The sequence below is a fragment of the Halorhodospira sp. 9622 genome (assembly GCF_022228025.1).
GTDB classification, from domain to species: domain Bacteria; phylum Pseudomonadota; class Gammaproteobacteria; order Nitrococcales; family Halorhodospiraceae; genus Halorhodospira; species Halorhodospira halophila_A.
Window position 1 is genome coordinate 1 of the sequence record NZ_JAJNRE010000003.1, and the last position, 55855, is coordinate 55855.

The window sequence follows — 55855 nt, forward strand, 5'->3', positions numbered from 1 at the left end:
CGAACCGTCTCGGCAGAAGGACTGCGCTGCTCGGCACGCTCAACGGCACCCCAGCGGCCCGACCCCCCCCCGGCCAGGGGCGCAGGCGGTCTCGGCAGACCGCCGCCGGGGCCCCGGTAAAAGGGCCCCGGCGAGCGGCTTAGGCGCCGCCCTGCTCCGTCGTGCCGGCCGAGGGGGCATCGCCGTTGCGTCGCCAGATGTCGTAGTTGAGGGCGCCCGCAAAGCTGACCCAGGCCAGATAGGGGATGAACAGCAGCCCGGCCAGCCAGTCCGCGGCCAGGAACGCCGCCGTGGTCAGCAGCACCGAGACCCACAGCGCCCCAAGCACCACCAAGCCGCCGAAGAGCTGCTGCAGACCGAAGAAAACCGGCGTCCACAGCGTGTTCAGAGCGATCTGCAGCGCCCACAGGGCCAGACCGAGGGCCAGGACCTCGGAGCCGGACAGGGCCACCCGCCAGGCGGCCACGGCAATGGCCAGGTAGAGCACCGTCCACGCCACCGGGAACAGCCAGTTCGGCGGCGTCCAGGTGGGCTTGTCCAGCTCCTCATACCAACGCCCGGGACCGAACATGGCCCCGGTGGCGGCCGCCGCCATGCAGGCGCCGAGAAACGCGACAAAAATCAAAAGACTCACTGCAGCCACTCCTTGATCTGCTCGGGTTCAGGAACCGACCCGCTGTGGACCAGCCGCTCGTCCACCACCACGGCCGGTGTCGACATGACGCCGTACTGGATCAGGGCCTCCGGCCCCGTCTCCTTGTGTACCTCTGCGGCCACACCCAGATCAGCAGCCATCTGCTCGATCCGCTCGGCGGTGTTGTTGCACTTGGCGCAGCCACTGCCCAGCACCTTAATGATGGTCATGGGATCCGTTCCTCCTATGCATCGTTCATGGTAACGGCCTGCCGCCGTCCTCACACCCCGGCAAATAGTAGCGGCTCCACGGCATTGAGCAGCCACCCCGCCAGGGTGAAGGCGAACAGCAGCAGGACGAAGAAGATCGCCAGCAACCGCCACTGCATCACCTGCTTGAGCAGCACGAACTCCGGAAAGCTCGCAGCGACGGTGCTCATGCAGAAAGCCAGGGTGGTGCCGATGGGCAGCCCCTGGATAATCAGGCTCTCCATCACCGGCACCACACCCGTGATGTTGGTGTACAGCGGAATGGCGACCAGCACCGCCGCAGGCACCTGCCACCAGTGACCGGCACCCAGGTGCTCCTCGATCCAGCCCTCGGGGACGAAGCCGTAAAGCGCCGCCCCGAGGCCGACACCGATCAGGACCCACTTCCAGACCCGCGCGAAGATCTCCCCCACCTCGCGCCGGGCAAAGTCGTGGCGCTGGCGCAGGGTCAGCCGCGTCGCACCGGCAGCGCCGTCAGCCGGCGCACTGCCCTCGGCATAGGCCTTGGCCAGGAACGGTTGCAGGTAGCGCTCCGCGCGAATGGCGTCGAGAAACGCCCCGCCGAGCATTCCGATCAGAAAACCGACGGCGATGTAGATATCAGGGTCAGCTCCCAGCCCAGCAGCCCCCAGAGCAACACCACGGCCACTTCGTTGATCATCGGCGAGGTGATCAGGAAGGCCATGGTCACCCCGATAGGGATCCGCGCCGTGGTGAAGCCGATGAACACCGGCACGCTCGAGCAGGAGCAGAACGGGGTCACGGCTCCGAACGTCGAGCCCAGGAAGTAGCCGGGGACGCGATTGCGCCCGGCCAGGAAGGCGCGGACCCGCTCGACGTTCAGCGACGCCCGGGCCAGAGCAATGACGTAGATCAGCACCGCCAGCAGGGCGAAGATCTTCGCCGTGCTCTCAACGAAGAAGTGCGCGGCATCGCCGAACGGCGTGCCGGCCTCGATGCCCAGCAGGTCGTGGACGATCAAGGTGGCGAGATGAGCGAAGAGTTCAAGCATGATGGACGGCTGTCAGTTCGGGATCGGCAGCCATTGTCATATACGCCTAAACATATATCAAACACGGCACAGGTTCCCGCAGCACGCTCTGCGGGCTAGGATGACCTCAAACCTTTGGCAACCCTGCAACAGGAGGCGTGGAACCATGGAGATCGCCGGCGAGACCCACCGCGGCCACCAGCGACCTCGCAACGAGGACCGCATCGACTGGGACGAGGGCGCCGGCGTCGCGGTGCTCGCCGACGGCATGGGCGGGCTGCCCTACGGGGCCGAGGCGGCGCGGCTGGCGGTGGAGGCGGTGATCCGCATCGCCCGCACCCACCACGGCAGTGACCACACCTGGCTGGAGTCCGGCGGGGAGCCGGCGGATCTGGTCCAGCTGGCCAACCGCGCCGTGCTCTCCTATACCGAGCGCGACCGCCGCTACGAGGGCATGGGCACCACCCTCGCCCTGCTCTGCGCGGCCCCCGACGAAGTGGCCCTGGCCCATGTGGGCGACTCCCGCATCTACCGCTTCCGGGACGGCCGCCTGGAGCGGCTCACCCGGGACCACACGCCGGTCCAGCGCGCGGTCGAGACGGGGGCGATGACCGAGGCCGAGGGGCGCCGCTCGCCGGAACGCAACGTCCTCGAGCGCGCGCTCGGCGCGGTGACTTGGGCCGAGCCCGACGTCACCCGCCTGCCGCGCGACCCCGGGGATCTGTTCCTGCTCTGTTCCGACGGCCTGACCGAGCCTCTGGAGGACGCGGCGATCGGTGCCATCCTGACCGAGGAGGACCGCTCGCTGTCCCAGCGCGCCGGGGATCTGATCGAAGCCGCCCTCGATGCCGGCGGGCCGGACAACGTCTCGGTGGTGTTGGTCCGCACCTGAACCGCCCGGCTAGCGCCGGCGCTTGCGCTTCTTCTCGCGCTTCTTGGCGTGGTGGATGACCCGCTGGCGCCGGCGGCGCTGACGCTCGGTGAGCTGGTTGGGCTTGTCGGCGAAGGGGTTCTCGCTGGCCCGGCACTCGATGCGCACCGGCGTGCCGTACAGGTCGAAGGCGTCGCGGAAGAAGTTCTCCAGGTACCGCATGTAGGCCCGCGGCAGCCGCTGCACCTGGTTGCCGTGGACGACGATCACCGGCGGGTTATGCCCGCCCTGGTGGGCGTAACGCAGCTTGATCCGCCGCCCGCGGGAGAGCGGCGGCTGGTGGTTGGCGAGCGCCTCCTGCAGGGCCTCGTTGAGTTCCGGGGTGGCCAGATCCCGGTGGGCGGCCGCATGGGCCCGGTCCACCGACTCCAGCAGCAGCCCCACGCCACTGCCGTGCAGAGCCGAGACGAAGTGGTGGCGTGCAAAACCGAGGAAACCGAAACGCAGATCGAGATCCCGGCGCACCTTGCGGCGCTGATCGGGATCGAGACCGTCCCACTTGTTGATAACCAGCACCAGGGCCCGTCCGGCCTGCAGGACATGCCCGGCCAGGTGGGCGTCCTGCTCGGTGATCCCCTCTTGGGCATCGGTCACCAGCACCACCACCGAGGCCCGCTCGATGGCCTCCAGCGTCTTGACCACGCTGAACTTCTCGACGGTCTCCTGGACCCGCGCCCGGCGCCGCACGCCGGCGGTATCGATCAGGGTGTAGTGCTGCCCGTCGCGCTCGAACGGCACGGCGATGCTGTCGCGGGTAGTGCCCGGCTCGTCGTAGACCACCACCCGCTCCTCGCCGAGGAGCCGATTGACCAGGGTGGACTTGCCCACGTTGGGCCGGCCGATCAGCGCCACCGGGATGCCGTGCCCGGCGGCGACCTCCCCCTCCTCCGGCTCGGCGGGCGGGAGCGCAGCGAACACGGCGTCGAGCAGCTCGCCGACACCGCGCCCGCGCGTGGCGGCGATGCTGTGAACCGGCTGCAGGCCGAGGCCGTGAAAATCGGCGGCGGCCACCCCGGCCTCGAGGCCGTCGGTCTTGTTCACCGCCAGGAACACCGGCACCTGCGCCCGCCGCAGCTCGGCGGCGATCTCTTCATCCCCGACGGTGCTACCGGCCCGCCCGTCGACCAGGAAGACCACGGCGTCGGCTCCGGCGATGGCGGTGCGGGCCTGTTCGTGCATGCAGCCGCCCACTCCCTCGAGCTCCTCGCCCATCCCACCGGTATCGACCACCACGGCGTGACTGCCGCGATGGCGCACGACGCCGTACTGCCGGTCCCGGGTCAGGCCGGGGTGGTCGGCCACGAGGGCGTCCCGGCTGCCGGTGAGCCGGTTGAACAGGGTCGATTTGCCGACGTTCGGCCGCCCGACCAGGGCGATTACCGCAGACATTGGGCGTTCCCCGCATTGGCTGGGACAGGATGACCGCGCTGGAAAGGCGGTCCGAGGGCGGGGATTATAACGGACGGGGCAACGGCCCGTGAGCCGCTGCCCCCCTGGGAAGGTCAAACCATGGCGTCGATCTCGCCACCGGCGTCCAGATCGTCGACGCCACCGGAGGCGTCGTAGCTGGCTGCCCCACCATCGTCCTCAAAGGACTCGGTGCTGGTGCCCACGTCCTCGCCGCCGGCGATCGAGGAGATGTCCACCGTGTCGGCCCCGCCAGCGGCTTCACCACCGAACTCGGAGCCGCCAGCGCCCTCCATCTCCTCACCCTCGAAGGGGTCGTCACCACCGGCGCCCTGGGACGGCGGCGGCATGCTCGGCGCCCCTCCGCCAACTGCTCCTACTGCAGACATCACTACCTCCTGCGTTTCGTATCACTCGGGCCGGGCTCTCTACCCGCCTATCCGGCACTCCATTGCCGGTTGCGGCCATCCGGTTCCGGCGCCCGCTCCGCGCCATCCGCCCTCAAGGGGCTTGTGGCACGGAGCGTTTCCGGATATGCGTGGGACCTGCAACCCACGTGCCGGGTTCCAGATCCCACTTCTGCCTACACCCCTGTTGTCGTCGGCTGCCAGGCCAACTTGAGGGCCTCAGGAGGACGAACTGGTGGTGGAGGGGCTGAATCGTTGCCCCGCCCAGGCATCCACCCGGAAGTGCTTGCGATTGAGCTGGAAGACCAGCCAGATCGTGGCCGCCTGGACCACCAGGGCGATGGCCGTCAGCGCCCAGTAGGCGACCCCGTAGGCCTCGATGACACCGTGGTGGGCCAGGCCCAGGTTGGTGAAGAAGTGGATCATCACCGCCAGCGCCACGCCGGGGCAAACCAGGGTGTAGGAGCCGGCGGAACGCTCAGGGCCGACTACGAAGCGGCCGAAGTAGTTGAAGCGGCGCAGCACCACCCAACCGAGCAGCAGCAGCGCGACCTGCGCAGCCAGGAAGTAGGTGAGCAGACCCAGGGTCTGGATACCACCGGCCTCGGCGCCGAAATGGGCCTCGATGCCCGCCGTCTGGCGCACCAGGGTGATGCCGATGATCGTCAGCACGGGAACGCCGATCCACAGGCTCGGCGCGCTGACCGGATTGGCGTTCTGCTCCATCATCGCGCGCACGCCGAGGACCAGCATGACGGCGCCAGTGATCACCGCGGCGATCAGGAAGAAGCTCGACAGCGCCAGACTGAACGCCGCTGTCGCCGGCACGCTGCTCATCCCCGCCGGCGCGGCCAGCCCCACGCCGACCATCGACAGCGCGAAGGCAGGCAGGGCCTGGGCCAGGCTGTTGTCGGCGGCGCAGTCGCAGTCGCTCTCGGTGAGCACCCGGCCCCAGAAGTCGCCGAGCTGGCGCAGAGCCCAGCCGCCGACGATCAGGAAGGCGACCATGGCCGCGGGGAAGAGCCACTCCACGATGGCCGACAGCCCCGGGACAAAGACCATGCCGAGCACGAAGCCGACATTGATGGTCATCGCCACGGTCAGCGGCGCGGCCAGCAGCTGCACCTCGGTGCGGTTGCCGCGCATGTTCTTGCGGTAGGCGTCGGTCTGCAGGAACCGCCGATGCTCGCGGATGTTCCAGAACAGCAGACGAAAATGGATGAAGGCCATGGCCAGGATGCCGGCCCAGGCCAGTACGATGGCCGTTTGCAGGCCGGCGTGACCGCTGCCCAGCGCCGCCACGATATCCTCGAAGAAGGGCACCATGCCCTCGTAGGGCACCCAGAACATCAGCCACATGAAAAACGATACGGTCAGCCCCCCGGCGCCCAGGGCAGCGAGCCAATACAGCGGGGAGTAGTTCTCCCCGAGGTCTCTGGGCAGTCGATGAAGCATGCTCCCTCCTTTGCGTTGTCAGGTTGCGTATCCAGCGACTGGCGAACGTATCAACGTTCTTGAATACGATGGTATGCGCATATTTGAAACTATGTCAAAGGGCGCGGGGCTTCGGTAGCGCGATGGCTCAGGAGGAGAGGAAGGCGGCGGCCATCAGAGCCCGGGTATAAGGGTCCTGCGGAGCGGCGAAGACCGCCTCTGCTGGCCCGCGCTCAACCACTCGGCCGGCCTGCATGACCAGGACCTCATGAGCCAGGGCGCGGACGACCTGGAGGTCGTGACTGATAAAGAGGTAGGCGAGGCCGCGGCGACGTTGCAGATCGCGGAGCAGGTCGATGATCTGGGCCTGCACCGAGACATCCAGCGCCGAGGTGGGCTCATCAAGCACCACGACCTGCGGTTCGAGGATCAGCGCCCGGGCGATGGCGATCCGCTGACGCTGTCCGCCGGAGAACTCGTGGGGGTAGCGGTGGCGGGTCTCCGGGTCGAGGCCCACCTCCGCGAGCACGCGCACGATCCGCGCAGTCCGCTGTTCACGACTCAGACGTGGATGGTGTAGGTCGAGCCCCTCGCCGACGATATCGCCTACGGCCATGCGCGGCGACAGGCTGCCGTAGGGATCCTGGAAGACGATCTGCAGGGCGCTGCGGTAGGGGCGCAGCTGCCGCGCCGTGCGCCCCTGGAGTTCATCACCGCGGAAGCGGATCGAGCCACTGCTGCGCTCAAGCCGCAGCAGCGCCAGGCCCAGGGTCGACTTGCCCGAGCCGCTCTCCCCCACCACGGCCACGGTCTGCCCGGCACGCAGGGTGATGTCGATGCCATCGACGGCCCGCACCCAGTCCACCGGCCGGCGCAGCAGACCGCCGCGCACCGGGAAGTGCACACGGACCCCCGCCCCGTGGAGGAGCACCGGCGCCTGGGCGTCCGTTGCCACCGGCTCGCCGGCGGGCCGGGCCGCGAGCAACTGCCGGGTGTACGGATGCTCGGGTCGGCTGAACAGACGCTGCACCTCGCCCCGCTCGACGATCTCGCCCTGGCGCATGACACAGACCCGATCAGCGACTAGGCGGATCACGTCCAGATCGTGGGTGATGAACAGCAGGGCCATGCCCAGCCGCGCCTTCAGGTCGGCGAGCAGGCTAAGGATCTGCGCCTGCACGGTCACGTCGAGGGCGGTGGTGGGCTCGTCGGCGATGAGTAGATCCGGCTCGTTGGCCAGGGCCATGGCGATCATCACGCGCTGACGCTGCCCGCCGGAGAGCTGATGCGGATAGGCGCTGAGCAGCCGCTGCGGATCGGGGAGTTGGACCTGTTCAAGCAGCCCCCTCACCCGCCTTCGGGCCGCCACCCGATCCATACCGCGGTGGACGAGCAGCGTCTCGCGGATCTGCTTCTCCACCGTGTGCAGCGGATTGAGGGAGCTCATCGGTTCCTGGAAGATCATGCCGATGCGCCCGCCGCGGTGCTCGCGCAGCACCGGCTCGGGGGCGCCGAGCAGCTCGCGGCCGCGGAAGCGGATCGAGCCGGCCGGGTGCCGCGCCCATGGATAGGGCAGGAGCTGCAACACCGAATGGGCGGTGACCGACTTGCCCGAGCCGCTCTCCCCGACCAGCCCCACGGTCTCGCCGGCGGCAATATCCAGATCCACGCCGCGCACCGCCGGCGCGCCATCGCCGAAGGCCACCTGCAGACCGCGGATGCTCAGCAGCGGTTCAGCCACGCCCGGCCTCCTGCGCCCTGCGCGGGTCGAAGGCGTCGCGGGCCGCCTCGCCGACAAAGATCAGCAACGAGAGCAGCAGCGCCAGGCTGACGAAGGCCGAGATGCCCAGCCAGGGGGCGTGCAGATTGTCCTTGCCCTGTTGCAGCAACTCGCCGAGCGACGGCGACCCGGGCGGCAGACCGAAGCCGAGGAAATCCAGCGAGGTCAGCGTGGTGATCGAGCCGTTCATGATGAACGGCAGGAAGGTCAGCGTGGCCACCATGGCGTTGGGCAGCACATGGCGGAACAACACCCGCAGGTGCCCGGCCCCCAGGGCCCGCGCCGCCTTGACGTACTCCAGGTTGCGGGCGCGCAGCACCTCGGCGCGCACCACCCCCACCAGGCTGACCCACTGGAACAGCAGCAGGATGAACAGCAGCCACCAGAAGCTCGGCTCGATCAACGCCGAGGCGATGATGATGATGTAGAGCGCCGGGAGACCGGACCAGATCTCCACGACGCGCTGGCCGAACAGATCCGTCTTGCCCCCGAAGTACCCCTGCAGCGCCGCCACCACCACCCCGATCACCGAACTGGCCACGGTCAGCAGCAGGGCAAAGACCACCGAGATGCGGAAGCCGTAGAGGATACGCGCCGCCACGTCGCGCCCCATGTCGTCGGTACCGAGCCAGTTCTCCGCCGAAGGCGGCGCCGGGGCCGGCTCTGCCAGGCCGAAGTGCACCGTGTCATAGCTGAAGCGGATCGGCGGCCACAGCGCCCAGCCCCCCGCCTCGATCAACTCCTGCACATGGGGGTCGCGATAGACCGTCTCGGTGGGCAACTCACCGCCGAAGGTGGTCTCGGGGATCGACTCGACCACGGGAAAGTGGAGGCTGCCCTCGAACCAGACCACCAGCGGCCGGTCATTGGCGATGAGCTCGGCGAAGAGGCTGAGCACGAACAGCCCGACGAAGATCCACAGCGCCCACCACCCCCGGCGATTGGCGCGAAAGCGGGCCAGGCGACGCTGATTGATCGGCGACAGCGACCCGAGCACCGGCTCAGACCTCCCGGGTCTCGAAATCGATGCGCGGATCGACGGCGACGTACATCAGGTCGCCGACGAGATTCAGCACCAGCCCGAGCACGGTGAAGATGAACAGCGTCCCGAACATGACCGGGTAATCCCGGTCCACGGCGGCCTCGAAACCGAGCAGCCCGAGCCCCTCCAGCGAGAAGATCACCTCGATGAGCAGTGCGCCGGTGAACAGCGTCGAGACGAAGGCCGCCGGGAAGCCGGCGATGACGATGAGCATGGCGTTGCGAAAGACGTGCCCGTAGAGCACCCGGCGCTCGGTCACCCCCTTGGCCCGGGCGGTCACCACGTACTGCTTGTGGATCTCTTCCAGGAAGGAGTTCTTGGTGAGCATGGTCAGACCGGCGAAGCCACCGATGACCATGGCCAGCACCGGCAACGCGATGTGGTGCAGGTAGTCGAGGATGCGCATGGGCCAGGAGAGCTCCGCCCACCCCTCGGAGACCAGCCCACGCAGAGGGAAGAGATCCAGGTAGGTGCCGCCGGCGAAGAGGATGATCAGCACGATCGCGAACAGGAAGCCGGGCACGGCGTAGCCGACGATCACCAGCGCCGAAGTCCAGACATCGAACGGCGAGCCATCGCGCACCGCCTTGCGGACCCCGAGCGGGATGGAGATGAGATAGACCAGCAGCAGGGTCCACAGCCCCAGGGAGATCGACACCGGCAGCGCCTCGACGATCAGCTCCAGGACGGACTGGTCGCGGTAGAAGCTATCGCCGAAATCGAGGGTGAGATAATTGCCCATCATGGTGAGAAAACGCTCATGGGCCGGCAGGTCGAAGCCGAACTGCCGCTCGAGCTCGGCGAGCAGCTCCGGATCCATGCCGTGGGCGCCGCGGTAGCCACCGCCGGCCTCGGCGAAGGCGGCGCCCACCTCGCCCCCGGAGCCGGCCACCCGCGCGGTGGCCTCGACCCCGGTGCCGGCCAGCTCGGCACTGATCCGCTCGATGGGCCCACCCGGGGCGGCCTGGACGATCAGGAAGTTGATGACCATGACCCCGAGCAGGGTCGGGATCATAAGCAACAGGCGGCGCAGGATGTAGGCCGGCATGGTCCCCATCGGCTATCGGACCGAACGCGGGCCGTTGGCCTCGCGCAGTCGCTGCTCCCTCTGCGGATCGACCCACCAGGTGTCGAAACCCAGGCCGTAGTCGGGGGCGATCTCCGGCCGCCCGAACTTGTCCCAGTAGGCGACCCGGTGCACCGGGGTGTGCCAGTTGGGGATGACGTAGTGACCGGCGAGCAGGACCCGGTCCAGGGCACGCGTGAGCTGCACGAGCTCATCGCGCCCATCGGCGGTGACCAGCCGCTCGACCAGCTCATCGACCACCGGGTCGCGCACACCGGCGTAGTTCCGACTACCCCGCTGCTCGGCGGCCGCCGAGCTCCAGTACATCGCCTGCTCGTTGCCCGGCGAGGGCGACTGCGGCAGGACCACAACGGCCATATCGAACTCGAAGTTATCCAGCCGGTACTGATACTGCGTGGTGTCCACGGTGCGCACCCGGGCCAGCACCCCGATGCGCCGCAGGTTCTGGACGAACGGCAGGGCCACCCGTTCGAAACTAGGGTTGACCAACAGAAGCTCGAAGGCCAGCGGCCGGCCACTGTCCTGGTGACGGAGGATGCCGTCCTCCCCCACCGACCATCCAGCCTGCTCGAGGATGCGCAGCGCGCGCAGGAGGTTGTCGCGATTCCACCCGGAGCCGTCGGTCACCGGCGGCTGGTACGGCTCGAAGACCGCCTCGGGGAGCTCGTCGCGATAGGGCTCGAGGATCGCCCACTCGGCTTCACTGGGCGCGCCACGCGCAGCCAGCTCGGAGTTCTCGAAATAGCTGGCCGTGCGCGCGTAGGCCGAGTGGAAGAGCTGCCGATTGGTCCACTCGAAATCGAAGGCGTAGCCGAGCGCCCGGCGCACTTCGCGGTCCTCGAAGACCGGGCGGCGGGTGTTGAAGACGAACCCCTGCATGCCCGCCGGGCGGCGGTGCTCGATCTCCTCGAGCACCATGCGGCCGTCGCGACGCGCGGAAGTCTCGTACCCCGTCGCCCAGTGCCTTGCGGTGTTCTCCTCGCGCAGATCGAACTCCCCGGCCCGAAAGGCCTCGAGGGCGACGGTGGCATCCCGGTAGAAGTCGTAGCGCAGACGATCGAAATTGAACCGACCGCGGCGCACCGGCAGGTCCTCGGCCCAGTAGTCGGTCACGCGCTCATAGGTGATGCTGCGCCCGGGGCGGGCCTCGGCGATGCGGTACGGGCCGCTGCCCAGGGGCGGCTGCATGGTGGTCCGGCTGAAGTCCCGCTCCTCCCAGTAGTGCTGCGGCAGCACCGGCAGCTCACCCATGATCAGCGGCAGCTCGCGATTGCCGGCGTGGGCGAACTCGAAGCGCACCCTGTGCCGATCCAGCGCCTCGGCCGACTCCACATGGCGGTAGTAGGAGCGCAGCCGGGGGTGACCGTGCTCACGCAATAGTTCGAAACTATAGACCACGTCCTCGGCGGTGATCGGCTCCCCGTCGTGGAACTGCGCCTCTTCGCGCAGATGGAACGCCACCCAGTCATCATCCTCGCCCACCTCGACACGCTCGGCGATGAGCCCGTAGACGGAGAACGGCTCGTCCTCGGCGTGAGCCATCAGCGTATCCACCACCAGCCCCAGACCCGGCGGCTTGGTACCGCGCAGGATGTAGCCGTTGAGGCTGTCGTAACTGCCGCGGGCCTCGCGGATGACGGTCCCGCCCTTGGGCGCGTCCGGGTTGACGTAGTCAAAGTGCGAGAAATCCGGCGGGTACTTGGGCTCGCCGTGCAGCGCCAGGCCTTGCACCCCCGACGAGCCCGGCGCTGCCCCGACGATGGCCGGCAGCTGCACCGCGGCCACCAGGCAAGCCGTGCCCAGCAGCCAACGCGCCAGGCGGGCCCAGGCGCGGCCGCTGGGACGGGGGAAGGCGTGCATGCCGGTCATGTTATCATCCCCGGCGTTTCGCCCCTGGGCACGCGCACGCAAGCAACAGTTGCCGGAGAGCAGATATGGGATTCCTGCAGAACAAGCGCATCCTCGTGGTCGGTGTCGCCAGTGACCGCTCCATCGCCTGGGGCATTGCCGAGGCGATGCACCAGCAAGGCGCCGAACTCGCCTTTACCTACCAGAACGAAAAGCTCCAGGACCGGGTGACCAAGCTGGCCGCCTCGGTGGACAGCGAGCTGGTCTTCCCCTGCGACGTCAGCTCGGACGAGCAGATCGAGTCCGTCTTCTCTGAGCTTAGCAAGCACTGGGACGATGGCATCGACGGCATCGTCCACGCCGTGGCCTTCGCGCCGCGTGAGGAGCTGGCCGGGTCGTTCGTGGACAACACCACCCGGGAGGGCTTCCGCACCTCTCACGAGATCTCGGCCTACAGTTTCGTGGCCCTGGCCCGCTACGGCCGCGAGATGCTGCGCCAGCGCCAGGGCTCGCTGATCACGCTGACTTACCTGGGCGGCGAGCGGGCCCTGCCCAACTACAACGTCATGGGTGCGGCGAAGGCGAGCCTGGAGGCGACCACGCGTTACATGGCGGCGGATCTGGGCCCGGAGGGCATCCGCGTGAACGCCATCTCGGCCGGCCCGATCCGCACCCTGGCGGCCTCGGGGATCGGCAGCTTTAAGCAGATGATGAGCTTCAACGAGCAGGCGTCGCCATTGCGCAAGAACGTCTCGACCGAGGAGGTCGGGCACGTGGGGGCGTTCCTGTGCTCGGATCTCGCCTCGGGAATCACCGGTGAGGTGGTCCACGTCGACGGCGGCTTCCACTGCGTGGCGCTGTCGGGCGCGGAGCTTTAGACGCGGCGCCTGCCTGGAACAGGCGTGGAATGCGAAGGCCCTGCGGCGCAAGCCGCGGGGCCTTTTGCTATGGGGGCTTCCACAAGGCGAGCGCTGGGCGCGACCGGGAAGAGCGGCTCATGGAGGGCGTCGCCCCATCCGGCGAGCGACGGGGTGCCCCTCTTCACCGGGGGCTGACGAGCGCGCCGCTTCGCGGTCCCCTACGCGGCTCACCCGATCGGGTCGCTCGCTTAACTCGCTCCGCTGACGCTTCGCTCGGACAAAACCTCGCTAAAAGCGCCGACGGCGGGCGTCGGCGCTTTTCCCCGCTCGGGCTGCGCTGCTCGGCGCGCTCAATGCCCCCGGTGAAGAGGGGCACCCCAGCGCTCTCCATTTCGCCGTGTCGTGCCCCTGAGCCGCTCTTCCCGGTCGCGCCCAGCGCTCCTTCCGCAGGGGGCCAGCGATAGAGCCCCCGCGCCCGCCGCTAGAGCCGTTCGCGGGCGATCTCGATATCCGCCTCGGCACGCAGGGCGCGGATCAGCGCCCGCACCTCGGAGTCCCCGGCCATGCGCTGGAGCTGTTGTTGCAGCTGCTCACGCTCCTGAGCCGAGAGGCCGTCCGGATCGCCGCGGCTGATGTCGTCCAGACGGAGCAGCGCCGCGGCCCCGTCCTCCAGCTCCACCCGGGAATGGCCGCCCTCCTCCAGGGCGAACGCCTCGCGCACAACGGCCGCCGGGTGGCTGCGGTCGTCCCGATAGGCCTCCTCGACCGTGAAGCGTTCGACATCGAGCTCCTCGGCCAGCTCGTCCAACGACTCACCATCGCGCAGCCGGGTCATCAACTCCTCCGCCCGCTCCAGGGCAAGTTCGGCGGCACGCTCCTGGCGGATCTCCTCGCGGATGGAATCCGCCACCTCCTCCAGGGGCCGGGGCTCGGACTCTCGGTGTTCCAGGAGCCGTACCACCAGGTAGCGGTCCTCGTCGGCGCGGATCAGGTCGCTGTTGTAGCCATACTCCAGCACATCCTCGCTGAACGCCTGCTCGACGACCCCGGAAAGCTCGCCGATGCCCTCGCCGCCCTCGCGATCGATCCAGTCGCTGCTCCGGATCTCCAGGCCGAAGGTGTCGGCCAGCGGTTCCAGGCTGTCCGGCTGCTCAAAGGCAATATTGCCGAACTTATCGCCGGCCTCCATGAGCTCGGTGCCGTGCTGTTCGCGGATGTAGTCGGCCAGCAGCTCTACGCGCACGGCATCGAAGGCCGGCGGGTCCTCGTCATCGCCGTAACGCTCGTCATAGCGCTCGCGGAGCGCATCATCATCCACTTCGACCTGATCACGCAGGGCCAGCGGACCCAGCTCGACGTACTCAAGGCGAACCGCCTCCGGGGCCATGTAGTCGTCGGTGTTGGCCTCGTAATGGGCCTCAACCTCGGCGTCATCGACACGAACCTCGTCGATGTAGCGCTCGGCGGCGAGCTCGAGGTAGCTGAAGCTGCGCGACTCGTCCTGCAGGCGCACCAGACGATCCAGCTGGGAGGGGGTGCTGATGCTGCTGGCGAACACGGCCTGCTGGAACTGATCGGCCTTAAGGTCCCGCCGGACCAGCTCCTCGTAGTCCTCCGGCGTCATGCGATTGCGCTCAAGCAGGGTTTGGTATCGACCCCGGGAGAACTGCCCACCCTCGTGGAAGATCTCCTGGCTACGGATGGTCTGGGCCACCTCCTGATCGGTAACCCGCAATCCCTGGCGATCGACGTAGGCGTGCAGCAACCGCTCGTCGATGAGCTGCTCCAGGGCCTCGCGGCGCAATGCGGCAGCGTCGAAGGCGCCATCGGGAAGATCACCGCCGAACATCTCGCGCAGCTGCGCGCGCTGGCGCTCCACCGCCTGGTTGATCTGCGAGCGGGGAATCTCCTCGCCATCGACGCGGGCGACCACCGCGTCCTCGCGGCCACCACCGAAGTATTCGTAACCACCCATGAAGATGAACGGCAGGGCGATGAACCCGATGATGACCCACGCAATCCAGCCCTTGATGCCGTCACGAATCGCCTGAAGCATGCCTTGTCTTCCGCCGAGTGCTCATGTAGGTGATCAGGATACAAAAAAGGCGCCACTATGGGCGCCTTTTTATCGCGGCTGTCAGGGCCGCTTTTTGATTTGGCGGAGCGGACGGGACTCGAACCCGCGACCTCCGGCGTGACAGGCCGGCATTCTAACCAACTGAACTACCGCTCCGTGATTACGTCGATTATTGTAACAACTTTTTTCCGCTTGTCTACCCCTGGTGGGTGGTGAGGGATTCGAACCCCCGACATTCGCCTTGTAAGGGCGACGCTCTCCCAACTGAGCTAACCACCCGAACCGACTAAGCCCGTTAGTTTATCGCATCCTTGAGCGCTTTGCCAGGCTTGAAACCCGGGACCTTCGACGCCGGGATGTTGATGCTCTCGCCGGTGCGCGGATTCCGGCCAGTGCGGGCGGCCCGATCGCGCACGGTGAAGGTGCCGAAACCCACCAGGGTGACCTGATCCCCCTCGCGCAGGGCGTCGGTGACCGACTCGACCATGGCATCGACGGCGCGCGCGGCCGCGGCCTTGGAAAGATCCGCGGAGTCGGCTACCGCCTCGATGAGTTCACTCTTGTTCATCCCCGTGTCCCCTTTTCGGTTTTTTTACTCGATGCTGGCGTGGCTGGCCCTTCGGGCCTGGGTCACCGAACGGCGGCCCGGCAACCCTACGGACCCCCAAACCCTACCACGGCGTAGCGTGCTTCCACAGCGTTGCCGTTGAATCGCCCTGCTGGCAGCGCCGACGCCGCCGGCCCGGGCCTGTCACGGCCCAGGCCGCTCAGTTGCTGGCGTTATAGCAGCGGCTTTTCCGGACTGTCAAACGGGCGGCACGAGCTCAGTGCGGCCGCTTGGCGTCGCCCTCGCCCTCACCGACGGCCACGCGCTTGGCCGCGTCGGCCTCGTCCTCGCCCTCCGGAGCCGGCAGCGGCTCCGGCTGACGGGTCAAGGCCACCTCGAGGACCTCGTCGATCCAGCGCACCGGCCGGATGTCGAGCTTCGACTTCACGTCCTTGGGCACATCGGCCAGATCCTTCTCGTTCTCCGCGGGGATCAGGACCGTGTCGATACCGCCGCGCAAGGCAGCCAGGAGCTTCTCCTTGAGCCCGCCGATGGGCAGCACCTCGCCGCGCAGGGTGATCTCGCCGGTCATGCCGACCCCGGCGCGCACCGGGATGCTGGTCAGCGCCGAGACCAAGGCGACACACATGCCGGTGCCCGCCGAAGGCCCGTCCTTGGGGATGGCGCCCTCCGGGACGTGGATGTGGTAGTCGTTCCGGGTGTAGAACTCCGGATCCAGCCCCAGCGCGCGGGCGCGGCTGCGCACCACGGTGGTGGCCGCATCGATGGACTCCTTCATGACCTCGCCGAGCTGGCCCGTCTGCGTCGCCCGGCCCTTGCCCGGCACCACGGCCACCTCGATGGTCAGCAGCTCGCCGCCCACCTCGGTCCAGGCCAGGCCAGTGGACTGGCCGATGCGGTCCTCGGTCTCGGCTACGCCGAAACGGTAACGCCGGACCCCGAGGTGCTTGTCGATGTTCCGACGGGTCACCTGCACGCCACTGCCGCGCTTGCGCCCCTTCGACTCGCCCTCGACCAGGTCCTTAACCACCTTGCGGCAGACCGTGGCCAGTTCCCGCTCCAGGTTCCGGACACCGGCCTCGCGGGTGTAGTACCGGATCACGTCACGGATGGCGCTCTCCTTGACGTCCAGCTCGCCCTTCTTGAGGCCGTTGGCCTTCATCTGCTTGGGCAGCAGGTAGTTCTGCGCGATGGCCAGCTTCTCCTCCTCGGTGTAACCCGGCAGACGGATGACCTCCATCCGATCGAGCAGCGGTGCCGGGATGTTCATGGTGTTCGCCGTGCAGACGAACATCACGTCCGAGAGGTCGAAATCCACCTCCAGGTAGTGGTCGCTGAAGCTGTTGTTCTGCTCCGGGTCGAGGACCTCGAGCAGGGCCGAGGACGGGTCGCCCCGGAAGTCCATGGCCATCTTGTCCACCTCGTCGAGGAGGAACAGCGGATTGCGCTTGCCGGCCTTACTCAGGTTCTGGACGATCTTGCCCGGCAACGAGCCGATATAGGTGCGCCGGTGGCCGCGGATCTCGGCCTCGTCGCGCACCCCGCCAAGGGACATGCGAGTGAACCGGCGGTTGGTCGCCCGGGCGATGGACTGACCCAGCGACGTCTTGCCCACGCCGGGCGGCCCGACCAGGCAGAGGATTGGACCCTTGAGCTTACGCACCCGGCGTTGGACGGCCAGGTACTCGAGGATGCGCTCCTTGACCTTCTCGAGCCCGTAGTGGTCCTGGTCGAGCACCTTGGCGGCGTGCTTGAGGTCGTGGCGCACCCGTGTCTTGTCCTTCCACGGCAGGCTCACCAGCCAGTCGAGGTAGTTGCGCACCACCGTGGCCTCCGCGGACATCGGCGACATCATCTTGAGCTTGTTCAGCTCCTGCTTCGCCTTGTCCAGCGCCTGCTGGGGCATGCCGGCCTGCTCGATCTTGTTCTCGAGATCCTCGACCTCGTTGGGCACGTCCTCCAGCTCACCCAGCTCCTTCTGGATGGCCTTCATCTGCTCGTTGAGGTAGTACTCCCGCTGGGATTTCTCCATCTGCTGCTTGACGCGCCCACGGATGCGCTTCTCGATCTGGAGGATGTCGATCTCCCCCTCGATCAGCCCCATCAGATGCTCGAGGCGCTCACGCGGGTCCTCCATCTCGAGGACCTTCTGCTTCTCCTCGACCTTCAGCGCCATGTGCGCGGCGATGGTGTCCGCCAGCCTCCCCGGCTCCTCAATGCCGGATAGCGAGGAGAGGATCTCGGGCGGGATCTTCTTGTTGAGCTTGACGTACTGCTCGAAGACGTTGGTCGCGGAACGCGCCACCACCTCGAGCTCGCGGTCCTCGTCGCTGGGCTGCGGCTCCGGCACCGTGACCAGATGGGCCGAGAGATACTCGTTGCTATCGAGCAGCTCGACCAGGCGCGCCCGCTCGCTGCCCTCTACCAGCACCTTCACGGTGCCGTCCGGGAGCTTGAGCATCTGCAGGATCGAGGCGACGGTACCGTAGCCGTAGAGCTCGTCGACGCCCGGGTCGTCCACCTCGGCGCTGCGCTGGGCGATCAGGAAGATGCGCTTGTCCTGCTCCATCGCCGCCTCGAGGGCGTGGATGGAGCGCTCCCGCCCGACGAACAGCGGGATCACCATGTGCGGGTAGACCACCACGTCGCGCAGCGGCAAAACCGGCGCCTGGGTGACGGTCTGCGGGGATTCGGGGTTGTGAGCGGTTGGCTCAGCCATTGGATGCGAACCTCATTGGCGTGCGAACGGCGGGACGCGCGCGGCCGCAGCCGCGCGCCCCTCCTCTGGGTTCGGAATGGGGGTGATACGGGCGGGTTTCAAGGTGCGCCGGGTGACGGCGCCCTACTCGTCGGACGCCGCCTTGGAGTGCTCGGGACCCGCGTAGACAATGTACGGGTCGCTGTCGCCGGCGATGACCGACTCGTCGACCACCACCTTGCTGACGTTCTCCATGGACGGGAGCTCGTACATGGTCTCGAGCAGCACCTGCTCGATGATCGTGCGCAGCCCGCGCGCACCGGTCTTGCGCTCCATGGCTTTGTCAGCCACGGCGCGCAGGGCATCGTCGCGCAGGTCGAGCTCGACGCCCTCCATCTCGAAGAGCTTCTGGTACTGCTTGACCAGTGCGTTCTTCGGCTCGCGCAGGATCTGCACCAGGGCCTCCTGGTCGAGCTCGTTGAGGGTCGCGATCACCGGCAGACGGCCGACGAACTCCGGGATCAGGCCGTAGCGGACCAGATCGCTGGGCTCCACCGTCTGCAGCGTCTCGCCCACGCTGGCCCGCTCCCGCTCGCTCTTGATCTCGGCCGAGAAGCCGATCCCGCCCCGCTCGGAGCGCTCCTGGATGACCTTGTCGAGCCCTGCGAAGGCGCCGCCGCAGATGAACAGCATGTTGCTGGTATCGACCTGGACGAACTCCTGCTGCGGGTGCTTGCGCCCGCCCTGGGGCGGCACCGAGGCGGTGGTCCCCTCGATGAGCTTGAGCAGCGCCTGCTGCACCCCCTCACCGGAGACATCCCGGGTGATCGACGGGTTGTCGGCCTTGCGCGAAACCTTGTCGATCTCGTCGATGTAGACGATGCCGTGCTGCGCCTTGTCGACGTCGTAGTCGCATTTTTGCAGCAACTTCTGGATGATGTTCTCGACGTCCTCGCCGACGTAGCCGGCCTCGGTCAGCGTCGTGGCGTCGGCGATGGTGAACGGCACGTTGAGCAGCCGAGCCAGGGTCTCGGCGAGCAGGGTCTTGCCCGAGCCGGTGGGGCCGATGAGCAGGATATTGCTCTTGGTCAGCTCCACGTCGTCCTGGCTGGTCCGGCTCTCGAGGCGCTTGTAGTGGTTGTACACGGCCACCGAGAGCACCTTCTTGGCGTGCTCCTGGCCGATCACGTACTGGTCGAGCTCGCGGTTGATCTCGTGGGGCCGGGGCAGACCGCCCCCCTCCGTCGCCGCGCCTTCCTGGAGTTCCTCGCGGATGATGTCGTTGCAGAGCTCGACACACTCGTCGCAGATGAACACCGATGGCCCGGCGATGAGCTTGCGGACCTCGTGCTGGCTCTTCCCGCAGAAGGAGCAGTACAGCAGCTTGCCGCCGTCCTCGCCCTTGTTCTGAGTTCGATCAGTCATGCCACGGCCTCGGTTTGCGCACTGGAATCATTCGTTATCAACGATGCACCCTTTTCAGCGGGTACGCAACCAGCCCGCGGGTCCTCACTCGGAGGCACCGCGGCTGGTCAGGACCCGGTCGATCAGGCCGTACTCCGCGGCCGCCTCGGCGGTCATGAAGTTGTCCCGATCGGTGTCCTGGCGGATGGTCTCGATGTCCTGCCCGGTGTGGTGGGCCAGGATGGTGTTGAGACGATCCCGCATGTTGAGGATCTCGCGGGCGTGGATGTCGATGTCCGTCGCCTGCCCCTGGAACCCGCCCAGCGGCTGGTGGATCATCATCCGCGAGTTGGGCAGGGCGTGGCGCTTGCCCGAGGCGCCGGCGGCGAGCAGCAGAGCACCCATGCTGGCCGCCTGCCCCACGCAGAGGGTGGCCACGTCCGGCTTGATGAACTGCATGGTGTCGTAGATCGCCAGCCCGGCGGTCACCGATCCGCCCGGCGAGTTGATGTACAGGTGCACGTCCTTGTCCGGGTTCTCGGACTCGAGGAACAGCAGCTGCGCCACCAGCAGGTTGGCCTGGTAGTCCTCCACCGGGCCCACAAGGAAGATGACGCGCTCCTTGAGCAGGCGCGAAAAGATGTCGTAGGCCCGCTCGCCGCGCGCCGACTGCTCGACGACCATCGGCACCAGGCCGGTGTTGAACACGTCGGGGGCGGATTGCTGCGTATCGCTCATGCCGTTGGCCTCCTGGGGCCGCGACTCAGGCCGAAGCCTGGTCGCCGTCCTCGCTGTTCATGAGCTCGTCGAAGCTCATGGGCTTGTCCTCGGTCTGCACCTGCTCGAGCAGCCAGTCGACCACCTGCTCCTCGATCACCGAGGCCTCGAGCCCCTGCATCATCTGCCGGTCCTGAGCGATCTGCTGCAGGGCCTCGCTCGGATCCTGGCCGGAGTTGGCGGCCATCTCGCGCAGCTGGGTCATCATCCGCTCGCGGTCGAGCTGGATCCCCTGGCTGCGCACCAGCTCGTTGACCAGCAAGCCCAGCTTCACGCGGCGGCCCGCCACCTCTTCGTAGGCGGAACGCTCCGACTCGGGCAGCTCGCCTTCGGCGGTGGCGCCGGACTGCTGGCGCAGGGCCTCGATCTCGCCATCGATCAGGCTCTTGGGCAGCTCCAGCTCGTTCTGATCGGCCAGCTGATCGAGCACCTGCCGCTTGAGGCGCTGGCGCACGGCCTGGTCTCGCTCGCGCTCGAGGTTGCCGCGGACGGCGTCGCGCAGCGCCTCCACTCCGCCTTCCTGGATGCCCAGACGGGCCGCGAAGTCGTCGTCGAGCTCGGGTAGCTGCGGCTCTTCCACCCGCTTGACCGTCACCTGGAAGACTGCGGTCTTGCCTGCGATGCTCGGCTCGGCCAGCTCGTCCGGGAACTTGTGCTCAACGGTCAGCTCCTGGCCGGCCTGGGCGCCTTGCAGCGCCTGCTCGAAGGCCTCGGGCAGCTGCCCGGCGCCGAGGATCAGCGGAGCGTCCTCGGCGGAGTTGCCGGTGAACGCCTCGCCGTCGATGGTGCCGTGGAAGTCGATGACCACCCGGTCCTCATCCTGGGCCGCCCGATCCACCTCCTGGTAGTCGGCGTGCTGCTTGCGCAGCCGCTCGAGGACGTTGTCCAGGTCGGCGTCGGTGACCTCGACCTGGGGCCGCTCGACCCGGATCTGGTCGAGGCCCTGAACCTCGATCTCCGGCAGCACGTCGAAGGTGGCCTCGTACTCCAGGTCCTCCCCTTCGCCGGTACGCCTGGGCTCGATGTGCGGGTTGCCGGCCGGGCGCAGCGACTCCTGCTCGAGGGCCTCGGAGTAGGTCTGCTGGACCACCTCGCTGAGCACCTCGCTGCGCACCTGGGCGCCGTACTGCTTGCGAACGACCTTCACCGGCACCTTACCGGGCCGGAAGCCGTCCATCTTGACGCGGCCACTGAGGTCTTTCAGCCGGCGTTCTACCTCTTGCTCCACGCGCTCGGCGGGGACCTGGACCGTCATGCGCCGGCCCAGGCCTTCGGTCGTCTCCACGGAAACTTGCATCGGGAAGTCCTTGGGATCCAAACGTTTGGTGATTGCGGTTTCGCGCTTGCCGCACGGTCCTGGACCGCGCGGCCTACGGACTGCCTGGTGCGAAAGGAGAGACTCGAACTCTCACGGGGCTGCGAACCCCACCGGGACCTAAACCCGGCGCGTCTACCGATTCCGCCACTTTCGCAGACTCTGCGCGGCGTAATGGGGGTAACCCTGACGCCTTTCGCCGCATCAGTATAACAACGGTTGACGCGTTCCCCGCAATGCGCATCCGAGCGCTCGGCTGGCCGGCCGCGGTCCGCTACCATGGGCACCTGCCCATCGTCGGCGCCGCCCGCGCACAGAGGGAAGATGATACTGCTTGCCATCACGGTCCTGGTGCTGCTGCTCGCCCTGCGCGAGGTCACCACCAACCGCATCCACCGCACCCGCGACAATCCCGCGGCCGTTCGGCGCTGGCGGGCGGCGCGCCGCTGGCTGAACCTCGCCCTGCTGATTGCCGCGCTCGCCCTGCTGCCGACGTTCATCGACCAGCCCGAGGTACCGATCATTGCAGAGGCCCATACCCTGCTCAGCTTCGCCTGGCCGCTGATCCTCGGGGCGGCGGCCGTGGCGGCGGCCGTCGCCGTACGCACCGCCCTGCCTGAACTCCAGCGCGAACGCGAACGCCGTGCCGCCCTCGCCCGCCGCAACAGCGACGCCGCCCGAGGGCTCAACCCAGCACGCGTTTCCGCTGAACTGCGCCAGTGGATGGGTGACAACGCCCCTGATTACCGCTACCGATTCGACGTGGAGACCCCGGCCGGTGTGGCTAACATCCTGGTGGAGACCGGCGAAGCCCGCTACGCGCTCTACGTGCTGCCGCCGGAGCACGCCAGCCTCGGCTTCACCCCGGCGCTGCAACGCTGCGCGCGGATCGCCGCCAGCGTGAACGCCCGCGGCGTGCTGTGGATCCCCGGGGACGGCCCGGAGGAACCGCAGCGCAGCCGCGATCACCCGGTGTACGTGGTCTACGGCTCAATGATGCGGATCTTCGAGCTCATCGAGCGCAACGAGACCACGCTGCGTCGGCGCCGCGAGCGCCAGGAACGACTCAAGGACTACGCCGCGGCCAGCGCCGAGCGCGCCGCCGAGGAAGAGCAGCAGCAGGCGCAGCGCCGGCGCGGCAGCCGCGCCCGATGAACCAGCTGACCCTGCCACCCCGGCAGGACCTGCCCGGGGCTGGCTGACCCGCGAAGGAGGTCGACATGCCGAAAGGTCTGATCGCGCTACTCGGCGGCCTGGCCGTCCTGATGCTCGCCACCCTGGGCCTGGTGCTGGCCATGGCCACCGGGGTCTTCACCCCGCCCGGCATGGCCCCGGAGCACCGCGCAGAACCACGGCCGGAGCCGGCCGAGCAGGACCTGGCCGAGGCCCGCTATACCGAACTCGAGCAGGCGCTGACCGTCAACCTCGATGACGACGGGCCGGCGCAGTACCTCGAGGCCGAGGTCGAGATCGCCACCACCAGCGAGGCCGCAGCCGATGGGATCGAGACCCACCAGGCCGCGATCCGCGATGCGCTGATGCTCTTCCTGGCCGATCAGTCCTCCACCGAGCTCGCCGAGCCGGATGCACGCGAGGCGCTGCGCGAGGAGGCGCTGGATCGCGTCAACGCCACGCTCCGCGAGTACGGTGTGGACGAGCCGGCGGCCGGCGTGTACTTCACCCGGTTCGTCATGCAATAAGGGCCCAAGGGCGATTGCCCCCGGGGGCGCCGGCGGCGCCCCCGGCTGGCCCGTCACTCCGTGCGCTGCGGCTCCTCGGAACCACCCCCCGGGGCGAAGTACGAGCGGGTGATGGCGAACACGGTCCCGGAGAGCGCCAGCAGGGCGATCAGGTTGGGGATCGCCATCAAGGCGTTCAGGATGTCGGCAACGATCCAGACCAGCCCCAGCTCGGCGATGGCACCGACGAACAGCAGCACCACCCACAGGTAGCGGTAGGGCGTGATCACCCGGGCCCCGAAGAGGAACGCGGCGCAACGCTCGCCGTAGTAGCTCCAGGCGACGATGGTGGTGAAGGCGAACAGGATCATGCCCACGGTGACGATCCAATTGCCTCCAGGCACGCCCTCGCCGAAGGCCATGGAAGTCAGCGACGCGCCGGTCTCGCCGGTGGTCCAGACCCCGGTCAGGACGATGGCCAGCGCGGTGATGGTGCAGACGATGATGGTGTCGATGAAGGTGCCGAGCATGGCCACGGTGCCCTGGCGGACCGGATTGCGGGTGCGCGCCGCGGCATGGGCGATCGGCGCCGACCCCAGACCGGCCTCATTCGAGAAGATGCCGCGGGCGACACCGAAGCGGATCGCCGCCCACACCGCAGCGCCGGCGAAGCCACCCGTGGCCGCCGTACCGGTGAACGCGTCGGTGACGATCTGCCCCAGAGCCGCCGGGACATCGGTGAGATTCCAACCGATGATCAGCAACCCACCGATCACGTAGATCGCCGCCATGGTCGGCACCAAACGCTCGGCGACCCGGGCGATGCGCCGGATTCCGCCGATGATCACCAGAAAGACCAGGGCGGAGAGGATCAGCCCGGTGAGCCAGGGCGGCACCATCAGGTTCGACTCGACCACATCGGCCACCGAATTGGCCTGCACGGTATTGCCGATGCCGAAGGCGGCCACCATGGCGAAGATCGCGAACAGCGTCCCCAGCCAGGCCCACCGGGGCCCCAGGCCGTTCTTGATGTAGTACATCGGACCGCCGACGTAGCGCCCGTGCTCGTCGGTCTCGCGGTACTTCACCGCCAGAACGGCCTCGGCGTACTTGGTGGCCATGCCCACCAGCGCGGTGATCCACATCCAGAACACCGCCCCCGGGCCGCCCAGGGTGATCGCCGTCGCCACACCGGCGATGTTGCCCGTACCGATGGTCGCCGACAGCGCCGTGGTGAGCGCCTGGAAGGGGGTGATCTCGCCCGGCTCGTCGGTGCGCTCCGCGCGGCCGCCCCACATGCGCCGAAAGCCGTAGCCGATCCGCCGGATCGGCATGGCCTTGAGGCCGATGGATAGGTAGAGGCCGGTGCCGAGCAGCAGCACCAGCATCGCCGGCCCCCAGACAAAGTCACTAACCGTCTCGAGCAATGAGGTCACCGCCTCCATGATCCTCCCCCCTGGTGCTCATGCGGCCCACCTCGCCGCACGGTGGCAACAATAAGGCCGGCTCAGCCGTGCAGGCGCTGGGCGATCTCGGCCACATGGCGCCCCTGGTAACGGGCCAGCGCCAGCTCCTGCTCGTTCGGCTGACGGCTGCCGTCTCCGCCGGCAATGGTGGCGGCGCCGTACGGACTGCCGCCCTTGACCACCGAGAGATCGGTCAGCTCCGCTGCCGCGTAGGGCAGACCGACGATGACCATCCCGTGATGGGCCAGGGTGTGCCAGAACGAGGTGATCGTCGTCTCGTTGCCCCCACCGGTGCCCGTCGAGGTGAAGACGCTGCCGACCTTGCCGATCAGCTGACCGTTGAACCACTGCGCGCCGGTCTGGTCCAGAAAGTTGCGCATCTGCCCGGCCATATTGCCGAAACGGGTGGGGGTGCCGAACAGGATGGCGTCGTAGTCGGCGAGTTCCTCCGGACTGGCGACCGGAGCCTCCTGATCGAGCTTGGCGCCGGCCTGGCGGGCAACCTCCTCCGGCATGGTCTCGGGGACGCGCTTGACCGCCACCTCGGCACCGGTACCGCGCGCGCCCTCGGCGACGGCATGGGCGAGCGTCTCGACGTGGCCGTAGGTGGAGTAGTAGAGAACCAGTACCCTGCTCATGGCACCTCCCGATTGTGGCTGAGCGTTGGTTACGACAGAGTGCCTCACACCCCTGGGGAGCATCGCGAATCCGTTGACAACGCGCAAGATCGCGCCGAATGTCTTCCGGAACAACAGCAGCCGTGCCTGGATCCGTACCATGCAACCACTGGCCGCCCGCTTCTCCGACATCTCTGCCGTCCGCGACGCCGGGGTCGTGGTCCCCGCGCCGCTGCGCGAGGAGATCGCCCTGCTCGACGGCGTCCTGCACGACGTGCTGCAGGAGTGCGAGGGGGAGCGCGTCACCACCCCACTGGCCCGGTTGCGCCAGGCCGCCCACGAACTCCACTGGACCGAACACCCCGACCCGGAGCCGACCCTCGCCGAACTCGACCGCCTGGATCCGACCACGGGCCACAAGGTGGCCCGGGCCCTGACCCTGCACTGCCAGCTGCTCAATCTCGCCGAGGACCGCCAGCGGGTGCGCTCCCTGCGGGCACAGGGGCGGGACGGGCGCATCGTCGGCGATGGTCTTGAAGCCGGCATCCAGGAAGTCACCGAGCTCGAGGGCCGGGACGCCGCCCACGAGCTGATCCGCCGGCTGCGCATCCACCCGGTGCTGACTGCCCACCCCACCGAGGCCCGCCGCCGGGCAGTGGTTGATGCGCTACAGCGCATCTCGCGGGAGCTCGAACGCCTCGACCTGCACGAGGCCGACGACGCCCTCGCCTTCGACGTCCGCCGCAGCCTGGCCGAGGAACTCACCGCGCTGTGGGCCACGGCGCCCTTCCGCCAGGAGCGCCCCACCCCCCTCGACGAGGCGCGACGGATCATGGCGGTCTTCGACCAGACGCTCTTCGACCTGGTGCCGGGCATCTACCACGAGGTGGAGCGCACCCTGGCCCCCCGCAACACCGGGGCCCGCACGCCCCACACCCCGGCCTTCCTGCGCTACGGCTCGTGGGTGGGCGGTGACCGCGACGGCAATCCCAATGTCACCGCGGAGGTGACCCACCGGGCGATGGCCCAGCAGGCGACACAGGTCCTCCAGCGCCTTGAGCAGCGCACCCGCGAGGTGGCCCGCACGTTCACCGCCAGCGACCGCTACGCGCCGCCGGCCCCGGAGCTGCTTCAGGGCCTGGAGCGCGACCGCGCCGATTTCCCGGAACAGGCCGCCGCCCTGGCGCGGACCTCCCCCGATCAGGCCCACCGGCACAAGCTCGTCTACGCCGCCGAGCGCCTGCGCGCCCGCCGCCAGGGCGATCCGGAGCGCGGCTTCGACGGCCCCGCGGAGCTGCTCGCCGAGATCGACCAGGTCCAGCGCTCGCTGGCCGGCGCCGGGATCCCGCGCCTGGCCTACGGCGCCCTCCAGGACCTGCGCTGGCAGGTCGAGACCTTCGGCTTCCACCTCGCCGAGTTGGAGCTTCGCCAGCACGCCAGTGTCCATGCCGCCGCTCTGGAGGAGCTGGCCCCGGGGGTCAGCACCGACGCCGCGGAACTCGACCGCCTGGCGCGCGAGGGCTGGGCAACGGCGCCGGAACCGACCAGCGCGGCCACGCAAGAGGTGCTCGACACCCTGCGCGCCGCCGCCGATCTGCAGGCCGCCTACGGACCCGAGGCGTGCCGGCGCTACATCATCTCGTTCACGCGCACGGCGGCGGACATCGCCGCCGTGCGCGCCCTCGCCCGCCTGGCGGTGCCCGAGGAACAGTGGGCCACCTTCCGTCTCGATATCATCCCGCTGTTCGAAACGCGCCGGGATCTGGAGCACGCCCCGGCAGTCCTCGACGAACTCCTCGAGCTACCCGGCGAACAGCACGCCTTGCAGGCCCGCGGGTACGAGTTGGAGGTCATGGTCGGGTACTCGGACTCGGCCAAGGACGTGGGTGTTCTCGCCGCCAACGCCGTGCTCCATGAACTCCAAGAGCGCCTGGCCAGCTGGGCGCGCGGGCACGGCATCCAACTTACCCTCTTCCACGGCCGCGGCGGCTCCCTGGGCCGTGGCGGCGGTCCGCTGAACCGGGCAATCCGTGGCCAGGCATCCGGCTCGGTGGACGGCCGGCTGAAGGTCACCGAGCAGGGGGAGATGATCTTCACGCGCTACCGGACGGTGGACTCCGGGCGGTGGCACCTGGAGCAGACGATCAACGCCGTGCTGGCCATGTCCACCGGGCATGCCGAAGAGCGCGCCGCGCGGGTCGCGGCCCGCTACCGCGACGAGCTCCGACGCATGAGCGAGGCGAGCGAGCGCGCCTACCACGAGCTGGTCCACGCCGAGGGGTTCGCCGATTTCTTTACCCGGGTGACGCCCTACGAGGAGATCGGGCAGCTGGAGATCGGCTCGCGGCCGGCCCACCGTAGCGCGGCCCGCGACCTGGAGAGTCTGCGGGCGATCCCGTGGGTCTTCGCCTGGTCACAGAGCCGCATCAACCTGGCCGCCTGGTACGGCGTGGGCACCGGCCTGGCCGCTATCGGCGAAACCGAGGGCGGGCTCGCCCGGCTGCGCGAGATGCGCCGCGACTGGCCCTTCTTCGCCCAGCTGCTGGAGAACGTCGAGATGGGCTTGGCCCGGGCGGATCTCACCCTTGGCCGTCAGGCCCTGGAGCTCGGCGGCCACCCGGAGCTGCGCGAACGAATCCTCGACGAGTGGCAACGCACCCGTAACTGGCTCCTGGCGGCCATGGGCAAGGAACGCCTGCTCGAGCGCCAGCCGGCCCTGCAGGCGAGCCACGAGCTGCGCCGCACCGACCTGGACGCCCTGTCGCTGCTTCAGCTCTCGGCCCTATCGCGGCTGCGGCAATCCCGGGAACAGGAGCACCCGCGACTGACCGATCTGGTCAAGATGACCATCGCCGGGCTCAGCGCCGGGCTGCAGAGTACAGGCTAGCCAACGGCCGACTACAGCGTGAGCTTCTAGACGGGAAGGACGCACGGGGCGGGCGGGGGTGCTCGGAGCACCCGCCCGGACGCCTACGAGCGCAAGGCACCGCGGCGATGGCGCGCTGCGGCTGCCGGGACCGTTTCGAAGTCAGGAGACGAGCTGCATCAACTCCCGGTTGACCAGATCGACATCACCCAAGTTGGCCTCAAGCAGACTGCGCAGATGGACCATGCTGTCCAGGTCGATCCGCTCGCAGCGCAACCCTACCTCCTGCTCATGCCAGTGGGCGGGCTGCACCTCCATGCAGATCCGGTCTTCCTCGCTCAGGGAGAGCTCCAGCGTCCAGCGGCTCTGTGGATCGCAGAGGGCACCCTGAGGAGAACTCCCGTCGCTGAGTCGCACCAAGGCACCGCGCATGGACAGATCCAGGATCTCGACCTCGCGACCGTGACCCCCGGCATCGACCAAGCGGGCGGGAGCATGAAAGCTCACCCGGCTGAAACGGCGCTTCTCGTGCGTGGCCATCCGACTCCCTGTCCCCGTCACTCTGTCCGGAGACAGCTTAGCACGCCGCCGCAGTCAGTTCGTCCCGGTTGCGGGCAGCATCCAGAGTGTTCTCGAGCAGCGTGGCCACGGTCATCGGGCCCACCCCGCCCGGCACCGGCGTGATCCAAGAGGCACGCTCGCTGGCCGCCGCGAAGTCGACGTCGCCGGTGAGCTTGCCGCTATCCAGGCGGTTGATGCCGACGTCGATGACCACGGCGCCCTCGCCGATCCAGTCGCCCTGGACCAACCCCGGCTTGCCCACCGATGCGACCACCAGATCCGCCTGGCGGACACGCTCGGCCACATCGCGGGTGCGACTGTGGCAGACCGTAACCGTGCAGCGGGCATTGAGCAGTTCCAGGGTCATCGGCCGGCCAACGATGTTCGACTGGCCCAGCACCACTGCATTGCGCCCCTCCAGTTCGATCCCGGTGTGGTGGAGCAGCGTCATGACCCCTCGCGGGGTACACGGACGCAGCCCGGGCAGTCGCAGCGCCAGTCGGCCCATATTCTCCGGGTGGAAGCCATCGACATCCTTGATCGGGTCGATGCGCTCAATCACCGTCTGTTCGTCGATATGGCCCGGCAGAGGCAGCTGAACGAGGATGCCGTCGATCTCCGGGTCAGCATTGAGCCGATCGATCCGCTCAAGCAGCTCACCCTCGCTGACGTCAGCATCGAGGTCGTAGGCCCGCGAGAGGATGCCGGCCTCTTCACACGCCCGGCGCTTGTTGCGGACGTACACCGCCGAGGCCGGATTCTGGCCGACGAGGATCACGGCCAGCCCGGGGCGCCGCAGCCCCCGCTGAATGCGCTCTTCAACGGCCTCCCCCACCAGCGCGCGACGCTTGGCAGCGATGGCTTTACCATCCAGGATCTGAGCAGGCATGAATCCCCCGAACTACCGCGAATAGAGGCGGATTTTCGCACGCCGCAGTGGTGCCGGCAACGGCGGCGCGGCAACAGGGAATTGACGGCGGCGGGCGGGGTCGCTATGATTTCGCACCTGGACCGCGGCGGTCAGCGCGGACCTGCGGTGACCCTACGGGGTGTAGCGCAGTCTGGTAGCGCACCTGCTTTGGGAGCAGGGAGTCGGGGGTTCAAATCCCTCCACCCCGACCACCTGGATAGCCAGGCGGTCGTGGCACGAACTGCCGAGCACTGCGCCCGTAGCTCAATCGGATAGAGCATCGGCCTTCTAAGCCGACGGTTGCAGGTTCGAACCCTGCCGGGCGCGCCATTTGCGCAGCGCAGGCAGGGTACAACGGTTTACGGTGGTGGGCGTAGCTCAGCTGGTAGAGCCCCGGATTGTGGCTCCGGTGGTCGTGGGTTCGAGTCCCATCGCTCACCCCATCCAACACGATCAGGCCCGGTGCGCCGGGCCTTTTTCGTTGCCGGGAGCAACTTGCCTGACCGGCAACGGCTTGGCACAATAAGTCCCTCTCAAACGGGCCGCTAGCTCAATTGGTAGAGCAGCTGACTCTTAATCAGTAGGTTCAAGGTTCGAGTCCTTGGCGGCCCACCAGCTTCGCTACCATTGGCAACCCTACGTATGCCAAGGTAGATACCGAGCCAGGGGCGAGCCCGCTTGACTCCCCGTTGGCGGGCTCCGAAGAGCCGGTGCGGCCACACCGGCTCTTCTCCCACTTCCTTGTGACCCCTGGGCAAACAACACTTGATAGTGCTCGAACCGCGGTAGGGGTTCGACCTGCTATCCCGCTCAAATCGCCTAAACACACCTCCCCGCTTCACTTGCTGCAGCACACCCCCGATGCGCCGCAGCCATATTCGCTTCCCATCACCGCATGACTAAGCGCCCCAGTCAAGCACCGAGCCCTTCTGATCTACCTTCGCCGTCGCCCGCCACCTGACCCCCGTGGGTCCGGCAGGCCATCTACCAGTCGATGCAGCTGCCCTAGGTCCGGTTCCACGTACTGCATCGTGGTCACTAGGCTGCTATGCCCGAGGAGCTGCTGCAAGCCACGCAGGTCTGGTTGATGTTGCCCAGCAATCTCGCTGGCACAAGTGTGGCGCAACCGATGCGCGGTGATCGACTCCCCCAGCTCATCGGAGAGACGTCGGAAGAAGCCAGACACCTGCTCGCCGGTGAGGCCGGTCTTAGCGAAGTATTTTTGCCGGCGTGATGGCGCGGGCCTGAACAGCGGCAGGTCGAAGATGGCTCGATCCCCGCTCGGCGGGGCGCCAAGGACTCGCGCCGCCTCCTGCCAGAGGACAACAAACTCCTGCTGAACAGGCCGCGGGACCGGGATCTCCCACTCCTTGCGAGTCTTGCTGGTCTCGCTGACCAGCAGCAACGCGGCGCGCCTTGAGTCGTAATCGCGCCAAACGAGGTGCATCAGCTGTCGCCGGCGCATCCCCGTGTAATAGAACGTGATCAGAACCGAGCGCCAGAACCAGCGCGGCTGGAGCGTTTCGCCTTCCCGGCCGAGCGTATCAAGCGCGCGCGCAAGCACGGTCTGGCTGACCCGTTTCTTGCGGTTCCACGGCTCCGGGGCCGTAGGTACATGCCTGAAAGGGTTTTCTTCGATCCAACCGATCTCCTCCGCGTAACGCAGAAGCGCGCGGAGGTGGCGTCGATAGGTGTTCCATGTGGTTGGCGAAGCCCGCCTGAGGATCTGGCTCCGCCACCCCAACAATCGGTCACGCGTCACCTCTTCCAACAGACGAACTCTCTGATCGGCCTCAAACCGTCGACAGACCAGGCGATAGGTGCGGACAGTGTCGGGCTGCAGGGCACGAACCTGACAGTAGAGCTGGAATAGCTCGCCGAGCGTCCGCCCTCCCCGGTCTTCCGTGTCCAGGGAGCTCTCTTCAGGGGCCATGATGGCGCCTCCTTGCCTCCTACTCTCACGTGAGTGAGCAGCAGGACGGCACTTTAAAAACAAGCCCCTGGCTCTTTTCAATTTCCCCGAGGAGAGAACATACCACTTCCTAACGCGACCAATGCGCGCATACGAATGGATTGGGATTTGGAGGGCTGGAGAACAGCTGGGCTGCCTCGGGGATAACGACGCCCTTAAGCTCACTAGCCCTTCTTTGCCCCTTGGCAACGTAACGATGGATGTTGGTCCCATCCGGCGCTTTCCGATGCAGCTGCTTCTTAAGGAAGCGCCTCTGCACGCGCTGCCACTCCTGGCCCTGCTCTCGCCCGTAATCCTGAAAAATCCCAGGACTGACGAGCAGCAAGCCGTGGCTGCCATCCTCGAGCTCTACAACGTGGAGCCGGGCATCCCGCTGATTAACCGCCAGCTCCCCCCGGCCAAGGCGATGGGTGAGCCACAGCCAGAAAGCGTCGCCTGGGTCTGCGTCATCCGGCAACGCCGCCGCAGACTCAGCCCGCTCACCAACCTGAGCAGAACGATCATCACCCACGGAATCCAGCTTGTCCGCGGATTGCCCCTCCTCCTCGGCCGTTACACCAGGCTCCTCGCCACCGGGCGCCGGCTCGACCGGTGAGCCTGTGCCCTGCTCTTCCGTGACCGGCTCGACGCTACCCTCAAACTCGGAGGGACGCTGCTCAGGTTCGGGCCAAATCCGAGACGCCTCTACCCTGAGTAGCGTCAGCTCGTGCCGCCATCCATCGCCCGTCACCCAAGCTTTCCAGATGGCCCTATCGCCGCTGGGCACCACAACCCCCTGCTCCTGGAGGACATCGAAGAGCCTCTCGTTGCGAGAAGGCAATGAGTGGAACCCCTCCTCGTGGAGCTGCTCCCGGAGCGCGTCCGCAACCCGTTTGGAAACCAGCCACAGGTCCTCTCCCTTGAGCCACCCAGCCGCCCCGTTGCGATTCAACGGCATACCCTTCTCCCGGAAGAGGTAACGGAGCGTCTTCAGCAGCCGCTCGCCCAAGGGCTCTTTAACAGCGGCGAGCGGCTCAGGGAGCTCCCCACCGAGACTCCGTGCAACAGACTCGCGATCCCCCTGCTGCAGCAACTGCCCGAGAATGCCGGCATCCTCAAGCCGACCCTGGAGAGCAGCGGCCCAAAGCGAGAAGAGGTCAGGATGGCGAGCGATCCAGGCGAGCCCTGACGCAGGGATTACCCGATGAGCTAGCAGGGCTGAGGCAGGCTCATGCAGCCGATGCACCCTCCCCGAGGCATATCGAACCGCGTACCAAACAGCCCCCATATCGGACATGGTCCCGTACCAAGGCTCCCACAGCCGCAACTTTTGCCCACCCGAGCCGTAGAGCGTGATCCGCTGATCCACAACGACTTTCCCGAGATCATGGACAAGGGCCAAAGCCAGCAAGGCATACGTCCAGGCATCCGCTTCGTGAACGACGCGCTCCGGCTCGGCGCGCGGAGGCAGGACGTGCCCCTGACGCCGCTGCAAGCTGTAGATCGCCGTCTCCAGACCGTGATCCAGCAGCCCCCCTCTCCCGGCATGGTGGTGGGTCTCCGAGGCTGGCAGCTCCTGCACCAAACCCGCGAACGACCTCAGCAGGGAATCCACCAGCTCTACCCGGTGCGTCACCGGGAACGCTGTGAGCTGGACGATCTTGCGCACGCGTTTAACCCGCTCAGGGGCTCGCAGCAGCCTCCCCGCTGAGCAGACAGGCAGGAGACCGGGGCGCGGTGGCTCCTTTGGGTCCTCCTTCGCACGCGATCGAAGCTGCGAGAATAAACCCAGCATCCAGCCTCTTCGCTCTCGACACCGTGGATCCCCAAGACTGCTCGTCACCACAGCAGACCAGAGCGAGAATTCCTGCTTCCCGCTTCTGCGTTTTCCCTTCTTCGGCTGTTGGCGAGATTCATAGTCTGACTAAGGCGCGTGGCAACGGGAGGTAGCCCGATGATTTTGAATCATCGACAACAGCCGTGGACCAAGGCAGAAGCTACTCATATCCGACATGTGCTCCATCGCTTCAGCGGTACGAGATTTACGCTTGTGGAGCATGGCAATGGCTACGCCCTGCGGCCGGACTGCAGCGTGAGTGATAACCAACACGCTCTGCGCTCACAGCCACCGGTCCGCTTGCGACCAGCATGGCGTGCGCAGACCACCCCCTTGGTACAAACCGCAATCGGCGGGGGCCTTGTTCTAAGTTCCAGTAACGGAGAGCAGCTGGGCCGCAACCTATCCGGGACGCTGGCTCAGTTTGCGCTGTGGGAGCCCTCCTGGTTAGAGGCCTCATTGGTGGCTGCCTCGGTCGCGACCATCGGGCTGATGCTATTCGCCTGGGGCAGTTTTCGCCTTTTCCTGAACGTTTTCTCCTTCCGATACGAGCTCGGGGCAGACCGACTGGTTGCGCAGGAAGGTATTATCCGCCGACAACGGCGGTCGATTGATTACCGGCATGCCAGGATTCCCACGCTCAGGCAAGGTTTTATCGACCGCCTACTCAGGATCGGCTCCGTGCACGTCTCCTCAGCCGGGACCGGGGACTCTGGAGAGGTCCACCTGCGCGACATCAAAAACCCCCAGACCATCCTCGACGAAATTCAAACCCGCATTGATGCCGCTACTAGAGGAGCTTGGCGATGAGCCGTGGAAGTTTCGCGACCATCTGCAGTGAGCAACAACCTTTGGCCGCGTGTAGCAGCTCGCAGAAACCAGGCGGGCTTCGAGGCCAGGCACGTATGACCATCCAAACACGGCAGGCTCAGCGTTTGGTGCATGGCCGCAGTCGCCGCCAGGAGCCGCATAAAGCCGAGATCATAGGCCTGACTCGCTTCGCCACACTCATGCGAGGCATCTGGAACGCGGCCAGCAGAGATGACCCATGGGCAGACTGGCTTCTGCTCCAAACTCACGAGGCCGTACAAGAGAATCGACAAGGCCTTGAAGCTTTGCGCGAGCAGATGGATCAGGCCCTGCAATCGATGCCAGCGGTCGAGATCGAACTTGCTGAAAGCCTCCGACCGATCCAGGTCCCTCTGTCCTTCACTTCGCCTTACGGGTACATGGGCGCCTATCTAATCGCCGAGTTCGACCAGTACGCGAGAGCCGTGCTTACGGCGCGCCATGTCGGGCTACTGAATCGCGACGACAGCGAGCGACGCCTCTATGAAGGGGGACGCCTTGTTCGCGGGGTGTTCCACATCCCGCAGGGCTGGCGCTACCGTGCGGTCAAACGCCCCGACCTAGAACAACCCACACCCGCTGCACAGCAGATGATCGAGGAATGGGGCGAACCACCGCGGGCGATCATCGAAGGCACGCTGCGTGCCGAGGTTGCACCGGCAATCCAGGCCGATCAGGCAGCGGCCGATAACGATGTCACTTAGCGCCTCGCCCCACCGGAAGGGGGGGCGGTGCACGTAGCACCCCCACATCCTTATGCATCAGCCGGTAACGATAAGCGTCTTAGGGGGTGCACGTAGCACCCCCTGGTCACCCATCATGACTGGCCACCATGCGCCGTGATCCCAGATGCATGGTCCAATGAGGGCGGGTTGAGTCACCGACTGCGACTACCACCCCTTTTAAAGGGCCCTTTAAGGGTAAGGGAGGCGTTGGATCCATGATCGAGCTCGACGCACCGGACGCTATCGAACAGGCTCGTAAGCGGTCAGCCGAGCTGGAGAAGAGCTTGCTCTGCACCTGCGAAGAGATGAGGGCCCTCGTAGAACGATTTCGGCGTCAGTGGCCGACCCAGCCCAGGCCGATCTACCCCGGCATCCATGCCAGCGGCAACGAACGGGCCCCGGTGATCCGCTGGCGCCTCGGAGGCACCAGGGAGTCTCGACAATCCTGGCTCAGCTTTACCTCGGAGCAGGTCCAAGAACACTTGGAACACCAGAACGTCCCACAGCTGACTCGTCTCGCGTGGCTCAGCATTGACCGCGAGGCCCAGCGACTCAATACCCGGGCCAGCGTCGCGAACGCCGAGTTGCGCATGCTGAAGCGCTTCGCCGAGCACATGGCTCAGCTCGATGCGCTAGAGCGAAATTGGTCATCGCAGTGAACGTTTTTTGACCCGCGAATTGGCACATCCTCCCAGACTGGGTAACCACCACCCAGCAGGAGGACGCAGCCATGGCCAATTTCTTCCGTGGCCGAGGCAATCTTGGTGCGACACCCACCTTGCGCCACGCCCAGGACACACCAGTTGCCAACCTGCGGGTCTACTTCGATCGACCCATCCCCAACGGCGAAGGTGGCTTTAACGAGCGCGGTGGCTTCTGGGCCAACGTGAGCCTCTGGGGCTCCCGCGCCGAAACCGCAGCCCGACTCCTGCCCAAGGGCACGCGGGTTGCTGTCGAAGGTGAGCTTTTCGAGTCGCAATGGGTGGACAAGGAGACCGGCGAGGAGCGTCGCCAACTGGAGATCCGCGCCCGCCACGTTGACCCGGATCTGGGAAGGATCGACTCCCTCACCATACGCCGCCGACATAACGCCCAAGAGGAGAACACCTCGGACAGCGATGGCGCGGTGGCGAATGCCCCCGGAAGCGCAAATACTTCATAGTGCCGACTCCGGCATTTTTACGCTTTTCGTCGATTTTAGCGACTGATCGCCACAGGAGGGCGGACTATGAAGCCGAAGCACACCACGATTACTGCGCTCCTCTCGTCTGCTTTGGCGACCGGCTGCGCCATGATCCAGGAGGATGAGCGCGATGACGTCGAGTACACCCTAGATACAGGCGCCTTGTTCGAGACGGATGAGGGCGAGGACGACGAGCGAAGCGCCGACGCCGGCGCGGAAACTCCGGACCAGGGCGACCCCTCGGAGCCGCCGCCTCTACCTGACGAGCTCACCGATGCGCCGCAAACCGATGATGGGTACGTGATCGCCTACGAGGAGCTCGCGGATCTCGATGTCGATACCGCGTACAACCGCGTGCGCCAAACCTTCGGCTACAAGACTCCGGCTCAGCGCCATAATCACGAGCTGGCCGAGGACACCGGCCTTTATCACTACATCAGCGAGCCGGGGGCCTACTACTCCCTGCGCGACGCCGCAGAGATCGGTGACGACCGCGTCGTCCTGCAAGTGGACCTCGAGCGGGAGCAGGATCGCACCCGTGTTCGTGCGGCGTATCACCAGTTCTTTGCCGGATGGGGACGCCCCGAGGATCACGCACCGTGGCCTTCCGATCCCGAGGCGTTCGAGCGCAACCTCACCGAGCAGCTTGAGGGCGCCCTGGAGTAAAGGCCATGCAGCTTTACCTCTGCGAAAAGCCTTCTCAGGCCCGGGACATCGCCCGCGAGCTGGGTGCCACACGCCGCGACGCCGGCTGCCAGCATGGCTCCGGCGTCGCGGTGACGTGGGGCTTCGGCCATCTACTTGCCATGGCGCCGCCCGAGGCCTACGACGAGCAGCTGGGCCAGTGGCGGCTCGAGACCCTACCGATCCTCCCGCGGCAGTGGCAGCTGCAGGTTCGGCCTAAGGCCAAAGAGCAGTACCGCATCGTCAGGCGTCTACTGAGCCAGGCCGACGAGGTGGTCCTGGCGACGGACGCGGACCGTGAAGGGGAGACCATCGGGCGCGAGATCCTGGATCATGCCGGCTACCGTGGCCCTGTGCGGCGACTGTGGCTGTCGGCCCTTGATCCAGCCAGCATACGCCAGGCGCTGGCGCAGCTTCTCGACGGCAACCGCACCGAGCCGCTGTACCAGGCCGGGCTGGCCCGGTCTCGAGCCGACTGGCTCATCGGTATGAATCTGACCCGGGCCTTCACCCTGACCGCCCAGCAGCGCGGCCACCAGGGCGTGCTCTCCGTCGGCCGGGTCCAGACCCCGACGCTGCGGCTCGTCGTCGAGCGTGATCGCGCCATCGAGCAGTTCCGGCCACACCCCTACTACGAGGTCCATGTCCAATGCCGCCACGCCCAGGGCGCCTGGACGGCTAGGTGGCAGCCAACGGGACAGCGGGATAGCGAGGGCCGCTGCATCGACCGCTCAGCCGCGCAGGCCGCCGCCGAACGCACCGAGGGCGCTGACGCGCAGGTGACTCGGGCGCAGACCGAGCGCCATCGGGCGTCCCCACCGCTGCCGCTGGACCTCTCGAGCCTGCAACAAGCCGGGGACCAGCGCTGGGGCGATTCCGCCCAGGAGGTGCTCGACGCGGCCCAGGCCCTTTACGAGCGCCATAAAGCAATCACCTACCCCCGTACCGACTGCCGCTACCTGCCAACCAGCCAGCATGTTGAGGCGACCCAGGTGCTCCAGGCCCTGGCGAGTTCGGACCCAACGATCTTGGAGCAGGTCGAGGGCGCCGATCCTCAGCGCCGCTCTCGGGCCTGGAACGACGAGAAGATCACCGCTCACCACGCGATCATTCCGACCGGCGCGGCGATCGACGTCTCGGCAATGAACCAGCGCGAACGCCGGCTCTACGAGCTCATCCGGGCCCACTACCTGGCACAGTTCTATCCGCCCTGCGAGTACGACGAGGCCGTAATCGAGGTCGCGACTGCTACCGATACCTTCGCCGCCAAGGGCCGCTCCATCCGCGTCTCCGGCTGGCGAGCCGTACTCGGCCAGGACCGCGCCGGAGAGCAGGAGCAACCACTACCGCCGGTCCATGAGCAGGACCCGGTACGCCTCGAGGCAGCCGAGCTCCAGGAGCGCGAAACGAAACCACCGCGCCCCTACACAGCCGGCACGTTGCTCGCGGCGATGAAGCGCGTCGCCGACGTCGTCGAGGATCCCCAGCTGCGGAAGACGCTCAAGGAGACGAGCGGCATCGGCACTGAGGCAACCCGGGCCGGCATCATCGAGACCCTGCAACAGCGCGGGTACCTGGTGCGCCGCAAGCGCGCGCTCCGCGCCACTGAGGCCGGCCGCGCCCTGATCGACGCTGTTCCTGAGGAGGTAAGCGATCCCGCGACGACAGCCCGTTGGGAGGAGGCGCTGGGCGAGATCGCCGACGGACGCGGCGACATGGCTGTGTTCCTGGAACAGCAAGCCGCATGGGTTCATAGCCTCGTGGGCCAGGTCCAGAACGCCGGCTCCGAGGCCATCGCCATCGATGGCGCCGAGACTCACGCCTGCCCTTCCTGCGGCCGGCCAATGCGCCGGCGCAAAGGCAAGCATGGCGCGTTCTGGGGCTGCAGCGGCTACCCCGACTGCACGGCGACGCGCCCGGATGCGAACGGACGGCCGGCTGAGCCCAAGCAGAATCGCCCGGTAGGCGAGTGTGGCTGCGGCGGGACCATCTACGCGAAAGCCCGTGCGTGGCAGTGCGATACCTGCCAGGCGCGGGTCTGGTATGAGACGGCCGGGAAAAAACTTACCGTGCGCCAAGCCCAGGCGCTCCTCGCCGGCCAGACGGTGCATCTGCGGGGGCTGCGCAGCCGCAAGACCGGCAAACGCTTCGATGCTCCCGCGCGCGTGGAGCAAGGTCAGCTGAAGCTGATCTTTGAGCAGCGGAGGTAGAGCAATGCGTGTGGTGACATTCGATCAACAGCGACGAGGCTACTGCGCACCGACCGCCTGGGTTCGACACCCCCTGCACGGCGAGTGCGAGGTCCTGGACTACGACCCCGATGACCCTCTACGCCGGACGCTGTTGCGCATCGATGACGGCGTGTGGGTACAGGCCGACGTGCGGGAACTGACCCAGGTTGAGCCGGCGATCGACGAGCACTTGACAAACCGCTCATAACAAGGTTCGCTATTTTCTAACAGGCCCGCCGTGAGCTAATCACGGCACACCAAGCCCCGCCCGACCCGGGCAGCGGGGCGCCGGCCTTCAGGCCGGTCGGGTCATCAGCTCCACGCAACTCACCCTGCTGGGGAAGCGCTCCCCGGCAGGGATGGCGCCTTCCCCAGCTTTATCCATGATGGGAGGGCGCCATGTCTGAGAAGGCCTACTTCAACCTTCATACCCACGGTATTGCCTACCTCAACCGGGCCCGCGAGGTCCGCCCGCGCAAGGGGGAACCGTTCTGGGCGGTCGAGGTGAACGCCCTGTACGGCCATCCCGATGACGTTGACTACACCCGGATCGATTGCCGGGTGACCGGCCGGGAGGCGCAGGAAGTCGTCGAGCGCCTCGAGCAGGCCATCAATGATCGCAGCGAGAAGGTTCTCGCCCGCTTCAAGATCGGGGACATCTACCCCGAGGCCTTCGTCTATCGCTCCGGTCAGCGAGCCGGCGAGTACGGCGTCACCATCAAGGGGCGCCTGCTGCGGCTCGAGTGGGTGAAGGTCAATGGTGAGACGGTTCACACCGCGGCCATTCCTCACCCAGCCGCCGACCGCGAGCAACACGCTCCGCATGACGGTGCTGAGCCGGCCGAGCCGTCCTCCGAGGAGGGGGGCATCCGGAGCACCAGCAACGAGGGCGAGCGGGAGGATGCCTTGGGGCCGGCCGAGTCACCGGCCGGCGACCAGGCACGAGGCCAAGGGGCCGACTCCTCGGGAGGCGACGTCATCCAGCTCTCGAAGGATGACCCGCACTTCCAGACGAAGAAGGAGCGGCTCAAGAAGGCTGGCTACCGCTTCGACCCCAAGGAACGGGTCTGGCGCAAGCCGGTCGCTGAACCGGCACCCGCCTGAGGCCCAGCCCACCCCGCGCGAAGACGGGGTGGGCCTCGCTCTTTTACAAGTGGGCGAGGAAGGCAAGACGCTCCGGCGTCTTGCCCGAGCGGCGCGCGCGCCGTCCGCTCCGGCAAGACGCCGGCCACGAGCGCACCGTGGCGCCCTCTCCAAGCCCCTACGGCCCGGGCAGCGGGGCGCCGGCCACCAGGCCGGTCGGGCCACACTTCAATCCACCCCGCCGGGGGCAGGTCCTGCTCCCGGTTGGGGGCGGCCTGTTTCCCGGCTCCACATAGGAGGACAGGTCATGGGTATGGACGTCGTGGGTGTTAACCCCAGCAGTGAGCGCGGCGCGTATTTCCGGCGGAATATCTGGGGGTGGCACCCCCTCTGGGATACCGTCGCCTCTATCGCACCTGATGTCGCCGACAGGGTCGAGCTCCCTCACACGAATGACGGGGATGGCCTCGACGCTGAGGGATCATCGGAGCTGGCACAACGGATCGACCAAGCCCTTGTTGATGGGAAAGCGGACGAATCCGTGCGTGCTACGAGCGCGGAATGTCGCAGGATGGGGATGCCTGGCGCCATCAGCCTTGAGGACCTCCTGGAGTTCCGGGATTTCCTCCGCGACTGCGGAGGATTCCGGATCTTATGAGCCTACCGCGGCCGCCGGCCACCAGGCCGGTCGGGCCACACTTCAATCCACCCCGCCGGGGGCAGGTCCTGCTCCCGGTGGGGGCGGCCTGTCTCCCGGCTCCAGAGAGGAGGACAGGTCATGCGCATAGACGTCATGGGACTCAACCCCGTCAACGCCCAAGGCGCATGCTTTTCCCGGGATATGTGGCGGTGGCACCCCCTGTGGGCTGCGGTTGCCGCGCTGGCTAACAATGCCGGCCGTGTTGAACGCCCTCATACCGATGACGGCGACGGCCTGGGTGCGACCCACTCCCGAGAGCTGGCGCAAGAGCTCGACGAAGCACTCGCCTGTGGCGAGGCCGACAAGTTCATCCGCGTAATCCGCGGCCAATGCCGGGCGGCAGGGCTGCCTGAGGTCATCAGCCTCGAGGACCTACGGGAGTTCCGGGACTTCCTCCGCGATTGCGGGGGGGGGTTCTCCATCCGATGCCCGGATCACGGACGCCACGCCCTCGCACGCCGACGGCTTTCCTTGGTGTAGGACGCTACTAATCGACGCTAGACGCCGCTCCGCGGCGTCTCCCCGGAGGGGCTCCTGCGCGACCCCTGCGGGAAGACGCCGGCCGCGAACGCATCGCGGTACCCACCAAGCCCCGCCCGGCCCGGGCAGCGGGGCGCCGGCCACCAGGCCGGTCGGGCCACACTTCAATCCACCCCGCCGGGGACAGGCACCCGGCAGGGGCGGTCTGTCCCCCCGGCACTGCATCGAGGAGGACAGGCCATGGCCGAGCAGAAGCGCGATCTCTACCAGGAGGTCACCGATAAGATCATCAACGCCCTTGAGGAAGGCGTCGTGCCCTGGGTTCAGCCCTGGGACGACAAGACCGCCGCAATTGCGAGCGGCTTCCCCGTCAACGCCCTCAACGACCACCCCTACCGCGGGACCAACACACTCATACTCTGGGCCGAGCAGGCCATCCGCGGCTACTCGACGAGCCGCTGGCTGACCTTCAAGCAGGCCAAGGAGGCCGGAGGCCACGTCCGCAAGGGCGAGAAAGGCACGCTGGCGACCTTCTTCAAACGTATCCCCGTTCAGAAGAAGGACCGAGCAGGAAACCCCGTCTACGATGAGGAGGGCAATCCTGAGACGAAGATCGTCCCCTTCATCCGGGGGTTCACGCTGTTCAACCTGGACCAGGTCGAGGGGCTCGACGAGCGCTACTGGCATCCAGGGACTGTGTCCCAGGAGCTCGACTCCGTCGAGGCCGCTGACGCCATCGTAGAAGCCAGCGGAGCCGACATCGTCTTTCGAGGGACGCGGGCTGCTTACACCCCGGAGCTGGATCGAATCCAGATGCCACCGCAGGAGTCCTTCGGCACCTCGGAGGGCTTCTACGCCACCCTTCTCCACGAGCTGTCCCACTGGACCGGCCACAGCGACCGCTTGGCTCGGCCATCGGTCATCCGGCCCGCGAGCTTCGGCTCCGAAGACTACGCCTTCGAGGAGCTCGTTGCGGAGCTCAGCTGTGCCTACCTCTGCGCCGAGATAGGCATGCAAGGCGACCTTCGCCACGAGGGCTACATCGCCTCGTGGCTCAAGGCCCTCCGGGGCGACAAGACCTTCATCTTTCGGGCCTCGAGCGAAGCCAAAGACGCTGCAGCCTACTTGTCCTCCTCGGTTGAGGGGCTTAGCGAATGGTCCACCGAGAGCGAGGAGCGTGCTGCAGCCTGATACTCACCCCAACCGGGGCAGGCCCCGGTTGGGGCTTGCCCCACTCAACCAGGAGGGGCTATGTCCTACTACCGCCTCGAAATCGAGCCGTGCCTTGAAGCCGACGACAACTGCATTGAACCCGGCGTCAACCCGGAGCACGCCCAGTTCTGGGGCGTCTACGGCCGTCGTATCGATACCGACCTCGCTGAACACATCCGTGACTGCAACGACCTCGCGGAAGCCAGGGCCCTAGCGGCGGCCACCCACCCCGACTTGCCCGTTGTCGAAGGTTTCGTCATGACGTGATCAGGCACTAGCGTCGCCGACCTTCCATCCGGGGTCGGCGTCTTCCCGGAGGGGCTCCCGCGCGGACCCCTGCGGGAAGACGCGGGCCGCGAGTGCAGCTGCCGCTGCTGCTCAGCCACGTGACTCATGTGGCTATGGCACAATAGAAACGCACACCGCACGCCTGGAGCGAATCCAGGCCCCGGTGAAGCCCTTTCGGGTCGGGAGGAAGGGCGCCGTCTCCGGACGGTCGGCCCTGGTCTGCCAAACGGGAGCCCCTGGCTTGCGGACCTTAAGATCCGGACTCCCCATCCGGACACAACGCCGGCTTAACCGGCCTTCACTGCATCGTCGGGCCTGGTGGCCACCCAGCCACCAGGCCCCCCTCACACATCATGGGGGTTGTTGCCTCCACCCAGCTACTTACTTGATCCCCGAGCAGCTGGGGGAGGCTCCAAGGCCTCCCACGATCTTTGACACCATCGGCTACCCGCTGCCGGATTAGCACAGCGGGCCCTTTGTGCGGTTCAAACCGCGCCTACCACTCATTGGTCCGCCCCCTCCATTAAGCGGACCGGCGCATCACTGATGCCCCCGGAGGCCATGATTCTCATCGGCTGTCTAGACACGTCTGCCCCACGACCGCCTCACATAACCATCGCCGACCCGGCCCCTCTCGACGAATCTCCCGGCATCAACCTAGACCGGGAGCCCCACCAAAACTCACATCTCCGAAGTTGCATTTTTGCCGACACCCCCCAAGCGATCCCCAGCACCATAAAACCTACCGTCGGAAAAGCCGGGAGTCCCGCGATGCGTAAGACTTTTGCGGCCCCTGCACTACTGGCCATTTCCCTTGGCAGTTGCGTGCCGGATGCATTTGGCAGTGCCACGGACGGGGAACGCGAGTCACTCGCCCGGCTCGCTTATGAGCTTGAAGCGCTCGAGCCCCTGATCGAAGAAGCCAAAGCCCAATCCGACCCGGATGCTCGCGTGGAGTTCCGTTATGACTGGCTGCGTCGCGACCTGGAGCGCGTCCGCCACGGCATCCAGGAGCATATCGAGGCGCCACGCCAGCCACAGCCAAGGCAGATCGATCCACTACAGGGAGATTACCGACGTTGAATTGGGATCCCGATATTTTTGGGACCTGGTCAGCAGTTGATCCGAGCACCCTGATTTGGGTGATCAGCGCCGTTGTATTGGCCTTCTACTTTATTTGGGCCGCCTGGGTCTCATTGTCCCAATTCGACGGGTTTCGCAAACGCGAGACCGAGTTCGCCGAGTGGCTTTGGTACACGATTCGAGCGGTCATCGTCGTCACGGTTGTCGCCGTCTACGTGCGGCCGGGATGACGGTGTGGGGACGGGTCAATCGGACCCGGTAATTGGGCCATCAAGGCCCGGCGACACTTCCACTGAGGAGGATCAATCATGCCCGCACGCAGCACTTGGCAACGGATCAGGGAAGCCACCCTCTCCCTCTTTCTGCTTGGTCCCGCTGGGGCCATGGCTCAGCAGGGGACTTTGCCCTCCCCCGAGGATCCTGATCATGGGCATGGCGCGGCCGACGAGGACTGGCTCGCCACGATGGAGGGGTACCTGTTCGACGGCGCGGTTGTCCTGGCAACAGTCGTCAGCATTGCCGGCTTTGTCTGGGTGGCCTGGGCCGGGCTTACCAAGTTCAACGAGGCCCGCAATGGTCGGGCTGAGTGGGGCGAGGTCGGCCTGCTCGGCATTGCCGGCGGCGCTTTGCTCCTGGTGATCACGTTCCTGCTGACGACGGCCACCGAGGACGTTATCGACGCCGGCATGACCTTCCATAGCGCCATGCCTGCGGTGGCCTGAGGGTGGACCATGGTGGAGACCGCTGGCGAGCGCCGGATGATGGCGGAGCGACTTAACGAGGAGCCTCCTGTGTTCCGCGGGTGCTCCTCCACCGAACTCGTGGCGATCCTTGTCGCCGGAACCATCTTCTGGCTTCCGGTCGGCATCGCCATCGGCTGGCTATTCGGCCGCGCCATGATGGGCGTCGGGGGCGCCGCCATCATGGTGCTTGCCACGGTCTTCATCGCGGCCACGATCTTCCAGAAGATCAAGAAGGGTCGGCCCACCGGCTACTACCAGCAGCGCTGCCGGCTGGCCCTGCATAGGGCTGGCGTGATGGGCGCGCCGCTCATTCTCCGAAGCGGCATCTGGGACGTGGGGCGCAGATGAGACATCGCAAAGAGATCGACACCTGCTGGGCGCATGTTCGCACACTCCGGGTTTTGGCCTCGGGGCTGGCCCTGGCATGTGCCGGCCTGTGGTGGGGGTGGCATACCGCGCCCGAGGATATTCGGGTCCATCAGACCCCGGAGCTGCGCACGGGCGGGGTGATGGAGGCCGGCGAGATCCCTGAGCCGGTCGTCTATACCTTCACCTTCTACATCTGGCAGCAGCTCTGGCGCTGGGAAGACGACGGCGCCGACGAGTACCCCGAGAATATCTGGCGGCTGCAAAGCTACATGACTCCCCGTTTCCTCCAGGTCCAAGAGGCGGACTTGGAACGACGCGCCCAGAGCGGCGAGCTCGATAACCGATCCCGCTACATCCGCGAGATCCCGGGCGCCCGCTTTGAGCCCGCTCGCGTGGAACGCCTCGGCGACGACACCTGGCAGGTCTTCCTGGACGTCGAGATCCAAGAGTACATCGACGGCGAGCTCGTCAAGGACATTGAGGTGCGCTACCCGCTGCGCATCGTCCGCTTCGAGGTCGACCCCGAAGGCAACCCCTGGGGACTGGCCCTGGACGGATACACCGGCGAGCCCGAGCGCCTGGAGACCCGTGTGGAGGAGCCCGAATGATGCTAAGGGGCCTTCCACTGCTGCTGGTGGTCATACTGGCGCCGCTCACCGGCGCAGCCGCGGAGCGCGTCGAGGTCTTCGTCGCGGACGAGACGCATGCGCGGCAGACCGCCCCTTCGGACGTCACGATCTACCGCGTGGATGAGGCCCAGGAGCGCATCAGCGCTCTTGAGGCGCAGCTGCCCGACCATCCCGATGAGGCGTTGCAAACGGCACGGCGCCTAGTGGATGACACGGAGGAGGAGAAGCTAGAGAGAGCATTACGCGCCGTCGCACTCGCGATCGCGCTGGGGATCGACCAGGTCCCGGCTGTCGTATTCGACCGCACGGCCGTCGTCTACGGCGTCGCGGATCCGGACGAGGCCCGTCAGCACCTGCAGGAGGCTAACGATGACCCTTAAATCGATGGCCCGGCCCGTCTGCGTCGCAGCTGCTCTCATGCTGGGCCTCGTTCCGGCCGCGAGGGCAGAGGTGAACACTATCGACATCACCCAAGACACGATGAGCGCCCTCCCCTCCTGTCTCGATTTCCGCCTCGAGGGGGTGTGCTTTTGGCTCCGTTGCAGCTGGACTGGCTGCTCGATCCGCACCTCGATCCGACTCGGTCACTATATCCCCGACCTCGTGATCTCGGCCTATCACGAGGCCGCAGAAAACCCGTGGCGGGAAATCCGTAAGACGCTTGGGCACGCCCAGGAGCTCGCCTTGGAGCAAGGTTTCGCTGCGCTGATCGATTACGACCCCGGTGAAGGCGCACAACATGACTCCAGGCCGGCGCGGAACCACGCCACGGTGACCTACAAAGAGGCCGACGCGATCGGCCACCCAGCAGCAGACATCGTAGAAGATATACCGCTACCCGAAGGCCCCTGCCCCTCCGCGGCCGACATGATGACGCCCTACTACCAGTCGGCGATCGACGCCATCGAGTGGCGGCTGGGCGTTGTCGAGTTCGTCGCCCACGCCCATAAGCCCTTTCCGGGCATCGAGGAGCTGAGCGAGGACGGCAGCTGGGGCCTCCAGACCTGGGGCGCTGTCTACCCGCGGGTTGGACAGACGCCACAGCCGGAAGACGCCAAGGCCGCGGGGATGGCAGCTTTCCGGGCCGGACACATCACCACCCGGTCGGGGGAACCAGCGCGCGTCTACGACCACCTCTCCAGTGGCGGCACAACCTCCACAGCGGGCTATCGCGTGTGGTTGCCGGATCCGCTCGAGCCGGCCGATGCGGAGACCGGGACTTTCCAGATGCACCATCCGCGCTCGGAGAGTTCCTGCGAGATTCTCGGCGTCGATGACCGCTTCGACGGGCTCGACGGCTGGGCCGGGGGAACATCCTCGTCACGCACCGATCTGGACGGCGACTACGTCTGGTCGATGTGGCGGCGGTATTCCTGCTGCGAACGGGAGGGATCCTTCATCACCTCCGTGAGCTGGTAACAAGGGGATAGTCAGCCATGCGTCGAGTAGTAAGCCTTGCAGCCATCGCCCTTGCGGCCCCATCCGCTGTGCTCGCCAACGAGCCCCTCACGCCTCCAGAGGACGACGGCGTGTGGTACTACGAGATCGGTGGGGCTAAACCGTGGAACCCTCCCCTGCAACCCAACGTCACCACCATGGACCTAGGCTTCGGGTCTAAGTTGAGCGCCGGCTACTCCTGCGGTGAATTTGACCCGGTTACAACCGTTCGCAACCAGCTCCAGGAGGTGGCCGACGGGGCCGATGCCATGGTCGATGAAATGGTGGACGCGGCCAATGCCGCCGTCGCATCCCTGCCAGCACTCGTGCTCCAACGAGCCCACCCTGGCCTCTACGACCTCATGCAGAACACGCTCCTGCGCGCTGAGGAGACCCTCGAGCTCGCCACCAAGAGCTGTGAGCAGATCGAGCAAGAGCTGGCCGAAGGGGAGACCAACCCATACTCCGACCTGGTAACCCTGTCCAAGGGTGACGAATGGCAGGTACAGATGGGGGTCGAGGACGACATCGTCCGAGCGGAGGAGCATGTCGAGGAGAACGCCGCCGACAGCGGCCTGATCTGGTACGACGGCACCCCCGGCAGCGGCGGGGAACGCCGCGGCGGCGAAGGCCAGCCTCCAGTCGAGCCCGTCAGCGATGCACTGGATGCGGGCTACCAGACCATCATGCAAGGGGCCCCGGCCGGTGACGACACGCGCATGGAAGAAATCTGGGAGCCGGAGCCTGGGAACACGACCGTAGACCAAATCCAGGACTGGGCCGTAGGCGACCCCGATGCGGGCGAGCCCGGTGTCCTGGGGGATTCCAAGTTGTGGACCGGCGAGCATGAACAGAGCGAGTCCCTACCCGGTCACGGCATCGTTCCTCAACTCGAAACCGAACGCGAAAGCGTGCAAGACGACATGGCCGAGCTCCTGCAGGCCATGGAGGATGACGCCCTCACCGAGGACCACCTCGCCGACCTACAGGCACCGGGAGTCGGCTTCACCCCACAGCTCGCGCAAGCCCTCGACGAAATGCCCTCCCAGGAACGCCAGCTGGCCGCCGGGCGCCTCGCCCAAGAGATCAGCATGGCGCGGACCATGGAGCGCGCCCTATCAGTGCGCCGGATGCTGCTCACCGGCCGCGGCGAGCCCACGATCGCACGCGCCGGCCCGGCACAGGACAAGATCGACGACGCCCTGGACGAACTCGACGATGAGATCGAGAACCTAATGCTGGAGATCGAAGCCCGCCGAACGGTCGTTTCACACACCTCTGAGCACCTGCTCCAGGAAGGCGAGCGTCGGCGTGACGCCTCTCGGGGCGCCATTGCCCCGACGCCGGTGCCGGAGCAACGCATCCGCGACGGCATCCCTGAGGAGCTCGACGATTAGGAGACGGCGATGCTGCGCACCTGCCTAGGGCTGATTCTCCTGTTTGCGGTGGCGATCATCGGCACCCTCCTCTGGTATGCCGTAGAGCCCGCCGGCGTGATCGAGCAACGACTCGCCCAGCTCGAAGGGGTGCTCATCCTCTGGCGTCTTGGCCTGATCGCTGCGGTCGTTGCGGCCTGGCCTTGCGCTGTCGAGTTCCTTGGGAACCACCTGACGCCGCACCAGCGGCTGCTCCTGCACGACGCCCGCTGGCAGGTGGCCCTGTGGCTGTTGGTCCTGGAGGCCCTGCTCGGCCAGGACCTGATACCTCGGCTGGTAAGGCTGCTATGAACGTCCAGCATCCGCTCGAAGCCTTCACCCTCGTATTCGCGTGGATGCAGTACGAGACGATCTGGGAGATTCTGACGGGGACCGGGATCGCCTACATCCCGTTCCTCGTCTTTCTCGTCCAGGCGTTCTCCGATGCCTACACGGGCATGGAGGCGAAGGCCGGAGCGAAGCGCAGTGTCCACGCCATGGAGCTGCGCATCATCATGGCGTTCTCCGTCGTGGTTCTGGCAGCGCAGCCGATGATCGAGCTACAAACATCCGTGCTTGAGTACGAGGATCCCTGTGGCACGAATACCGACCCGGCGGATACGCCCTACCACGACGTCTTCGACAACTACATTACCCCGGCGCAGGTGCCGGCGTGGTGGTACGGGACACTGGCGATCGGCAGCGGCATCACGGGAGCGGCCATTGACGGGCTCGGCTGCCCCAAGGATTACGTTCAGACGCGGCTCGACTTCGACCGGCAGCGGATCAACGACGAGCAGGTGGCCGCCGAGGTCGAGCAGTTCGTCGAGGACTGCTTCATTCCGGCACGCTCGCGTTATCAGCGTGAGCGTCCGGATGTGGACCCGCTTCTCGATGACTACGGCGAGGACGATCCACAGTACATCGGATCCTACGTCTACCTGAACACCTACTATCAGCGCTACCAGGCATCAAAGCCGGTTGAGGGGTGGGACTACGAGGAGCAGCGCAGCGGCGCCTACTACGACGACAACCACCCTCCTCCGCATGGTCGGCCCTATTGCCACGAGTGGTGGACCGGCAACGCCGACGTCGGCCTCGATGGCCCCGGCTTGCGCAAACGGATCCTCGAGCAGATGGAACCGGGGTTCTGGGATCGGCTCCACGAGGTGTGGGCAGACTTCGCTGACGGAACCGAGCAGTACGAGGTCGAGGATGCGATGATCCAGCGGATCATCCAGAACGAAGCGAGCAGCGCGCCGATCGCCTCCGCCGACCTGGTCGCGACCGACGAAACCGCTGGGCAGGGCCTGCACGAGCGGGTCTTCTCGACCGTCGCGGTCGGGCTGGGCACAGCCTGGTACGATACGGTCGAGCACGGGCCAATGATGTACACGATCCGTTCGGCCGCACCCATGATCCAGTCCTTCCTGCTCATGGGCATCATCATGTTGCTGCCCTTCCTGCTAATCATCTCCCTCTACAGCTGGCAGACCGTGTTCGTCGCGACCTTCGGGATCGTGCTGATCAAGGTGTGGGACTACCTGTGGTCCGTCTCGATCTGGCTCGAGGAGAACATGGTACGGGCCATGCACCCTGACACGCTCTCCTACCTCGCGGCGAGCAACGTCGGCAACCTCCTCAGCCCCGACGGCGGAACCCAGGGGACGATGCTTATGATCATCACCGGGCTCCTGCACATCGGGTTGCCGCTGGTCTTTACGACCTTGATGGGCTGGGGGGGATACAAGGCTCTTAACCAGATCAACGCTGCGAGCTCCTCGACCACTGGTTCCGTGCAGAACGCCGGAACGCGCAGCGGTCAAGGAGCAATCAATGAAGGGAGGAAGCAAGCGAACATATAGAGTTCACCATGCGTCCCTTCGCGTTTCCGGCGGTTCATAAGGCCAACCCATGAGATAATCGTCCATTGATTTCATTTCCTTTATAGCGTAAATCTCGCTCTCGCCGGCGTGGTTTTGATGTTCTGCAGGGGGGGCTGGGTTCGTTCTCGCCCGTTCGCATACGTTACGAGCACCTAGCGAAACGAGCTCGCCGCCAAACCCCGCCACCGCTTCTGTAAGTCGCGGTAGCCCCCGCGCCCAACGCCGGAGGCCATGACGGAGCCCTTGGTGGTAGATGCCAACCCCCAGCTGGACAAGAAGCCAGAGCATAAAGATAAGTGCGATGAGGACGATGAGTTCCATAGCCCACCTCCGCGGCAGAGATACATCTATGCCGTTTCTTAATCAACGCCTACTTGAACGCTGTATGTCAAGGCTCCTGGAGCCTGTCATCTCGACCGACTTTATGGGCCAAAGCCTTGTCGAGAGCGCACCGCCCCCTCTCGACGCCCGATTAGCGCTCTACTCGGCACTGACCGCCACAAGGTTCAATTCGCCCCCAGAATCCCACGCGCCGGACTGCGGCAAATAAATCCAGCTTGCTCGCTCGGACCATGAGGGGCAAGGTCACGCGCTACGAGGCGCCACCCTGCGTGGGCTTTTCGCGGCCTTGAAAGACGACACGGTTCCGCCCCGCCCGCTTGGCCCGGTAGAGGGCCCGATCGGCGCGCTCGATCAGCGCGTCGGCATCGTCATCGGGCTCGATCAACGTGGCCCCGATGCTGACCGAGACTAGCCCGACCTCATCCGTCAGCGGTGAAGCCACCACGCTCTCGCACAGCCGCTCGGCGAGACTGCCCAGCCCCGCAGCATCCGTCTCCGGAGCCAGGATAGCGAACTCCTCGCCACCCCATCGGGCCAAGAGATCTGGCTCGCGCAGCTCGCCGCACAGGCGCTCGACGAGTTTGCGTAGGACTTCATCTCCGACCGCGTGACCGTAGGTGTCGTTCAGCGGCTTGAAATGGTCGATATCGAGCAGGAGCACCCCCGCGGGCGTGCCGTAGCGACGCCGTTGCCCCAACGCCTGCCCCAGGCTGTCCTCAAACGGCGGACGCCGATAGGCGCCGGTCAGGGCATCCCGCTCAGCCTGCTCGGCGAGCGTCTCGCGCTGCGCCTCCTGCGTCAGCTCGTAGGAAAGCCACTGCCCGAGCAGCCGCAGGAACTGGCGCTCGAAGCGGGTCAGCGGCGCGCGGGGTTCGGGACCGTAGATCAGGAGCACCCCGTAGCGCACCGCCCCGGCCCAGAGCGGCACGGCGAAGTAGGCGCCCACGGCGTCATGGTGCTCGTCGCACAGCGGATTCAGCCGCCGTGCGCCGTCTCCGCCGGCAAATCCCACGGGGCCGTCCCTTCGAGCGGTATGAGGCCTCTTGCCCTCCTCCCGTTCAAGCCACGGCTCAACCAGCTGTGGCTCCTCGGCGATCCGGTGAACGCAGCAGGCGGCGCAGAATTCTTTGACTATCCCGGTCGGGACCGCGTCGCACTCCGGATAGGCGGCACGAATGGTACACGTACCCTCTCCGAGGCGGCTGAGACGCGCACAAGGCAGGCCCATGACCTCGGTGCTCAGCCGCAGCACCTCAGAGAGCTTCTCATCCAGCGTCTGGTAAGGACTACCCGTAATCGACTGGAAGCTTCCAAGCCAGTGCTCTCGCTGGCGAAGCTCCTGCTCGGTGCGTTTGAGCCGTTCGATCTCCACGTGGGTGCCCATCAGCCGACGCGGCCGGCCATCCGGATGGCGCTCCACGATCTGGCCGCGAGCCTGCACCCAGAGCCAACCACCATTAGAGCGGCGGTAGCGGAACACGGTCGTGAAGGGCTCGCCCCGATTAAGCTTCGCCCAGACAACGCGCTCGGCCTTGAGCAGGTCGTCCGGATGCACCTGCGCCTGCCAATCCGCAAAGCCCAGTGTGCGCCCATCGGCCGGGTCGTGGCCGAGCATGCGCCAGCAGGCCTCGTCCCAGTAGATGGCATCACGTTCCAGATCCCACTCCCAAACACCGAAGGAGGCCGCCTCCTGTGCCATGCGGTAGCGTTCGCGCTCAGCCGCCTGCTCGGTGAGATCCATACAGATGCTGATCAGCCCGACAATCTCTTGGCCCTCATCGAGGATCGGGACCACGCTCAGCAAAGCCGGGAACACCCTACCGGTACGATGTATGGGTCGAATCTCCTCGGTAAACTCCTGACATTCGAGGCGAACTCGCTCGAGGACTTGAGCTGGCGGGTTCTGTTCGTCCGGCGAGGCGAGCATTCCCACGTTCTGCCCAATGAGCTCAGCGCGCGGGTAACCGAACAGCACCTCCGCGCCCTGGCTCGCCTCCTCGATCACGCCGTTGGTGTCCGTGCGGATGAGGCTGATCGAACGCGCGTGCTGGAAGATGGCCTCGTGCTGGCGTTGGCGCTCGCGCAGCACCTGCAGGGTTTCTTGGTATTCCGTGACGTCCTGGATGGTGCCCTGGATCACCCAGCGACCCTGCTCGTCGCGCCACTGCTGCGCTACTTCACGCACCCAGAGCACGCGTCCGTCCGGGCGCCGAATCCGGTACGTTCCCTCGCACGCGGAGCGATCCGAATCGGCCTGGAACTGGAACTCCGCCACCTGGTGGCGATCTTCGTAGGGAATTCGCTCCAACAGGTCAGCCACTTTTGGCTCAGGTCCACGCGGATCGAATCCCAAGAGTTCGTAGGTCATTGGAGACCACTCCACCGCCCCGGAATCCGGGTAGGTGCGCCAGTGCCCGATCTGGGCGATGCGCTCCGTCTCTGCGAGACGCTCGTTGGCCTCAGCCAGCGCCTGCTCGCGTTCGACCCGCTCGGTGATGTCGTTGATGTAGCCCCGGATCGCGATCCAGCGGCCTTGCTCGTCGAAGTCGATCACCGAGGACTCGTAGATCCAGCGCCATGAACCGTCAGCGGCCTGCAGGCGATAGGGGGAGGGCTCAATGGGCTGAGTCGATCTCGCCGCGCACCGGTGAGCCGCAGCGCGCTCATCGGCGGCGATCCGCTCGCGGTCCTGCGCGTCGATGAGCGCACCATAGGCGGTGCCTACCAACTCCTCCGGGCGATAGCCGAGGACCTCGGTCACGTTGGGCGAGATGTAGCGGACGGGCCAGCGCCCCGGCTCCGGCTCCCAGACGAAGGCGACGGTTGGGCCACCGAGGAAGAGGTTGCGCTCTTGTTCCAGCTCCCGGCTGGCAAGGCGCAACTCCAGCTCGTCGGTGACCATCTGCGCCAGGTCCTGAAGGGAAGTCAGGTCCGCGCCAGAGAACTCGCGCGGGCGCTGATCCTGCACGCAGAGCACGCCGACGGCGAAGCCGTCCGGCGAGACAATCGGCACGCCCGCGTAGGCACGCACATACGGTGGTCCGGTGACGAGCGGGTTGTCGTGGAAGCGCGCGTCCTGATGCGTGTCATCCACCACCAACGGCTCGGCGTGGTAGACGACATGGCCGCAGAAAGAGATCTGCCGTGACGTCTGACAGTCATCAATGCCGCGCGAAGATTTGAACCACTGCCTATCCCGATCCACGAACGTCACCGTGGCAATCGGTGCGGCGTAGATGTGGCAGACCATCCGGATGATTCGCTCGTAGGCGTCCTCGCGCTCGGTGTCGAGGATCGCGTAGCGCTCTAGGGCGGCCTGGCGCGCGGTCTCGTCCGACGGAATCAGGGCTGAGTACATAGACCGAATACCCGGTTCACGTTCCAGGGTTGGACTGACGACGTCCAGCGCTCTGTGCGAGTGCGGCATAGTGCTCGTCCGCCCTGCGAACGGACTCCAGGTAGAACCGGTTGAGCTGCCTCGCAGGCATGGAAAACTCATCGAGGCGCGACCAGTCCGCCTGCTCCTGCGCGATCGCCGCGGCGAGTATACAACCGTAGGGCCCTGCGCGATGGATCAAGGCCTCGCGGATCTCCGCCTCGAGGGGCAGCTGATCGCAGATCTCGTCCATGGCCAGGTCGAGGACTGCATCAAGGCCCGAGAACAGACCGATGGTGAACGCAACGTCCGAATTCGACCCCCCATAGTGGTGGCGGGTCAGCTCCCTGCAAACGTGCGCGCGGATCAGTAGGGAGCGGATCTGCTCGGCGGGCTGCCCCTCAACCGATGCCAGCGCGAGCAGCAGGGCCCAGTGAGAAAGCTCGCGCTGCCCCAGATAGAGGACGGCGGTGCGAATACTGTCGATATCACGGGCCGCAAAGACCGGGGAGCGGAGATAGCGCAACAGCTTGTAGCTCAAAGACAGATCATGGTTGATCAGGCGCTCAGCGCGGGCGATGTCGAACTCGGAATTGTAGAGTTCCGCGAGCAGTTCGAGGATGGCCACCCGGTCCGTGCTCAACGACTGCCCCCTCAGCGTGGCAGGCCGTGAGAGGAAGAAGCCCTGGAAGTAGCTGAACCCCGCCTTGCGACACAGCTCAAGCATCTGGTGGGTCTCGACCTTCTCCGCGAGGAGCTCCGGACCCCCGTGGCGCTTAAGCCATCGAGCGTGGCGCGCTACCTCCTGGTAAGACATATTGAGGACATCGACCTTGATCACACTCACGTAAGGGATCAGCCAGTGGCGCTCATCCTGGCCGAGGATGTAGTCATCCAGGGCAAGGCGGTACCCCCTGCTGGCGAGCCGCCGCAGGGCGAGGAGCAGGTCCTTGTCCGGCTCGATGTGCTCAAGCAGCTCTAGGACGACCTCATCCGGGTGGAAGGGGATGAGATCCTCGACGAAAAAACGCCGCGTCAGGTTGATATAGGCGGGATGGTTACCGGTGAGCTGCGCAAGGCTCAGGGAGTGGAGGGCGTGCTCGATCACACTCGCTGAGGCCGCATCGCCGTCGTCGAAGGCAGCATGCTCGGCATCGCCCTGGCGGTAGAGCAGCTCATAGCCGCAGACCTCGAGGTCGCGATTGTAGATTGGCTGCCGCGCCACACGGATCTGCCCCGGAACTTCCGCTTCCGGTTCGCCACTCATATCTCGCCCTTCTTGCTCAGCGCTGGTCCCTGCACCGCTTCCCGGTCTCTAGACATTTCGAACGCATAGTGCCACCTCAGCATGCCTTCGGAGAACTCGGGCTCGAGAACTCCTTGGTCGCTTTGCCGCTCTGCCCGACAGCATCAGAGGCGGGACAGTCTGGTGTGATGCGCGACATACTCCACCAGGCGCTTGAGCTCCGAGCGATCCAGCGGCTTGCCCAAGTACGCATCGAAGAGCGCGCCGCCGAGCAGGTCAGACACCTCGGTGCGGCCGTAAGCCGTGTACAGGGCGATCGGGACCCCCGGAGATCCTTTGGTTTGCTCTTGGGCGCGGATGCGCTCCGCCACCTGCTCCCCGTACAGATCCGGCAGGGCCCGATCGAGCACCAGCAGATCGAAAGCCCCTTCACCCCAAGAAGCCAGAGCGTCGGCGGCGTTCTCGGCCGTGGTCACCG

Annotated in this window: 53 protein-coding genes and 7 tRNA genes (1 of these 60 cut by a window edge); 31 read left to right on the plus strand and 29 right to left on the minus strand. The window is 66.5% G+C overall.

The genetic code is table 11. From position 1 onward, the window contains the following. Positions 1-139: 139 nt before the first annotated feature. Genes LRG07_RS02230 through LRG07_RS02245 form a run of 4 tightly spaced genes read right to left on the minus strand, consistent with a single transcriptional unit; the run spans position 140 to position 1915 of the window. On the minus strand, positions 140-634 hold the full coding sequence (locus tag LRG07_RS02230) for a TspO/MBR family protein (protein WP_201168751.1): 495 nt from the start codon (positions 632-634) through the stop codon (positions 140-142). Further along, positions 631-864, minus strand: a complete 234-nt coding sequence (locus LRG07_RS02235; RefSeq protein WP_201168753.1) for a thioredoxin family protein — start codon at positions 862-864, stop codon at positions 631-633. Before LRG07_RS02235 ends, LRG07_RS02230 begins: the two co-directional genes overlap by 4 nt. Before the next feature lie 50 nt (positions 865-914). Continuing rightward, positions 915-1472, minus strand: coding sequence for a permease (locus LRG07_RS02240; RefSeq protein ID WP_238641678.1), 558 nt, complete (start codon positions 1470-1472; stop codon positions 915-917). A 5-nt stretch (positions 1473-1477) separates the two neighbouring features. After that, entirely contained in the window at positions 1478-1915 is a 438-nt protein-coding gene (locus LRG07_RS02245; protein WP_238641679.1) for a permease, read from the minus strand. A gap of 145 nt (positions 1916-2060) precedes the next feature. Here LRG07_RS02245 and LRG07_RS02250 point away from each other — a divergent pair, with 145 nt between their 5' ends. Further along, positions 2061-2786, plus strand: coding sequence for a PP2C family serine/threonine-protein phosphatase (locus LRG07_RS02250; RefSeq protein WP_238641680.1), 726 nt, complete (start codon positions 2061-2063; stop codon positions 2784-2786). A gap of 9 nt (positions 2787-2795) precedes the next feature. On the opposite strand, the gene der is transcribed toward LRG07_RS02250, so the two are convergent. The 7 genes from der to LRG07_RS02285 form a co-directional block, all read right to left on the minus strand. Further along, positions 2796-4214 (minus strand): ribosome biogenesis GTPase Der, encoded by a 1419-nt coding sequence (gene der, locus LRG07_RS02255; protein ID WP_201168760.1) that lies wholly within the window; start codon positions 4212-4214, stop codon positions 2796-2798. A gap of 113 nt (positions 4215-4327) precedes the next feature. Then, positions 4328-4621 (minus strand): hypothetical protein, encoded by a 294-nt coding sequence (locus tag LRG07_RS02260; protein ID WP_201168762.1) that lies wholly within the window; start codon positions 4619-4621, stop codon positions 4328-4330. A gap of 237 nt (positions 4622-4858) precedes the next feature. Beyond that, complete coding sequence (locus LRG07_RS02265; RefSeq protein WP_238641681.1) at positions 4859-6094, minus strand: hypothetical protein; 1236 nt, start codon at positions 6092-6094, stop codon at positions 4859-4861. A gap of 127 nt (positions 6095-6221) precedes the next feature. Then, on the minus strand, positions 6222-7814 hold the full coding sequence (locus tag LRG07_RS02270) for an ABC transporter ATP-binding protein (protein WP_238641682.1): 1593 nt from the start codon (positions 7812-7814) through the stop codon (positions 6222-6224). Beyond that, entirely contained in the window at positions 7807-8850 is a 1044-nt protein-coding gene (locus LRG07_RS02275) for an ABC transporter permease (protein ID WP_238641683.1), read from the minus strand. The genes LRG07_RS02270 and LRG07_RS02275 overlap by 8 nt, the downstream gene beginning before the upstream one ends. Positions 8851-8854: 4 nt before the next feature. Continuing rightward, positions 8855-9943, minus strand: a complete 1089-nt coding sequence (locus LRG07_RS02280) for a microcin C ABC transporter permease YejB (protein ID WP_238637221.1) — start codon at positions 9941-9943, stop codon at positions 8855-8857. 12 nt (positions 9944-9955) lie between these two features. Further along, positions 9956-11851 (minus strand): extracellular solute-binding protein, encoded by a 1896-nt coding sequence (locus tag LRG07_RS02285; protein WP_238641684.1) that lies wholly within the window; start codon positions 11849-11851, stop codon positions 9956-9958. Positions 11852-11916: 65 nt separating this feature from the next. On the opposite strand from LRG07_RS02285, the gene LRG07_RS02290 reads away from it, so the two are divergent. Then, positions 11917-12708 carry an enoyl-ACP reductase gene (locus LRG07_RS02290; protein WP_201241364.1) on the plus strand — a complete coding sequence of 264 codons (792 nt, stop codon included), beginning with the start codon at positions 11917-11919 and terminating at the stop codon, positions 12706-12708. Between the two features lie 463 nt (positions 12709-13171). Here LRG07_RS02290 and LRG07_RS02295 read toward each other — a convergent pair whose 3' ends face one another. From LRG07_RS02295 to LRG07_RS02335, 9 genes are all read right to left on the minus strand, one after another. Beyond that, positions 13172-14746, minus strand: a complete 1575-nt coding sequence (locus LRG07_RS02295) for a peptidylprolyl isomerase (RefSeq protein WP_238641685.1) — start codon at positions 14744-14746, stop codon at positions 13172-13174. A gap of 100 nt (positions 14747-14846) precedes the next feature. Continuing rightward, positions 14847-14923, minus strand: a tRNA-Asp gene (locus LRG07_RS02300). Between the two features lie 47 nt (positions 14924-14970). Next, a tRNA-Val gene (locus LRG07_RS02305) sits at positions 14971-15046 on the minus strand. 16 nt (positions 15047-15062) lie between these two features. Continuing rightward, positions 15063-15335 (minus strand): HU family DNA-binding protein, encoded by a 273-nt coding sequence (locus LRG07_RS02310; RefSeq protein WP_201168777.1) that lies wholly within the window; start codon positions 15333-15335, stop codon positions 15063-15065. A 256-nt stretch (positions 15336-15591) separates the two neighbouring features. Continuing rightward, positions 15592-18054, minus strand: coding sequence for an endopeptidase La (gene lon / locus LRG07_RS02315; protein WP_201168780.1), 2463 nt, complete (start codon positions 18052-18054; stop codon positions 15592-15594). Positions 18055-18177: 123 nt separating this feature from the next. Next, positions 18178-19458 (minus strand): ATP-dependent Clp protease ATP-binding subunit ClpX, encoded by a 1281-nt coding sequence (gene clpX, locus LRG07_RS02320; RefSeq protein WP_201168783.1) that lies wholly within the window; start codon positions 19456-19458, stop codon positions 18178-18180. A gap of 84 nt (positions 19459-19542) precedes the next feature. Continuing rightward, positions 19543-20175 (minus strand): ATP-dependent Clp endopeptidase proteolytic subunit ClpP, encoded by a 633-nt coding sequence (gene clpP / locus LRG07_RS02325; RefSeq protein WP_201168785.1) that lies wholly within the window; start codon positions 20173-20175, stop codon positions 19543-19545. Positions 20176-20200: 25 nt separating this feature from the next. Further along, complete coding sequence (gene tig / locus LRG07_RS02330) at positions 20201-21511, minus strand: trigger factor (protein ID WP_201168787.1); 1311 nt, start codon at positions 21509-21511, stop codon at positions 20201-20203. A gap of 85 nt (positions 21512-21596) precedes the next feature. Continuing rightward, a tRNA-Leu gene (locus LRG07_RS02335) sits at positions 21597-21686 on the minus strand. A gap of 167 nt (positions 21687-21853) precedes the next feature. Here LRG07_RS02335 and LRG07_RS02340 point away from each other — a divergent pair. Both LRG07_RS02340 and fliL read left to right on the plus strand, forming a co-directional pair. Next, positions 21854-22684, plus strand: coding sequence for a hypothetical protein (locus LRG07_RS02340; protein WP_238636931.1), 831 nt, complete (start codon positions 21854-21856; stop codon positions 22682-22684). 65 nt (positions 22685-22749) lie between these two features. After that, complete coding sequence (gene fliL, locus LRG07_RS02345) at positions 22750-23229, plus strand: flagellar basal body-associated protein FliL (protein WP_201168791.1); 480 nt, start codon at positions 22750-22752, stop codon at positions 23227-23229. Between the two features lie 53 nt (positions 23230-23282). On the opposite strand, the gene LRG07_RS02350 is transcribed toward fliL, so the two are convergent. Continuing rightward, positions 23283-24653, minus strand: coding sequence for a sodium:alanine symporter family protein (locus tag LRG07_RS02350; protein ID WP_201168794.1), 1371 nt, complete (start codon positions 24651-24653; stop codon positions 23283-23285). A 62-nt stretch (positions 24654-24715) separates the two neighbouring features. Beyond that, positions 24716-25312: an NAD(P)H:quinone oxidoreductase gene (gene wrbA / locus LRG07_RS02355; protein WP_201168796.1), complete on the minus strand. Its 597-nt coding sequence runs from the start codon at positions 25310-25312 to the stop codon at positions 24716-24718. Positions 25313-25451: 139 nt separating this feature from the next. Between wrbA and LRG07_RS02360 the strand changes: the two genes are divergently transcribed. Continuing rightward, positions 25452-28178 carry a phosphoenolpyruvate carboxylase gene (locus tag LRG07_RS02360; RefSeq protein ID WP_238641686.1) on the plus strand — a complete coding sequence of 909 codons (2727 nt, stop codon included), beginning with the start codon at positions 25452-25454 and terminating at the stop codon, positions 28176-28178. Positions 28179-28319: 141 nt separating this feature from the next. On the opposite strand, the gene LRG07_RS02365 is transcribed toward LRG07_RS02360, so the two are convergent. Together LRG07_RS02365 and folD are read right to left on the minus strand one after the other, a co-directional pair. Next, a complete protein-coding gene (locus LRG07_RS02365) occupies positions 28320-28697 on the minus strand; it encodes a PilZ domain-containing protein (protein ID WP_201168798.1) in 378 nt (125 codons plus the stop codon). Between the two features lie 37 nt (positions 28698-28734). Then, positions 28735-29607 (minus strand): bifunctional methylenetetrahydrofolate dehydrogenase/methenyltetrahydrofolate cyclohydrolase FolD, encoded by an 873-nt coding sequence (gene folD, locus LRG07_RS02370; RefSeq protein ID WP_238641687.1) that lies wholly within the window; start codon positions 29605-29607, stop codon positions 28735-28737. A 156-nt stretch (positions 29608-29763) separates the two neighbouring features. On the opposite strand from folD, the gene LRG07_RS02375 reads away from it, so the two are divergent. The 4 genes from LRG07_RS02375 to LRG07_RS02390 all read left to right on the plus strand — a co-directional run bounded on the left by LRG07_RS02375 (position 29764) and on the right by LRG07_RS02390 (position 30243). Then, positions 29764-29840: transfer RNA gene (locus tag LRG07_RS02375), tRNA-Pro, on the plus strand. A 41-nt stretch (positions 29841-29881) separates the two neighbouring features. Further along, a tRNA-Arg gene (locus LRG07_RS02380) sits at positions 29882-29958 on the plus strand. Between the two features lie 37 nt (positions 29959-29995). Then, positions 29996-30071: transfer RNA gene (locus LRG07_RS02385), tRNA-His, on the plus strand. Positions 30072-30167: 96 nt separating this feature from the next. Next, positions 30168-30243, plus strand: a tRNA-Lys gene (locus LRG07_RS02390). Between the two features lie 319 nt (positions 30244-30562). Here the strand turns inward: LRG07_RS02390 and LRG07_RS02395 are convergent. Next, positions 30563-31561 carry a site-specific integrase gene (locus LRG07_RS02395; RefSeq protein ID WP_238641688.1) on the minus strand — a complete coding sequence of 333 codons (999 nt, stop codon included), beginning with the start codon at positions 31559-31561 and terminating at the stop codon, positions 30563-30565. 109 nt (positions 31562-31670) lie between these two features. Next, positions 31671-33374 carry a MobH family relaxase gene (mobH, locus tag LRG07_RS02400; protein ID WP_238641689.1) on the minus strand — a complete coding sequence of 568 codons (1704 nt, stop codon included), beginning with the start codon at positions 33372-33374 and terminating at the stop codon, positions 31671-31673. Between the two features lie 159 nt (positions 33375-33533). Between mobH and LRG07_RS02405 the strand changes: the two genes are divergently transcribed. The 22 genes from LRG07_RS02405 to LRG07_RS02510 all read left to right on the plus strand — a co-directional run bounded on the left by LRG07_RS02405 (position 33534) and on the right by LRG07_RS02510 (position 50392). Beyond that, on the plus strand, positions 33534-34226 hold the full coding sequence (locus tag LRG07_RS02405) for a PH domain-containing protein (RefSeq protein ID WP_201168816.1): 693 nt from the start codon (positions 33534-33536) through the stop codon (positions 34224-34226). After that, a complete protein-coding gene (locus LRG07_RS02410; RefSeq protein ID WP_255773101.1) occupies positions 34223-34969 on the plus strand; it encodes a PFL_4669 family integrating conjugative element protein in 747 nt (248 codons plus the stop codon). The genes LRG07_RS02405 and LRG07_RS02410 overlap by 4 nt, the downstream gene beginning before the upstream one ends. Before the next feature lie 236 nt (positions 34970-35205). Then, positions 35206-35649, plus strand: coding sequence for a hypothetical protein (locus LRG07_RS02415; protein WP_201168821.1), 444 nt, complete (start codon positions 35206-35208; stop codon positions 35647-35649). A 71-nt stretch (positions 35650-35720) separates the two neighbouring features. Then, positions 35721-36152 (plus strand): single-stranded DNA-binding protein, encoded by a 432-nt coding sequence (gene ssb, locus LRG07_RS02420; protein WP_238641691.1) that lies wholly within the window; start codon positions 35721-35723, stop codon positions 36150-36152. A 66-nt stretch (positions 36153-36218) separates the two neighbouring features. Then, complete coding sequence (locus LRG07_RS02425) at positions 36219-36839, plus strand: hypothetical protein (RefSeq protein ID WP_201168828.1); 621 nt, start codon at positions 36219-36221, stop codon at positions 36837-36839. Positions 36840-36844: 5 nt separating this feature from the next. Further along, the gene (locus LRG07_RS02430; RefSeq protein WP_238641692.1) at positions 36845-39067 is read left to right on the plus strand and encodes a DNA topoisomerase III; all 2223 of its coding nucleotides are present in this window, start codon (positions 36845-36847) and stop codon (positions 39065-39067) included. 4 nt (positions 39068-39071) lie between these two features. Beyond that, complete coding sequence (locus LRG07_RS02435; RefSeq protein ID WP_238641693.1) at positions 39072-39296, plus strand: hypothetical protein; 225 nt, start codon at positions 39072-39074, stop codon at positions 39294-39296. A gap of 191 nt (positions 39297-39487) precedes the next feature. Beyond that, positions 39488-40192 carry a DUF3577 domain-containing protein gene (locus LRG07_RS02440; protein WP_238641694.1) on the plus strand — a complete coding sequence of 235 codons (705 nt, stop codon included), beginning with the start codon at positions 39488-39490 and terminating at the stop codon, positions 40190-40192. 286 nt (positions 40193-40478) lie between these two features. Further along, positions 40479-40829: a hypothetical protein gene (locus tag LRG07_RS02445; protein WP_238641695.1), complete on the plus strand. Its 351-nt coding sequence runs from the start codon at positions 40479-40481 to the stop codon at positions 40827-40829. Positions 40830-40949: 120 nt separating this feature from the next. Then, on the plus strand, positions 40950-41351 hold the full coding sequence (locus tag LRG07_RS02450; RefSeq protein ID WP_238641696.1) for a hypothetical protein: 402 nt from the start codon (positions 40950-40952) through the stop codon (positions 41349-41351). Positions 41352-41591: 240 nt separating this feature from the next. After that, the gene (locus LRG07_RS02455) at positions 41592-42542 is read left to right on the plus strand and encodes an ArdC family protein (RefSeq protein ID WP_238641697.1); all 951 of its coding nucleotides are present in this window, start codon (positions 41592-41594) and stop codon (positions 42540-42542) included. 60 nt (positions 42543-42602) lie between these two features. Next, positions 42603-42830, plus strand: coding sequence for a hypothetical protein (locus tag LRG07_RS02460; RefSeq protein WP_238641698.1), 228 nt, complete (start codon positions 42603-42605; stop codon positions 42828-42830). Positions 42831-43622: 792 nt separating this feature from the next. Further along, complete coding sequence (locus LRG07_RS02465) at positions 43623-43934, plus strand: RAQPRD family integrative conjugative element protein (protein ID WP_238641699.1); 312 nt, start codon at positions 43623-43625, stop codon at positions 43932-43934. Beyond that, entirely contained in the window at positions 43931-44164 is a 234-nt protein-coding gene (locus LRG07_RS02470; RefSeq protein WP_238641700.1) for a DUF3262 family protein, read from the plus strand. The genes LRG07_RS02465 and LRG07_RS02470 overlap by 4 nt, the downstream gene beginning before the upstream one ends. 78 nt (positions 44165-44242) lie before the next feature. Further along, positions 44243-44656, plus strand: coding sequence for a TIGR03745 family integrating conjugative element membrane protein (locus LRG07_RS02475; RefSeq protein ID WP_201173945.1), 414 nt, complete (start codon positions 44243-44245; stop codon positions 44654-44656). Between the two features lie 9 nt (positions 44657-44665). Continuing rightward, positions 44666-45025: a TIGR03750 family conjugal transfer protein gene (locus tag LRG07_RS02480; RefSeq protein WP_238641701.1), complete on the plus strand. Its 360-nt coding sequence runs from the start codon at positions 44666-44668 to the stop codon at positions 45023-45025. Beyond that, positions 45022-45654, plus strand: a complete 633-nt coding sequence (locus tag LRG07_RS02485) for a PFL_4703 family integrating conjugative element protein (protein WP_201173944.1) — start codon at positions 45022-45024, stop codon at positions 45652-45654. The genes LRG07_RS02480 and LRG07_RS02485 overlap by 4 nt, the downstream gene beginning before the upstream one ends. Next, positions 45654-46055, plus strand: a complete 402-nt coding sequence (locus LRG07_RS02490) for a TIGR03757 family integrating conjugative element protein (protein WP_238641702.1) — start codon at positions 45654-45656, stop codon at positions 46053-46055. Before LRG07_RS02485 ends, LRG07_RS02490 begins: the two co-directional genes overlap by 1 nt. Further along, on the plus strand, positions 46045-47094 hold the full coding sequence (locus LRG07_RS02495) for a TIGR03756 family integrating conjugative element protein (protein WP_238641703.1): 1050 nt from the start codon (positions 46045-46047) through the stop codon (positions 47092-47094). Before LRG07_RS02490 ends, LRG07_RS02495 begins: the two co-directional genes overlap by 11 nt. Before the next feature lie 17 nt (positions 47095-47111). Further along, a complete protein-coding gene (locus tag LRG07_RS02500) occupies positions 47112-48509 on the plus strand; it encodes an integrating conjugative element protein (protein WP_201173941.1) in 1398 nt (465 codons plus the stop codon). A 9-nt stretch (positions 48510-48518) separates the two neighbouring features. After that, positions 48519-48839: a histidine kinase gene (locus tag LRG07_RS02505; RefSeq protein ID WP_238641704.1), complete on the plus strand. Its 321-nt coding sequence runs from the start codon at positions 48519-48521 to the stop codon at positions 48837-48839. Beyond that, positions 48836-50392: a conjugal transfer protein TraG N-terminal domain-containing protein gene (locus LRG07_RS02510; RefSeq protein ID WP_238641705.1), complete on the plus strand. Its 1557-nt coding sequence runs from the start codon at positions 48836-48838 to the stop codon at positions 50390-50392. The genes LRG07_RS02505 and LRG07_RS02510 overlap by 4 nt, the downstream gene beginning before the upstream one ends. Before the next feature lie 613 nt (positions 50393-51005). On the opposite strand, the gene LRG07_RS02515 is transcribed toward LRG07_RS02510, so the two are convergent. From LRG07_RS02515 to LRG07_RS02525, 3 genes are all read right to left on the minus strand, one after another. Beyond that, complete coding sequence (locus tag LRG07_RS02515; protein WP_238641706.1) at positions 51006-54113, minus strand: PAS domain-containing protein; 3108 nt, start codon at positions 54111-54113, stop codon at positions 51006-51008. A 16-nt stretch (positions 54114-54129) separates the two neighbouring features. Next, entirely contained in the window at positions 54130-55398 is a 1269-nt protein-coding gene (locus tag LRG07_RS02520) for an EAL and HDOD domain-containing protein (RefSeq protein WP_238641707.1), read from the minus strand. 143 nt (positions 55399-55541) lie between these two features. Continuing rightward, positions 55542-55855, minus strand: partial view of a PAS domain S-box protein gene (locus tag LRG07_RS02525; RefSeq protein WP_238641708.1) — the 3' end only. 3619 nt of this gene lie beyond the right edge of the window; 314 of the gene's 3933 nt are visible here — the last part of the coding sequence; the start codon falls outside the window, past its right edge — the gene reads right to left on this strand; the stop codon is at positions 55542-55544.

What these genes read in the sequence shown, in the direction of transcription:
- LRG07_RS02235 (WP_201168753.1), bottom strand. Translation starts at nt 864, where the DNA reads ATGACCATCATTAAGGTGCTGGGCAGTGGCTGCGCCAAGTGCAACAAC.
- LRG07_RS02240 (WP_238641678.1), bottom strand. Translation starts at nt 1,472, where the DNA reads ATGCTCGGCGGGGCGTTTCTCGACGCCATTCGCGCGGAGCGCTACCTG.
- LRG07_RS02245 (WP_238641679.1), bottom strand. Translation starts at nt 1,915, where the DNA reads ATGCTTGAACTCTTCGCTCATCTCGCCACCTTGATCGTCCACGACCTG.
- LRG07_RS02250 (WP_238641680.1), top strand. Translation starts at nt 2,061, where the DNA reads ATGGAGATCGCCGGCGAGACCCACCGCGGCCACCAGCGACCTCGCAAC.
- der (WP_201168760.1), bottom strand. Translation starts at nt 4,214, where the DNA reads ATGTCTGCGGTAATCGCCCTGGTCGGGCGGCCGAACGTCGGCAAATCG.
- LRG07_RS02260 (WP_201168762.1), bottom strand. Translation starts at nt 4,621, where the DNA reads ATGTCTGCAGTAGGAGCAGTTGGCGGAGGGGCGCCGAGCATGCCGCCG.
- LRG07_RS02265 (WP_238641681.1), bottom strand. Translation starts at nt 6,094, where the DNA reads ATGCTTCATCGACTGCCCAGAGACCTCGGGGAGAACTACTCCCCGCTG.
- LRG07_RS02280 (WP_238637221.1), bottom strand. Translation starts at nt 9,943, where the DNA reads ATGCCGGCCTACATCCTGCGCCGCCTGTTGCTTATGATCCCGACCCTG.
- LRG07_RS02285 (WP_238641684.1), bottom strand. Translation starts at nt 11,851, where the DNA reads ATGACCGGCATGCACGCCTTCCCCCGTCCCAGCGGCCGCGCCTGGGCC.
- LRG07_RS02290 (WP_201241364.1), top strand. Translation starts at nt 11,917, where the DNA reads ATGGGATTCCTGCAGAACAAGCGCATCCTCGTGGTCGGTGTCGCCAGT.
- LRG07_RS02295 (WP_238641685.1), bottom strand. Translation starts at nt 14,746, where the DNA reads ATGCTTCAGGCGATTCGTGACGGCATCAAGGGCTGGATTGCGTGGGTC.
- LRG07_RS02310 (WP_201168777.1), bottom strand. Translation starts at nt 15,335, where the DNA reads ATGAACAAGAGTGAACTCATCGAGGCGGTAGCCGACTCCGCGGATCTT.
- lon (WP_201168780.1), bottom strand. Translation starts at nt 18,054, where the DNA reads ATGGCTGAGCCAACCGCTCACAACCCCGAATCCCCGCAGACCGTCACC.
- clpX (WP_201168783.1), bottom strand. Translation starts at nt 19,458, where the DNA reads ATGACTGATCGAACTCAGAACAAGGGCGAGGACGGCGGCAAGCTGCTG.
- clpP (WP_201168785.1), bottom strand. Translation starts at nt 20,175, where the DNA reads ATGAGCGATACGCAGCAATCCGCCCCCGACGTGTTCAACACCGGCCTG.
- tig (WP_201168787.1), bottom strand. Translation starts at nt 21,511, where the DNA reads ATGCAAGTTTCCGTGGAGACGACCGAAGGCCTGGGCCGGCGCATGACG.
- LRG07_RS02340 (WP_238636931.1), top strand. Translation starts at nt 21,854, where the DNA reads ATGATACTGCTTGCCATCACGGTCCTGGTGCTGCTGCTCGCCCTGCGC.
- fliL (WP_201168791.1), top strand. Translation starts at nt 22,750, where the DNA reads ATGCCGAAAGGTCTGATCGCGCTACTCGGCGGCCTGGCCGTCCTGATG.
- LRG07_RS02350 (WP_201168794.1), bottom strand. Translation starts at nt 24,653, where the DNA reads ATGGAGGCGGTGACCTCATTGCTCGAGACGGTTAGTGACTTTGTCTGG.
- wrbA (WP_201168796.1), bottom strand. Translation starts at nt 25,312, where the DNA reads ATGAGCAGGGTACTGGTTCTCTACTACTCCACCTACGGCCACGTCGAG.
- LRG07_RS02360 (WP_238641686.1), top strand. Translation starts at nt 25,452, where the DNA reads ATGCAACCACTGGCCGCCCGCTTCTCCGACATCTCTGCCGTCCGCGAC.
- LRG07_RS02365 (WP_201168798.1), bottom strand. Translation starts at nt 28,697, where the DNA reads ATGGCCACGCACGAGAAGCGCCGTTTCAGCCGGGTGAGCTTTCATGCT.
- folD (WP_238641687.1), bottom strand. Translation starts at nt 29,607, where the DNA reads ATGCCTGCTCAGATCCTGGATGGTAAAGCCATCGCTGCCAAGCGTCGC.
- LRG07_RS02395 (WP_238641688.1), bottom strand. Translation starts at nt 31,561, where the DNA reads ATGGCCCCTGAAGAGAGCTCCCTGGACACGGAAGACCGGGGAGGGCGG.
- mobH (WP_238641689.1), bottom strand. Translation starts at nt 33,374, where the DNA reads ATGCTGGGTTTATTCTCGCAGCTTCGATCGCGTGCGAAGGAGGACCCA.
- LRG07_RS02405 (WP_201168816.1), top strand. Translation starts at nt 33,534, where the DNA reads ATGATTTTGAATCATCGACAACAGCCGTGGACCAAGGCAGAAGCTACT.
- LRG07_RS02410 (WP_255773101.1), top strand. Translation starts at nt 34,223, where the DNA reads ATGAGCCGTGGAAGTTTCGCGACCATCTGCAGTGAGCAACAACCTTTG.
- LRG07_RS02415 (WP_201168821.1), top strand. Translation starts at nt 35,206, where the DNA reads ATGATCGAGCTCGACGCACCGGACGCTATCGAACAGGCTCGTAAGCGG.
- ssb (WP_238641691.1), top strand. Translation starts at nt 35,721, where the DNA reads ATGGCCAATTTCTTCCGTGGCCGAGGCAATCTTGGTGCGACACCCACC.
- LRG07_RS02425 (WP_201168828.1), top strand. Translation starts at nt 36,219, where the DNA reads ATGAAGCCGAAGCACACCACGATTACTGCGCTCCTCTCGTCTGCTTTG.
- LRG07_RS02430 (WP_238641692.1), top strand. Translation starts at nt 36,845, where the DNA reads ATGCAGCTTTACCTCTGCGAAAAGCCTTCTCAGGCCCGGGACATCGCC.
- LRG07_RS02435 (WP_238641693.1), top strand. Translation starts at nt 39,072, where the DNA reads ATGCGTGTGGTGACATTCGATCAACAGCGACGAGGCTACTGCGCACCG.
- LRG07_RS02440 (WP_238641694.1), top strand. Translation starts at nt 39,488, where the DNA reads ATGTCTGAGAAGGCCTACTTCAACCTTCATACCCACGGTATTGCCTAC.
- LRG07_RS02445 (WP_238641695.1), top strand. Translation starts at nt 40,479, where the DNA reads ATGGGTATGGACGTCGTGGGTGTTAACCCCAGCAGTGAGCGCGGCGCG.
- LRG07_RS02450 (WP_238641696.1), top strand. Translation starts at nt 40,950, where the DNA reads ATGCGCATAGACGTCATGGGACTCAACCCCGTCAACGCCCAAGGCGCA.
- LRG07_RS02455 (WP_238641697.1), top strand. Translation starts at nt 41,592, where the DNA reads ATGGCCGAGCAGAAGCGCGATCTCTACCAGGAGGTCACCGATAAGATC.
- LRG07_RS02460 (WP_238641698.1), top strand. Translation starts at nt 42,603, where the DNA reads ATGTCCTACTACCGCCTCGAAATCGAGCCGTGCCTTGAAGCCGACGAC.
- LRG07_RS02465 (WP_238641699.1), top strand. Translation starts at nt 43,623, where the DNA reads ATGCGTAAGACTTTTGCGGCCCCTGCACTACTGGCCATTTCCCTTGGC.
- LRG07_RS02475 (WP_201173945.1), top strand. Translation starts at nt 44,243, where the DNA reads ATGCCCGCACGCAGCACTTGGCAACGGATCAGGGAAGCCACCCTCTCC.
- LRG07_RS02480 (WP_238641701.1), top strand. Translation starts at nt 44,666, where the DNA reads ATGGTGGAGACCGCTGGCGAGCGCCGGATGATGGCGGAGCGACTTAAC.
- LRG07_RS02485 (WP_201173944.1), top strand. Translation starts at nt 45,022, where the DNA reads ATGAGACATCGCAAAGAGATCGACACCTGCTGGGCGCATGTTCGCACA.
- LRG07_RS02490 (WP_238641702.1), top strand. Translation starts at nt 45,654, where the DNA reads ATGCTAAGGGGCCTTCCACTGCTGCTGGTGGTCATACTGGCGCCGCTC.
- LRG07_RS02495 (WP_238641703.1), top strand. Translation starts at nt 46,045, where the DNA reads ATGACCCTTAAATCGATGGCCCGGCCCGTCTGCGTCGCAGCTGCTCTC.
- LRG07_RS02500 (WP_201173941.1), top strand. Translation starts at nt 47,112, where the DNA reads ATGCGTCGAGTAGTAAGCCTTGCAGCCATCGCCCTTGCGGCCCCATCC.
- LRG07_RS02505 (WP_238641704.1), top strand. Translation starts at nt 48,519, where the DNA reads ATGCTGCGCACCTGCCTAGGGCTGATTCTCCTGTTTGCGGTGGCGATC.
- LRG07_RS02510 (WP_238641705.1), top strand. Translation starts at nt 48,836, where the DNA reads ATGAACGTCCAGCATCCGCTCGAAGCCTTCACCCTCGTATTCGCGTGG.
- LRG07_RS02515 (WP_238641706.1), bottom strand. Translation starts at nt 54,113, where the DNA reads ATGTACTCAGCCCTGATTCCGTCGGACGAGACCGCGCGCCAGGCCGCC.
- LRG07_RS02520 (WP_238641707.1), bottom strand. Translation starts at nt 55,398, where the DNA reads ATGAGTGGCGAACCGGAAGCGGAAGTTCCGGGGCAGATCCGTGTGGCG.